Origin of the sequence: Pseudoalteromonas denitrificans DSM 6059 (assembly GCF_900112265.1) — a bacterium.
GTDB lineage: Bacteria > Pseudomonadota > Gammaproteobacteria > Enterobacterales > Alteromonadaceae > Pseudoalteromonas > Pseudoalteromonas denitrificans.
In genome coordinates this window covers 1-55,854 of sequence record NZ_FOLO01000002.1, presented here as the reverse complement: position 1 = coordinate 55,854, position 55,854 = coordinate 1, and the positions used below count along the sequence as shown (strand labels likewise).

Annotated in this window: 56 protein-coding genes and 1 rRNA gene; 27 read left to right on the top strand and 30 right to left on the bottom strand. The window is 34.4% G+C overall.

What is annotated here, in order from left to right; translation table 11 throughout:
- On the top strand, positions 1-449 hold a 449-nt coding region (locus BM088_RS27085), incomplete at its 5' end, for a hypothetical protein (RefSeq protein ID WP_177207918.1).
- 30 nt (positions 450-479) lie between these two features.
- A complete protein-coding gene (locus BM088_RS01730) occupies positions 480-1,022 on the top strand; it encodes a TFIIB-type zinc ribbon-containing protein (protein ID WP_091979264.1) in 543 nt (180 codons plus the stop codon).
- A 73-nt stretch (positions 1,023-1,095) separates the two neighbouring features.
- Here the strand turns inward: BM088_RS01730 and BM088_RS01725 are convergent, their stop codons facing one another.
- Both BM088_RS01725 and BM088_RS01720 read right to left on the bottom strand, forming a co-directional pair.
- Positions 1,096-1,671, bottom strand: coding sequence for a PDC sensor domain-containing protein (locus BM088_RS01725; RefSeq protein WP_091979262.1), 576 nt, complete (start codon positions 1,669-1,671; stop codon positions 1,096-1,098).
- Positions 1,672-1,734: 63 nt separating this feature from the next.
- Positions 1,735-2,379 (bottom strand): helix-turn-helix transcriptional regulator, encoded by a 645-nt coding sequence (locus tag BM088_RS01720; protein WP_091979260.1) that lies wholly within the window; start codon positions 2,377-2,379, stop codon positions 1,735-1,737.
- A gap of 162 nt (positions 2,380-2,541) precedes the next feature.
- On the opposite strand from BM088_RS01720, the gene BM088_RS01715 reads away from it, so the two are divergent.
- The 5 genes from BM088_RS01715 (at position 2,542) to bfr (BM088_RS01695) (ending at position 5,152) form a co-directional block, all read left to right on the top strand.
- Positions 2,542-3,156 (top strand): NAD(P)H-dependent oxidoreductase, encoded by a 615-nt coding sequence (locus tag BM088_RS01715; RefSeq protein WP_091979258.1) that lies wholly within the window; start codon positions 2,542-2,544, stop codon positions 3,154-3,156.
- A gap of 12 nt (positions 3,157-3,168) precedes the next feature.
- On the top strand, positions 3,169-3,537 hold the full coding sequence (locus tag BM088_RS01710; RefSeq protein ID WP_091979256.1) for a VOC family protein: 369 nt from the start codon (positions 3,169-3,171) through the stop codon (positions 3,535-3,537).
- A 10-nt stretch (positions 3,538-3,547) separates the two neighbouring features.
- Positions 3,548-3,964, top strand: coding sequence for a VOC family protein (locus tag BM088_RS01705; RefSeq protein WP_091979254.1), 417 nt, complete (start codon positions 3,548-3,550; stop codon positions 3,962-3,964).
- Positions 3,965-4,209: 245 nt separating this feature from the next.
- Positions 4,210-4,680, top strand: coding sequence for a bacterioferritin (bfr, locus tag BM088_RS01700; RefSeq protein WP_091979253.1), 471 nt, complete (start codon positions 4,210-4,212; stop codon positions 4,678-4,680).
- Position 4,681: 1 nt separating this feature from the next.
- Positions 4,682-5,152, top strand: a complete 471-nt coding sequence (bfr, locus tag BM088_RS01695; RefSeq protein ID WP_091979251.1) for a bacterioferritin — start codon at positions 4,682-4,684, stop codon at positions 5,150-5,152.
- A gap of 66 nt (positions 5,153-5,218) precedes the next feature.
- On the opposite strand, the gene BM088_RS01690 is transcribed toward bfr (BM088_RS01695), so the two are convergent.
- Positions 5,219-5,629 carry a GFA family protein gene (locus tag BM088_RS01690; RefSeq protein ID WP_091979249.1) on the bottom strand — a complete coding sequence of 137 codons (411 nt, stop codon included), beginning with the start codon at positions 5,627-5,629 and terminating at the stop codon, positions 5,219-5,221.
- An 11-nt stretch (positions 5,630-5,640) separates the two neighbouring features.
- On the bottom strand, positions 5,641-6,588 hold the full coding sequence (gene pip, locus BM088_RS01685) for a prolyl aminopeptidase (RefSeq protein WP_091979246.1): 948 nt from the start codon (positions 6,586-6,588) through the stop codon (positions 5,641-5,643).
- A gap of 321 nt (positions 6,589-6,909) precedes the next feature.
- On the opposite strand from pip, the gene hpf reads away from it, so the two are divergent.
- On the top strand, positions 6,910-7,242 hold the full coding sequence (gene hpf / locus BM088_RS01680; protein WP_091979244.1) for a ribosome hibernation-promoting factor, HPF/YfiA family: 333 nt from the start codon (positions 6,910-6,912) through the stop codon (positions 7,240-7,242).
- A 257-nt stretch (positions 7,243-7,499) separates the two neighbouring features.
- On the opposite strand, the gene BM088_RS01675 is transcribed toward hpf, so the two are convergent.
- Together BM088_RS01675 and BM088_RS01670 are read right to left on the bottom strand one after the other, a co-directional pair.
- Positions 7,500-8,282, bottom strand: coding sequence for a substrate-binding periplasmic protein (locus BM088_RS01675; RefSeq protein WP_091979242.1), 783 nt, complete (start codon positions 8,280-8,282; stop codon positions 7,500-7,502).
- Positions 8,283-8,499: 217 nt separating this feature from the next.
- Complete coding sequence (locus BM088_RS01670) at positions 8,500-9,042, bottom strand: NUDIX hydrolase (RefSeq protein ID WP_091979240.1); 543 nt, start codon at positions 9,040-9,042, stop codon at positions 8,500-8,502.
- 239 nt (positions 9,043-9,281) lie between these two features.
- On the opposite strand from BM088_RS01670, the gene BM088_RS01665 reads away from it, so the two are divergent.
- From BM088_RS01665 to BM088_RS01610, 12 genes are all read left to right on the top strand, one after another.
- Positions 9,282-10,568, top strand: coding sequence for an efflux RND transporter periplasmic adaptor subunit (locus BM088_RS01665; protein ID WP_091979238.1), 1,287 nt, complete (start codon positions 9,282-9,284; stop codon positions 10,566-10,568).
- 21 nt (positions 10,569-10,589) lie between these two features.
- Positions 10,590-11,285 carry an ABC transporter ATP-binding protein gene (locus tag BM088_RS01660; RefSeq protein ID WP_091979236.1) on the top strand — a complete coding sequence of 232 codons (696 nt, stop codon included), beginning with the start codon at positions 10,590-10,592 and terminating at the stop codon, positions 11,283-11,285.
- A gap of 10 nt (positions 11,286-11,295) precedes the next feature.
- Positions 11,296-12,648 (top strand): ABC transporter permease, encoded by a 1,353-nt coding sequence (locus tag BM088_RS01655; protein ID WP_091979234.1) that lies wholly within the window; start codon positions 11,296-11,298, stop codon positions 12,646-12,648.
- Position 12,649: 1 nt separating this feature from the next.
- Positions 12,650-13,876 carry an ABC transporter permease gene (locus tag BM088_RS01650; protein ID WP_091979232.1) on the top strand — a complete coding sequence of 409 codons (1,227 nt, stop codon included), beginning with the start codon at positions 12,650-12,652 and terminating at the stop codon, positions 13,874-13,876.
- Positions 13,877-14,071: 195 nt separating this feature from the next.
- Positions 14,072-15,415 carry a sigma-54-dependent transcriptional regulator gene (locus BM088_RS01645; protein WP_091979230.1) on the top strand — a complete coding sequence of 448 codons (1,344 nt, stop codon included), beginning with the start codon at positions 14,072-14,074 and terminating at the stop codon, positions 15,413-15,415.
- Entirely contained in the window at positions 15,412-16,740 is a 1,329-nt protein-coding gene (locus tag BM088_RS01640) for a sensor histidine kinase (protein WP_091979228.1), read from the top strand. Before BM088_RS01645 ends, BM088_RS01640 begins: the two co-directional genes overlap by 4 nt.
- A gap of 56 nt (positions 16,741-16,796) precedes the next feature.
- The gene (locus tag BM088_RS01635) at positions 16,797-17,288 is read left to right on the top strand and encodes a hypothetical protein (RefSeq protein ID WP_091979225.1); all 492 of its coding nucleotides are present in this window, start codon (positions 16,797-16,799) and stop codon (positions 17,286-17,288) included.
- Between the two features lie 1,269 nt (positions 17,289-18,557).
- A complete protein-coding gene (locus BM088_RS01630; protein ID WP_143085021.1) occupies positions 18,558-19,784 on the top strand; it encodes a cyclic di-GMP phosphodiesterase in 1,227 nt (408 codons plus the stop codon).
- Positions 19,785-19,794: 10 nt separating this feature from the next.
- Entirely contained in the window at positions 19,795-20,094 is a 300-nt protein-coding gene (locus BM088_RS01625) for a YuxH family protein (RefSeq protein ID WP_091979219.1), read from the top strand.
- Positions 20,095-21,036: an EAL and HDOD domain-containing protein gene (locus BM088_RS01620; RefSeq protein WP_342742222.1), complete on the top strand. Its 942-nt coding sequence runs from the start codon at positions 20,095-20,097 to the stop codon at positions 21,034-21,036.
- Positions 21,037-21,097: 61 nt separating this feature from the next.
- Positions 21,098-21,307, top strand: coding sequence for a c-type cytochrome (locus BM088_RS01615; protein ID WP_091979214.1), 210 nt, complete (start codon positions 21,098-21,100; stop codon positions 21,305-21,307).
- Between the two features lie 147 nt (positions 21,308-21,454).
- Positions 21,455-21,970 (top strand): hypothetical protein, encoded by a 516-nt coding sequence (locus BM088_RS01610; RefSeq protein WP_091979211.1) that lies wholly within the window; start codon positions 21,455-21,457, stop codon positions 21,968-21,970.
- Between the two features lie 341 nt (positions 21,971-22,311).
- Here the strand turns inward: BM088_RS01610 and BM088_RS01605 are convergent, their stop codons facing one another.
- From BM088_RS01605 to BM088_RS01515, 19 genes are all read right to left on the bottom strand, one after another.
- The gene (locus tag BM088_RS01605) at positions 22,312-23,526 is read right to left on the bottom strand and encodes an MFS transporter (RefSeq protein WP_091979208.1); all 1,215 of its coding nucleotides are present in this window, start codon (positions 23,524-23,526) and stop codon (positions 22,312-22,314) included.
- Positions 23,523-25,094, bottom strand: a complete 1,572-nt coding sequence (locus tag BM088_RS01600) for an amidohydrolase family protein (protein ID WP_245763729.1) — start codon at positions 25,092-25,094, stop codon at positions 23,523-23,525. Before BM088_RS01600 ends, BM088_RS01605 begins: the two co-directional genes overlap by 4 nt.
- A complete protein-coding gene (locus tag BM088_RS01595; RefSeq protein ID WP_091979206.1) occupies positions 25,091-26,356 on the bottom strand; it encodes an aminotransferase class III-fold pyridoxal phosphate-dependent enzyme in 1,266 nt (421 codons plus the stop codon). Before BM088_RS01595 ends, BM088_RS01600 begins: the two co-directional genes overlap by 4 nt.
- Positions 26,357-26,397: 41 nt before the next feature.
- Positions 26,398-27,177 carry a 2,3-dihydro-2,3-dihydroxybenzoate dehydrogenase gene (dhbA, locus tag BM088_RS01590; protein WP_091979203.1) on the bottom strand — a complete coding sequence of 260 codons (780 nt, stop codon included), beginning with the start codon at positions 27,175-27,177 and terminating at the stop codon, positions 26,398-26,400.
- Positions 27,177-27,992 (bottom strand): siderophore-interacting protein, encoded by an 816-nt coding sequence (locus BM088_RS01585; RefSeq protein WP_091979201.1) that lies wholly within the window; start codon positions 27,990-27,992, stop codon positions 27,177-27,179. The genes dhbA and BM088_RS01585 overlap by 1 nt, the downstream gene beginning before the upstream one ends.
- Positions 27,992-32,401: a non-ribosomal peptide synthetase gene (locus tag BM088_RS01580; RefSeq protein ID WP_177207917.1), complete on the bottom strand. Its 4,410-nt coding sequence runs from the start codon at positions 32,399-32,401 to the stop codon at positions 27,992-27,994. Before BM088_RS01580 ends, BM088_RS01585 begins: the two co-directional genes overlap by 1 nt.
- The gene (locus BM088_RS01575; protein ID WP_091979196.1) at positions 32,398-33,309 is read right to left on the bottom strand and encodes an isochorismatase; all 912 of its coding nucleotides are present in this window, start codon (positions 33,307-33,309) and stop codon (positions 32,398-32,400) included. Before BM088_RS01575 ends, BM088_RS01580 begins: the two co-directional genes overlap by 4 nt.
- 4 nt (positions 33,310-33,313) lie before the next feature.
- The gene (locus BM088_RS01570; RefSeq protein WP_245763728.1) at positions 33,314-35,014 is read right to left on the bottom strand and encodes a (2,3-dihydroxybenzoyl)adenylate synthase; all 1,701 of its coding nucleotides are present in this window, start codon (positions 35,012-35,014) and stop codon (positions 33,314-33,316) included.
- Positions 35,007-36,230, bottom strand: coding sequence for an isochorismate synthase (locus BM088_RS01565; RefSeq protein ID WP_091979191.1), 1,224 nt, complete (start codon positions 36,228-36,230; stop codon positions 35,007-35,009). Before BM088_RS01565 ends, BM088_RS01570 begins: the two co-directional genes overlap by 8 nt.
- A gap of 567 nt (positions 36,231-36,797) precedes the next feature.
- Complete coding sequence (gene rpoS / locus BM088_RS01560; protein WP_425439266.1) at positions 36,798-37,742, bottom strand: RNA polymerase sigma factor RpoS; 945 nt, start codon at positions 37,740-37,742, stop codon at positions 36,798-36,800.
- 93 nt (positions 37,743-37,835) lie between these two features.
- Positions 37,836-38,657 (bottom strand): peptidoglycan DD-metalloendopeptidase family protein, encoded by an 822-nt coding sequence (locus BM088_RS01555; RefSeq protein ID WP_091979659.1) that lies wholly within the window; start codon positions 38,655-38,657, stop codon positions 37,836-37,838.
- Positions 38,658-38,720: 63 nt separating this feature from the next.
- Positions 38,721-39,359, bottom strand: coding sequence for a protein-L-isoaspartate(D-aspartate) O-methyltransferase (locus BM088_RS01550; protein ID WP_091979185.1), 639 nt, complete (start codon positions 39,357-39,359; stop codon positions 38,721-38,723).
- Entirely contained in the window at positions 39,343-40,113 is a 771-nt protein-coding gene (gene surE / locus BM088_RS01545) for a 5'/3'-nucleotidase SurE (protein WP_091979182.1), read from the bottom strand. Before surE ends, BM088_RS01550 begins: the two co-directional genes overlap by 17 nt.
- Complete coding sequence (gene truD / locus BM088_RS01540; RefSeq protein WP_091979180.1) at positions 40,110-41,156, bottom strand: tRNA pseudouridine(13) synthase TruD; 1,047 nt, start codon at positions 41,154-41,156, stop codon at positions 40,110-40,112. Before truD ends, surE begins: the two co-directional genes overlap by 4 nt.
- Complete coding sequence (gene ispF / locus BM088_RS01535) at positions 41,156-41,671, bottom strand: 2-C-methyl-D-erythritol 2,4-cyclodiphosphate synthase (RefSeq protein ID WP_091979177.1); 516 nt, start codon at positions 41,669-41,671, stop codon at positions 41,156-41,158. Before ispF ends, truD begins: the two co-directional genes overlap by 1 nt.
- 2 nt (positions 41,672-41,673) lie before the next feature.
- On the bottom strand, positions 41,674-42,402 hold the full coding sequence (gene ispD / locus BM088_RS01530; RefSeq protein WP_091979175.1) for a 2-C-methyl-D-erythritol 4-phosphate cytidylyltransferase: 729 nt from the start codon (positions 42,400-42,402) through the stop codon (positions 41,674-41,676).
- 1 nt (position 42,403) lies between these two features.
- Positions 42,404-42,694, bottom strand: a complete 291-nt coding sequence (ftsB, locus tag BM088_RS01525) for a cell division protein FtsB (protein ID WP_091979173.1) — start codon at positions 42,692-42,694, stop codon at positions 42,404-42,406.
- 28 nt (positions 42,695-42,722) lie between these two features.
- Positions 42,723-43,367, bottom strand: a complete 645-nt coding sequence (locus tag BM088_RS01520; protein WP_245763727.1) for a hypothetical protein — start codon at positions 43,365-43,367, stop codon at positions 42,723-42,725.
- A 68-nt stretch (positions 43,368-43,435) separates the two neighbouring features.
- Entirely contained in the window at positions 43,436-43,909 is a 474-nt protein-coding gene (locus tag BM088_RS01515; RefSeq protein ID WP_091979171.1) for a DUF2947 domain-containing protein, read from the bottom strand.
- A 470-nt stretch (positions 43,910-44,379) separates the two neighbouring features.
- Between BM088_RS01515 and BM088_RS01510 the strand changes: the two genes are divergently transcribed.
- The 6 genes from BM088_RS01510 to BM088_RS01485 all read left to right on the top strand — a co-directional run bounded on the left by BM088_RS01510 (position 44,380) and on the right by BM088_RS01485 (position 49,961).
- Positions 44,380-44,820 carry a hypothetical protein gene (locus BM088_RS01510; RefSeq protein WP_245763726.1) on the top strand — a complete coding sequence of 147 codons (441 nt, stop codon included), beginning with the start codon at positions 44,380-44,382 and terminating at the stop codon, positions 44,818-44,820.
- Between the two features lie 60 nt (positions 44,821-44,880).
- Positions 44,881-46,875, top strand: a complete 1,995-nt coding sequence (locus tag BM088_RS01505; protein ID WP_091979169.1) for an LTA synthase family protein — start codon at positions 44,881-44,883, stop codon at positions 46,873-46,875.
- A gap of 68 nt (positions 46,876-46,943) precedes the next feature.
- Positions 46,944-47,780 (top strand): AAA family ATPase, encoded by an 837-nt coding sequence (locus tag BM088_RS01500; RefSeq protein ID WP_091979653.1) that lies wholly within the window; start codon positions 46,944-46,946, stop codon positions 47,778-47,780.
- 18 nt (positions 47,781-47,798) lie between these two features.
- Positions 47,799-48,986, top strand: a complete 1,188-nt coding sequence (locus tag BM088_RS01495) for a vWA domain-containing protein (protein ID WP_091979167.1) — start codon at positions 47,799-47,801, stop codon at positions 48,984-48,986.
- Between the two features lie 120 nt (positions 48,987-49,106).
- On the top strand, positions 49,107-49,469 hold the full coding sequence (locus tag BM088_RS01490; protein ID WP_091979165.1) for a PilZ domain-containing protein: 363 nt from the start codon (positions 49,107-49,109) through the stop codon (positions 49,467-49,469).
- Positions 49,470-49,559: 90 nt separating this feature from the next.
- Complete coding sequence (locus BM088_RS01485) at positions 49,560-49,961, top strand: hypothetical protein (RefSeq protein ID WP_091979163.1); 402 nt, start codon at positions 49,560-49,562, stop codon at positions 49,959-49,961.
- 59 nt (positions 49,962-50,020) lie between these two features.
- Here BM088_RS01485 and BM088_RS01480 read toward each other — a convergent pair whose 3' ends face one another.
- From BM088_RS01480 to BM088_RS01465, 4 genes are all read right to left on the bottom strand, one after another.
- Positions 50,021-50,677, bottom strand: coding sequence for a GntR family transcriptional regulator (locus tag BM088_RS01480; protein ID WP_091979161.1), 657 nt, complete (start codon positions 50,675-50,677; stop codon positions 50,021-50,023).
- 85 nt (positions 50,678-50,762) lie between these two features.
- Complete coding sequence (locus BM088_RS01475) at positions 50,763-52,244, bottom strand: aldehyde dehydrogenase (NADP(+)) (protein WP_091979159.1); 1,482 nt, start codon at positions 52,242-52,244, stop codon at positions 50,763-50,765.
- Between the two features lie 10 nt (positions 52,245-52,254).
- Positions 52,255-53,256: a 4-hydroxyproline epimerase gene (locus tag BM088_RS01470; protein ID WP_091979157.1), complete on the bottom strand. Its 1,002-nt coding sequence runs from the start codon at positions 53,254-53,256 to the stop codon at positions 52,255-52,257.
- A gap of 134 nt (positions 53,257-53,390) precedes the next feature.
- A complete protein-coding gene (locus BM088_RS01465) occupies positions 53,391-54,302 on the bottom strand; it encodes a dihydrodipicolinate synthase family protein (RefSeq protein WP_091979155.1) in 912 nt (303 codons plus the stop codon).
- A gap of 93 nt (positions 54,303-54,395) precedes the next feature.
- Here BM088_RS01465 and BM088_RS01460 point away from each other — a divergent pair, with 93 nt between their 5' ends.
- Positions 54,396-55,649, top strand: coding sequence for an NAD(P)/FAD-dependent oxidoreductase (locus tag BM088_RS01460; RefSeq protein ID WP_245763725.1), 1,254 nt, complete (start codon positions 54,396-54,398; stop codon positions 55,647-55,649).
- A 102-nt stretch (positions 55,650-55,751) separates the two neighbouring features.
- Here BM088_RS01460 and rrf read toward each other — a convergent pair.
- Positions 55,752-55,854: ribosomal RNA gene (gene rrf, locus BM088_RS01455) — 5S ribosomal RNA — on the bottom strand; the annotation flags it as partial.

Below are 55,854 nucleotides of genomic sequence, written 5' to 3'. Positions count from 1 at the left end.
CTTTAGCCGACTCAATCAAAAATACAAATACACAAGAGCAACTTACTAACATAGCAAACAATATAGAAAATACCGATAACCAAACTCAGCTAACTGAGTTAATTAATGCAGTAAATAATTTAGACCAAAAAGCCGAACTTGCAGAATTAATTAAAATTAATAGTGATTTAAATAACACCTTATCACAGCAAAAAACACCGGAGGTCAATATAGACAATCATACGGATCCACAGGTTGCAGATGCTGTACAAGCGATAGCACAAACCATAGAGGTTTCTTTATTGCCCGTTTTAAAAATAATGCATCATAAAATTCGTTTAGATCACGACGTTTGGAATAAAGTAGATGCAATCTCTAAAAAATTAAGACAACTAGACCCTGCTTTTAACGTACCAGAGACAACACTAACAGACAATGATCAAGAAATAATAATAAAAACAAATGATTAATGCTCTTAAATCGAATAAACAAGGAAAAATATGCGCTGTCCAAAATGTAAAGAACCATACTTAATGGCTACAAAAATAGAATCAGGTTTATCTGCTATGGGTTGCCAGCGCTGTGAAGGTGCACTTATTTCGTTACTTTATTATCGTGATTGGGCACAAACAGCAACTTTACCTACAGAAAAATTAAAGGCTGAACCAGTTTCTCAGCCTACTGAGACAAGCGATACTTCAGTTGCACTATCTTGCCCTAAATGTGCACGCTTAATGCGAAAGTTTCAAATTTCAGGTTGTCATCATAATCGTTTAGATCTTTGCCTCAGTTGTGATGATGTTTGGCTAGATGGGGGGGAATGGGAGATGCTAAAAGCATTAGAGTTAAGTAATCATATGCCAAAAATATTTACTGATCCCTGGCAAACAAAAGTAAGGGCACAAGCACGTGATGAAGAAAGAAAACTCCGCTATCTTAACATTCTTGGTGAAGAAGATTTACAAAAATCAGAGGACTTAAGAAGTTGGTTAAAAAATCATCCTAAAAGACAAGAGATTTTATTTTATATAAACCATAACTAACATATTATTAAAAACCTGATATTTGTTGCTTAATACACTAAGGTAAATTAATTTTTAACTTAGTGTATTAAAATTATTGTGAATTTTTCAGATATTCTTTCGAAACATCTAAACCTGCAACTAATACCCCAATAATATTATTTTTTTTGTCTTTAATTAAAATACAATAAAAAAACGAGTACGTTTTTGTACTTTGATCCCACTTTGTTGTGCCTGAATAATCCCCATTTAAAATAATTGGCTGTTGGAATTTATCTTCATCTCCTTGCCAATAATCAGAAGTTCTTGGATAAGCTGCAACAATACTCCCTAAATTGTTTAACAACATTATTTCTGTAAAATTATAATTAGGATCCTGAACTAATTTCATTAATACTTGAGCTATTGAGTTATGAATAAGAGTTTTTTGTAACGCTCTGTTAATTTGCCATGTAGAGTCTAATTGTATAACTTTAACTAACCCATCAAATTTATTATTTTCATCAATAATTGCTTGTTTAATATCTGGTAATTCAGAAAAATCCTTAAGTACTGCTCGATGTTCACTAATGAGAATTTGTTTATATTCATTTTCAGTTTTTTTCTTATCAGCCGACACCACAAAAAAACTACATAATGTGAAAATCAAACTGAAAAGAATTAATTTCATTTTGCTGCCTATTTACCAAGCTATCTCTAAAGCCTTGCACAAATAGTGTAAAAATCAAACTATTTATAGGGTCGGACTAATTTTATAGGCGCATCTACGAGCACCTTCAATTATATGCTCTTCCCTTGATACAATAGCGAAGCCTTTCAATAAAGTTTGAAATAAATTTAATTCGGAACGGCAAAAGTTAAGGCATTTACTTGCTGCTGCACAGATTGGACAATGGTTCTCTAATAACCAATATACATTTTCATCACATTCGTCGTCTTCAAGCGTGCCAATAACAATGCTTGCCATATAACCTTCTTTACTACGCAACTCGGCTAATACTTCAAGTTTTTCTAATAAACCATTTTTATCTACTAATGCTGCTTGATATAAAGCGAGTGTTGACTCCTCTCTATGAGAAATCAATTGTTCTAAACCCGAGTCACCAAATACGCTTTTTACTGAATCAATCAACTGAACAGAAAGCTCCTCATGCCTATCTGAAAATCGATTATTACTCTTAGTGGTTAATGACCAATAACGCGTTGGACGACCTCTAAGCGCTTTTTTATCTTCAAAAGTGATGTCAGCGGCATCTTCTAATATTTGTAAGTGCTGACGCACTCCCATAGTTGTTAATTTTAGTTCGTTTGCCAAATATTTAGCCGTTAAAGGCCCCTGTATTTTTAGCAAACTTATAATTTTATCACTTGTTTTCACATTTACTCCAAGATCTAAACGTTTTCTCTTCACCTGCCTATTATTACTTAACAAAACATTAAGTAAACTTTTTTATTTACTTTATTTTCTATTCAAGCTTTACAAAGTTAAGTAAAGGGTTTACTTTACTTAATATTAAATAAATAAAAAGGTTTACTAAATATGAATTTACTTATTGTCAGTGGTAGTCAAAGGAAGGAATCTCAAAGTGCAAAAGTTGCTAAATATTTAACGAATACTGCAACACTATTTAATGAAGTAACACATATAGAACTGTGTAAATACAATTTGCCATTTTGGGATGGAGAACAAGCAAGTAAATCTGCAATTGGCAGTGAATGGCCTATGCTAAATAAAAAAATACAAAAAGCTGATGCGATGGTCCTTATAACACCTGAATGGGGTGGTATGGCAACTCCCATTTTAAAAAACTTTTTATTAATGTGTGATGCACAAGATACAGCACATAAACCAGTGCTATTAACATCAGTTGTTAGCGGTATCAGTGGTGCTTACCCAATTGCAGAGCTAAAAATGAACGCCTTAAAAAACAACAAGCTTGTGGCAACCCCAGAGCACTTAATCATTCGACATGTAGAAGAAGTATTAAATAATAAGCAGCTTGAAAATTTAACGCAAAGAGATACTAATTTAAGAGACAGAATTAACTACAGCATGCACATGTTACATCAATATAGCCAAGCATTAGTGCAAATTAGAATTAAACATAAAGAACGCCCTTTTCCTAAACAGCAAGAATACTTATATGGCATGTAAAAGGACATCACAATGAATTTAAATCAAATAACACTACCCGTTAATGATATGGGAAAAGCCACTGAGTTTTATATTCAATTAGGTTTTTTAATTATTGTTGATACCCCTCACTACGCAAGATTCGAATGTCAAAATGGTGCAAGTTTTTCGCTTTCACTGACTCAAAAAGCTTTTAACAATGGCGCTGTTATTTATTTTGAACATGAAGATCTTGATACTTGGGTACATAAATTAATAGATCAAGGACTAAAATTCGAGCAACTTCCTACAGAGCAATCTTATCTTTGGCGAGAGGCCATTATTTATGACCCTTCTGGAAATAAAATAAAACTCTATCGTGCTGGCGACAACAGACTCAACCCACCATGGCGCATAAATTAAGGAACCTAACATGATACAATTAGAACATTTAAATTTAGTCGTAAAAAATATTCCTAAATCATTAGAATTTTATCAAGCGGCATTTCCTCACTGGTCAGTAAGAGGTGGAGACAAGGGAGAGTGGTTTGGCAAACCCCGCAATTGGATTCACTTTGGTGATGATTATCAATACCTATCACTCAATGATAATGGTGAGTCAAATAATAGAAACCTTAATGGCCATCAAGTTGGTTTAGCACACTTTGCTTTTGTAACAAACGATATTGATAGCATGATAAGCCGATTAGCCGACGCAGGATTTATATCTGATAAAGAAGGTGCGCCTGATGATTATCGTCAGAATGTTTATTATATTGACCCTGATGGCTATGAAGTTGAGTTTGTACAATATAATAGCGATATACCATCCCGAAGAAATAGATACTAACCCCTACTCACCAATAAAATTGGGGTGAACATTTTAAGTTTTTTATTTAACCCCTCATTTTTATTAGCCAATTAATAACAATTGAAACTAGAAATGAAAATCACTCTAGTTTGCATTGTAAGTACTTTATTTTAAAAGAATATATTAATTTCCCACTTATAAAAATATAGTCTTATGATAGTTGAAAACTCACCTATACTGAGCTTACCTAAGTGTTTATGAATTTATTATGCAGGGTGCTAAAAATGAAAGGAAAAATGAACATAATAAGCTCTTTGAATCAAATTTTAACCTTTGAGCTTACCTCTATTAATCAATATTTTTTACATGCACGTATCTTTAAAAACTGGGGGTTAGAAGAACTAAATGAGAAAGACTATAAAAAATCAATAAAGGATATGAAGCAAGCCGATGAGTTAATCGAACGCATTTTATTTTTAGAAGGATTGCCTAACCTACAACACCTTGAAAAACTTCGCATTGGTGAACATACAGGTGAAATGCTGCAATGTGATTTAGATTTTGAAATGGAACAAATAGATAAGCTTCGTATTGCAATTGCACTATGTGAAACCGAAGAAGATTATGTTAGCAGAGATTTACTTGAAGATATCTTAGAGTACGAAGAAGAACATGTCGATTGGATCGAGTCTCAACAATTCTTAATTGATAATACAGGCATCGAAAACTATCAACAATCCATGATGGAGGCATAAAATGCAAGGTTCTAACAAAGTAATAGATCTACTAAATCAGCAATTAACTTTAGAATTAACCTCTATGGATCAATATTTAGCTCATGGAAAAATGTTTGAAGACTGGGGGGTTGATAAACTTCATGAACATGAAATGCATGAATATGAAGAAGAGTTAGGGCATGCAAAACGCTTAGCAGAAAGGATTTTATTTTTAGAAGGTAAAGCCGATACGGCATCAAGAAAACCACTCTTGATAGGCGCAAATACCAAAGAAATGCTTGAAAATGACTTAAAAGCTGAGCGTATTGTCGCAGATAGTTTAAGAATGATTATCGGAGTATGTGAGCAAGAAAAGGATTACGTAAGTCGTGAGATATTAGAAGATTTATTAAATGATACTGAGATGGACCATATTTATTGGTTAGAGCAGCAGCTTGGGCTCATAGATAAAGTTGGCATCCAAAATTATATTCAATCTCAAATGAGTTAATCTTTTTTTATTTTAAAAGCCGTTTATATTTTAAGATATAAACGGCTTTGTTATGTCTAAATTAAGTTATCTATTTCGACTAGGCTCAAATGCATCATATCTAGGTAACCCTGCATCTAAGTCTTCCCAGTTAGCTCCTGAAGAAACAAAATTATGTGAAATCGGCCTTTCCACAATATCTGACTCTAAAATACCTAAACGTAAGCGAATTCGACTTGGGTCATCCGTATTTAAACTATAAATAGGTGAACCACACGATGAACAAAAATGCCTTACTCTTCCAGGCTTAAAAGTGAATGAAGTTAAATTCTCTTTACCTTTAGTTACCTCAAGATCTTTTGTTTGTACAAAGCCATTCGTTGCAAAAGCAGTACCACTTGATTTACGGCATAAAGAACAATGACAATGAATAATATCGCTAATAGCTCCTTTAATTGTGATCTCAACTTCACCACACAAACACTTACCTGTATACATAATGAATTCCTTTATAGTGTTAACATTTTTTGTGTTGCAGCAATCAAATGATGCTTAGTTGCAGGCTCAACTGATGCGTGTCCTGCATTTTCACTCGCTTTGAGTTCAGATAAAGGCAATTTTTTGTGCAACTGCCAAGCATTGTCAAATGGGCATACAACATCATACCGACCATGCACAATAACTGTCGGTATATGTGCTATTTTGTCACAATTATCTAATATTTGATTCTCAATTAAAAAGCAATCATTCACCATATAATGCGCTTCATGGCGTGCTAAGCTCCAACAAGATTCATCATCTGTTTTATCAGCGACAAAAGCTTCATCAGGAATTAAAGTACAGCAGTGAATTTCCCATTGTGCCCAAGCTTTAGCCACTTTCATTGCAGCCTCTTTATCTTCACCTATCATCACAGCATAAGAGGCCTTTATTGAAGGATCTGTTTGGCTTTGGGGTAAAGCATCTAAATAAGCTTGCCAGTAATCAGGGAACAGTCGAGTTGCACCACCACCAGAAAAAGTCCAGTTAGTATCTTCAGGGCGCGCTAAATAAATTCCTCTTAAGACTAAACTACTCACTTTATCTGGATGGGTTTGAGCGTATACTAAAGATAAAGTAGAGCCCCATGAACCACCAAAAACATGCCAGTTTTCTATTTCTAATTTTGTTCTTATTTTTTCAATGTCGGATACCAAATATTGAGTTTCATTTTTATTTAAACTACCGTGAGGTTTTGAGCGACCGCATCCTCTTTGATCAAATAAAATAATATGATACTTTTGAGGATCAAAAAAACGTCTATCGTTTTGTGAACAGCCACCACCTGGTCCGCCGTGAATAAATAACACAGCTTGTCCTTGCGGGTTGCCACATTGTTCAACATATATTTGGTGATCATCACCTACATCTAATAAAAACTCTTGAAACGGGGTTATTTCAGGATAGAAATCATTCATTTTATATTCTCTATTTTTCTTTACAGCAAAAGTATCAGAAAAAAGCAGTCTATAAAATATTTTATTTATGTGTTTTGAATAAGCGTTATAATTACTTGAAAGTACATATAATAGATATGAATTAAGAAGAAAATTAAATTGATTACTTCGATTTAATGAGACATACAATCATACAGAATGCGCCTATTCATCACTCTTTACAAGTAAAATAATCAATAAAAAATGAATTAAAAAAAATATTTTTTTATTTTCATTTTGCCCTTGTTTTTTCGATAAACAAGTCCGATTATAATATTGAAGACAATGAAAAAGGATACAAATATGAAGATAGAAATTTCCGGCCATCACGTTGAAATCACTGAAGCTATTAAACAATCAGTAGAAAACAAGTTCTCTAAAATTGGCCAGCATTATCCAGATATTATGTCGCTACACGCAATCGTTACAGTTGAACGAAATGCACAAAAAATTGAAGTATCGACAGTTTATGAAGGAGTAAGTATTTCTGTAAATGCAACGGATAAAGAATTATACGTAGCAATTGCAAGCGCAGTTAAAAAGTTAGAATCATCACTATCTCACCGAAAGGGTGTATTAAAAGCAAATCTACATAATAAACCCCATTCTGCAGAACTTGTGCTAGACGAAGTTTAGTTTAAAAGTCAGCTTGCTCAATATTTTGAGCAAGCTCCCAATTAATATAAAAGTACAAATTACTGACTCATAATTAACCACACCGACAAATGTTTATTCATTAAGCCCCCCTCCAATCAATATCATAATTTATTTAAAAATATAAAGTTTAAAAAGATAAGTACTCACCTTGAAAGATGGAGATCATTTAAAAACTGTAAAATTCAAATGCATTAAACTTTAAATGCAGGCTTTAAAAATAAAGCGATTTTTATTTATCACTGGTTTATTTTAGGGCAAGCATCATATTTTTCAGGCGCTATTTTGGTTAAACCTTTTTCCTTTCTAATCTCACCCAGTACCTTATTAAATTTATCAATAAAGGACTGGGCATTTTTTTGTTTACGTGAAACAAGTAAACGTATGGCAACCCTATTTTTTCGAAATGCTTTATCATGAATTTTTATATTCCCTAACAAAGACGCTTTTGCTTGTTTGATTAACCCAAGTCCAACTTCTTTATCTAACAAAAATAAATCAATTTCCCGATGAAATAATAAATCTAGGTTCTTACGATCTGAGCCCGAAACTTCAACAATTGCCTTATCCATTTCAAATAGCGCTTTTAAGCCTTTACCATAAGCGTAACGCGCAGTGATCCCGATAGTGAGATCTCTATTCAAATCCTCAATATTTTGCCAGTCAAAATTAAAATCTTTGTGATAAAAAATAACAGTTTGTTCATAACCGATAGGATCACTGAAGATAAAATCATTTGCACGCTCTTCATTACATTCCCAACCTGCCGCACCATCTAATAAATTGGCGCGCACTTTAACCAAAGCACCAGCACCAGTTCTAAACCAAACAGGTTCAACTTTTTCACCCAATTTTTGAAAAACATTTGTTAATAATTCAAGTTGTTGCCCACCATTTTCAGCGGTTTTAGAATAATATGGAGGCCAATCGGTCACAGCAATTTTTATTGCAGCCTGAGCTTGAGTTATTGAAGTGAAATAAACCAGTGTGATACAGATGATACGTGCTAAATAGCTAAACATGCTAGCCTCTAAAGTTAGCTAATATTCAATGAGTATAGCGTTAAATAGTATTTTTTCCTTTGCTACTTATTGGTAGTTCAAACCCGCACAAGAATAAAAGAGTACTGCAAGAGATTGATATATAAATCCTTATTAATAAGTTATATTATTACACAAACACGTTAACCATAATTTAAATCTAATGACTTAATACTCTCTATAAAACAGTCATCAATATTTATAATGCCCGCTCTGACTCTGCTTTCACTAAAACTTGCTCTGCTATTTTTTTCAATAAAAAAGTTTCCCGCTCAATCGACATACCTTTTTTATCACTATGAGCCATCGTATTTTCATTATGAGCAATAGCATCAAAAATGCTGATCCAAACCGGTTTCATACCATTTTTTATTTCATAATCTTCTAGTTGAGTTTCTCCCAATTCATCATCAATTGTGCAAGTAAAACAATAAGACAGCATATGAACGATATCATAATCACTTTTGTACCAAGGTCGAAACTCTTCATATAAACCAAAATCTTTAATTTTTTTGATATTTTTCGCACCCGTTTCTTCATTTAGTTCGCGAATTAAACCCATCTTAATATCTTCACCATCATCTATTCCGCCACCAGGTAACGTATAATCATGGTACCTTGCGGTATATACCATCAGTATATTTTCACCTTTTAATATTATGCCTCTGGCTGCTTTACGTTGAAATATTTTCCCAGATAAAGTTTTTATATCGCAATGTGTGGTTGATTTTAGTAAATGCATCTTCAAAGTTACCAAGATTAATATAAACAGAAATAAAGCCGCGCATTATAGCCCTACCTACTTCATTGGTAAAATAGAACTCATTAAATTGCTATCCGTACGCCTGTCCGCGGACTGTCCGCTGTCCGTCCGAGAGATAAACAAAAAAAACAAATTCAATTAAATCAATAAAATAACAATTGGCATACAAGTTGATAAGGAGGATGTAATTACAAAATAACTTTAAAAGGAAATTACTCATGATTAAAGATACTTCTGTACAAGATCGTGCTGTAACACCTAAAAAACGCAATATACTATTTGGGCTTAATCGTACTAATCTGATTACCCTAGCATTAATTGCATCTATAGGAGCGGTAAGCTGGATAAGTTATCCTGCAGTCGCTTCATTACTAAGTGCAGACGCTACGATTTCAAATCAACAAGTTCGCTTGGCAAAAGTAGCACGAGGATTATTTATAGAAGATATTAGAATTGAAGGCAGAACCATCGCAGCTGTAAATCCAACATTATATTCAATCGAAGAAGGCACGGTTTTATTACATGTAAAAGCGGGAGATACGGTAAAAAAATCTCAACTACTTATGGTAATCGATAGCCCTGAGCTCAGAAGCGAATATGCACAAGAAAAAGCAAGACTTGATGAGCTGAGTATTCAAGTTCAAAGACAAAAAATTCAAACCCGTCGAGCGCTTTTAAACAATCAACAAACAATGGAAATTGCAGGGGTCGATTTAGCGGCAGCCAAAAGTGAAATGGCACGCTCAAAAGCCAGTATAGATAAATCTCTTATTTCACAATTAGAATATGATGAAGTTGTCGTAAGATTGAAGCGCGCAAAATTAACCAATAATCATGCGATTGAAAGTTTAAAACTACAAAAAGAACAATTAGAATTTGAACTTAAAGCGCTTGAGTTACAGTTACAACGTCAACGCCATGTCAGTGAAGAACTACAACGAAAAGTGGCTGCTTTAGAGATCCGCTCACCATTAAATGGCATAGTAGGTAATATTAATATTCAACAAAAACAAGCTGTTTTACGTAACACTGCGCTTTTATCTTTAGTCGACTTATCTGCCTTTGAAGTTATTGCACAAATTCCAGAAAGCTATGCTGATGAACTAGGTTTAGGTTTTGAAGCCAATATCACATTAAATGGTAAATCTTACCCAGGAAAGCTCACTGCCATTTCACCAGAAGTCAATAATGGTCAAGTTGCGGGACGTATTCGATTGATAGAGCAAGTCTCAGGAATGCGTCAAAATCAAAGAGTATCAGCACAAATCATCATAGAAAAAAAAGAAAACGTACTCACTTTACAAAGAGGTGCTTTTGTAGAATCTGGTGCAGGACTAAAAGCATATATAGTTAATAAAAATTTAGCTAAAAAAGTAAAAATTAAACTCGGTGCACGCAGCACAGGTAAAGTCGAAATTATATCTGGATTAAAAGAAGGTGATAATGTTGTGATTTCAAGCTTAACCCCCTTTCAAGATCAACCTCAAGTACTGATCACACAATAATTAAAAATAAAGGAATTTAAAATGCTATCAATGAAACACGTAAGTAAAATTTATCGTACTGACTTAATCGAAACACATGCATTAAGTGATGTAAATTTAGAAGTGGCTGAAGGAGACTTCGTATCTGTAACGGGCCCGTCTGGATCAGGTAAAACCACATTTTTAAACTTAGCAGGTATGTTAGAAACCTTTGAGGAAGGTGATTACTTATTAGATGGCGAGAATATTAAAGGCTTGAGCGACAACCGACTATCTCGACTCAGAAATGAAAAAATTGGTTTTATATTTCAAGGCTTTAACTTAATTTCAGATTTAAGTTTATATGATAATGTAGAAGTACCTTTAATATTTAGAGGCTTAAACCGCGCAGAGCGAAAAAAGCGCATTGAAGCGTCTTTAGAAGTCGTCGGTTTAGCTTCGAGAATGCGCCATTTACCAAATCAACTCAGCGGTGGTCAACAACAAAGAGTTGCAATTGCCAGAGCGTTAGCAGGTAAACCTAGGTTTTTATTAGCCGATGAGCCAACTGGAAATTTAGACTCACTGATGGCTCGACAAGTAATGGATTTATTGCAAGATATTAATAAAAAAGGCACAACGATTATCATGGTTACTCATGACCCTGAACTTGCCAGACGCGCCAATCGAAACATTCAAATTTTAGATGGTCAGGTCAGTGATATTCAACAATCTCAGTTAACAGATATGGCAGTTTAAAGGAGTTGTAATGAGTGAGTTAATTAAGCAAGTATTGCATAGTTTAAAACACAAAAAAAATCTTAATATCTTAATGGTTTTTACCATAGCCATTGGCATAGCACTAATGACCACTATGATGACTATCGCGCATCAAGAGCTTAAAATATCTTTACCTGATAAAAGCGACAATGTGCATTTAATTATGTTAGATAACCGTGAATTAGATGCGCCTGTACAAGAGGTTTATGCTATGCCTCGTACAACCTACAAAGATGTTGAAAATATTTTTTCATCGAATCCAGGTACGCTAAATTTAGTCAGGTTATGGGAAACACGATTTATCGCTGAACCAGAAGAGCTAACAGTAAGGCCTATGCGATTAAATGCCAGTGCAGTAAATAATCAGTTATTTGATCTCATGGAAATGCCTTTTATTTATGGTAATGCTTGGAGCCTAGATGATCAAAAAAATTCAAAAGCCGTTATTGTAATAGATAAAACAGTTAATGATGCTTTTTTTGGTGGCGCTAACTCTGTTGGAAAACGTATATTAATAGAAAAAAAACCTATGACAATTGTAGGCGTCATGGATATCTCAGTTCATCCTAAGCGTTTTCAAAATCGAAATTTCAGTACAAGACGCAATGATCAAGCTTTTATTCCTTATACTTTTGCACTTGAAAATAACTTGAACCGTGTTGCCAGAATAGCCTGTCCAAAAAATCAAACCGCAAATAATCGCCTATATCGCAACAATGATGTTGCAGGCTTAAAAGCCTCAGAATGTGGTTTTGAAGTATTATGGGCTGAATTTAAAGATAAAAAACAGTCAGATGCTTTTTTCACTTGGTTAAATGCCTATGCGCAAAAAAATAAAGAAATGGGCCGTTTTTTTCAAGACAAAATAGTATACGCACTCAGCCTAAGTCAAATGATGGCTTTTTATGGTGACAATGATTGGACGCAAACCTTAGCGATGTTGTCATATCTGTTATTTGCCGTTTGTATCGTTAATACATCCGGTATTATGTTAGCAAAATTTCAATCTAAAGCTAAGTTAGTGAGCTTATACAGAGCACTAGGCGCAACAAAAAACTATATCGTAAAAATACATTTTTTTGAAGTAATCATCATTTCGTTTATCGGTATATTGTTAGGTTTAGTTCTATCTAAATTAGGTTTGCACATCATGTATGAAATTGCCAGATACCAAAGCGATTATTTATCAGATCCAAAACAGTTACAGGCTTTGTATAGCATAGATTGGAACATGATAATAAGAGCAGCATCCATTACCACTTTTAGTGTTATTGCAGCAGGTATCTACCCAATATGGCGCATTAGTAATTTAGCACCGGCTAGCCAATTGCGAGGAGCATAACATGGAAATTTTACATATTTTAAAAGTCTTAAAGCGCTCAAAAGCGGTCGCTATTTTGATTATATTACAAGTCGCAATTACCTTAGCAATCGTCAGTAACTCTGTATTTATCACTGCTAATGTATTAGATAATTGGATGATTAAATCTAATTTAGATGAAAAAGAAATTATCAATATTTGGACTACAACATATGATAATAATTTAGATAAACGTCAATTAATAGAAGATGATATAAAACGTTTGACTGCAATTGAAGGTGTAAAACTGGCAACGCCAACCAAAGAAAACGTACTTGAGCTGAATATTTATCGTAATCAAGTTTTCAGTTCAATTGAAGACACGGCAAAACCAATTAATCTTGGCTTATTTGATACAAATTTAGATGGTCCTGAAATTTTAGGTGTTGAGATTATAGCAGGTAGAACACTTGAGCCGCTTGATTTAATTCAAGGCCACTATCTAGACCTCAAACAAAGTGCACCAAATGTCATTGTGAGTGAAGATATGGCTAAGACACTATTTCCTAATGGCAATGCATTAGGTAGTACATTTTATATCAATAATGCTAGAGAGCCAGCCAAAATTATAGGCATATATAAAAATATCATGCTCGGAGAAATGGCTGTATACACCCAAGTTGAATATCACAGCGTAATACGTCCACAAGTTAAATATGGTCAAAATAATCTATTTAATTATATGGTTCGTATATTACCGAATATGGACGATGAGATATTGCAGACTATTAAGGATGTTTTATATGAACAACCAGGAAGACATGTACGCTCAGTTGAATTTGCTGCCCGTGCTAAAAAACGTTTGTGGGATGGTCGTAGTAGTTTTGCCTTTACTATGTTGGGGATCAGTTTCATTGGTTTATGTATTACAGCCATGGGCATTGTTGGCTTGGTAACTTTTTCAGTATCATTACGTAAAAAAGAAATAGGCACCAAACGCGCATTGGGTGCAACAAAATGGCAAATCATACGTTATTTCTTAATCGAAAATAGTATATTGACCTTTATAGGCATGGCCTTTGGTATTTTGTTGTCCTTATATTTAAATTTCATTTTAGTTGACCGCTTCAATAATGGTGGCCTGATACAATTTGATTATTGTTTTTACATTGCATGCTTTATTTGGTCAATTTGTTTATTTGCCGTTTATTTTCCAGCTAAAAAAGCAGCCAATATTGCACCCGCTATCGTCACCCGAGGATTAGCCTAATTATTTTAGGGAGCTTTAGGCTCCTTAAATATTTTCGATGTGTGATACAACTTGGCTTTTTAGTTATCAACTTTTAAATTTCTGGTTTATTTTCCTGCAAGAAACAGCCACTATAGCCCAAACGTTGTGATACGTAATTTAGCTTAATAAATTTATTTGGGAGCACTTTTAGTTCTCCCTTGTTAAAGGATAAAAATGAACCCAACAGTCTTAGTCATAGACGACAACCCAGATGTGATTAAAGCACTACGTGTATTATTTATCTTAAATGATATTGAATGCATAGGTGCAGAGTCACCAAGTCAAGGGTTAACCCTTTTATCACAACAAAAAGTAGACTTAGTCATTCAAGATATGAACTTTAGTCAAGACACGACTTCTGGCGATGAAGGTAAAGTTTTATTTCATCAAATACGCCAATCATTTTTAGACTTACCCGTTATATTATTGACTGGCTGGGCAAATTTAGAAACCGCTGTTGAACTTGTAAAAGAAGGTGCAGCAGATTATTTATCTAAACCTTGGAATGACGATAAAATATTAGCCTCAGTCAGAAATTTAATAGAACTATCTGAATTACAGCAACAAGATAATAAACGCAGATTAAGAGTGAATACTCGATTAAACAAACTTCAGCAAAAATATACACTTTGCAATATGGCCTTTGCAGCTGAGTCTATGCTGAGTTTACTTGAAATGGCAACTCAGATCGCAGCAGCACCTATTCCGGTATTAATCACAGGGCCCAACGGTGCTGGAAAAGAAAAAATAGCAGAAGTCATACAAGCTAATAGTAATGTAAAAAACAAACCCTTTATTAAAGTTAATGTTGGCGCCCTACCCGCAGACTTACTTGAAGCTGAATTATTTGGTGCTGAGCAAGGTGCGTTTACGGGAGCAGGAAAACAACGCATAGGCCGCTTTGAAGCAGCTGACGGTGGCACCTTATTTTTAGATGAAATAGGTAATTTATCAATAGAGGGGCAAAAAAAATTATTACGTGTATTACAAACCGGTGAGTTTGAACGTTTAGGCAGTTCAGTTACCAAAAAAGTTACAGTAAGGGTGATCAGCGCCACCAATGAAAACTTAGCAAGTGCCATAACAAAAGGAGACTTCAGAGAAGATTTATATTATCGTCTCAATGTTATTGAACTTGATTTACCGCCACTTAACCAAAGAAAAGAAGATATCAATGAACTTATTTCACTTTTTATTGATAATGATAAATACCTGTCTAAAAGTGCTGAAACATTAATCCAAAACTATGATTGGCCAGGTAATGTCAGAGAGCTTCAAAATGCGATTCAAAGAGCGTGTTTATTAAGCGCAGATAATGAAATTCAGGCAGACCATTTAGGTATTAAATTCACTAAAAAAAATACCAATAGTCAACAAGAACATACCAAACAAGACATAGAAAATGCTTTAGAGCAAGCTAATGGTGTTGTATCTCAAGCAGCTAAGGCCTTAGGTTTAAGTCGCCAAGCCTGTTACCGTAGAATGGAAAAATTTACGATAGCGTTAAACAAAAGATGATAAAAAGGATATCGCTCTCAGCGAAACTTTTAACACTATTTTTTATCGTTTTGCTGCTACAAACAAGTATTTTTGTTTTTGCCCAGTTTTTTTCATTTCCTCTTTTTTTAACTTTACCTCTGAGTCTTTTACTCTGTCTTAGTTTAGTTTTTTTTGGCATCAATGCATTATTAAAACCCAGTCACAATTTATTAAAAGCACTTACTTCAGGTGTATTAAGTTTCCAAGATAATGACTTTAGTGTGCAAATACACAATGAGTTTCAAGGAGAATTAGGCCAATTAGTCAATGCCTATAACGCCCTTGCTAAAACGATGAAAAAAGAGCGCATGAGTTTATTTCAAAGGGAGTTATTATTAGATACCATAATGCAAAGCACTCCTGTTTCTATCGTGCTGATCAATGAAAATGACCAAATTGTTTATTCTAACTTAGTTGCCCAAAAGTTATTTAATATTAAAGGTAAATTAGAAGGGTTAACATTTTCAAATATCATCAACACTTTAAATGATGAACTCAGCGAAAGTTGCCGAAAAAAACAATCAGGGTTAGTGACCATTAATAAAGATGATAAGAAACAAACTTATTATTTATCTTGTCAACATTTTCAAATGAATATGCGCCAACATACCTTATATTTATTTAAAGATTTGACCACTGAAATATCACGACAGGAAATTAATTTATGGAAAAATGCCATACGTTTAATTTCTCACGAGCTTAATAATTCATTAGCTCCCATAGCCTCTTTAACTTCATCAGCACTAAAAATACTTAATAAGCCTGAACACTTTGATATGCTGCCGGATATTTTAATCACGATTAATCGCAGAGCCGATAATCTGAAAGTATTTTTAGAACAATACGCTCAATTTGCACGCCTTCCTGAACCGACAAAAAGCCAACAAAACTTGGCATTATTAATAAGCTCAGTACAGCGTATCTACGCATTTAGTTTAAAAGATACATTGCCCAATATTGACGGCTATTTTGATGCAACTCAAATAGAGCAGGTTTTAATAAACTTGCTCAAAAATGCCCATGAATCACAATGTGATATAGAAGATATTGTTCTTAAAGTTGTACATGAAAATGAACGTTTAGTGTTTGCTTTAGTAGACCGAGGTACGGGCATGAAAGCGAATCAATTGCAGCAAGCTTTATTGCCTTTTTTCAGTACCAAAGAAAAAGGCACTGGGTTAGGTTTAAGTTTATGTAATGAAGTAATATCAGCTCACGATGGTCAATTAAAATTAGCCAATAGAGAGCAAGGAGGCTTATTAGTTCAGTTCGATTTACCAGCTTGGCAAGCTGGTACAACTTAGGTTTAAGATACAAAATTATAATTTCGCTATATTTATAAATAATTAAAGGAGTAAAAATGAAATTATTTATAAGGCAAAGCTTTACTCAAGCGGATAATAACCAACAACAATTAGTGCAAAGCCTCATGTATTTAATTGAGTCTGAATACAAAGACGTTTCTTTTTTAACGGGTACTCTAGCATTAAATAAAAACACCTTTGTAGAACACTTTGAACAGAGAAACAAAATAAAATTTACACCAAGATCTTTTAGAAATCATAGGTTAGAACTCATAAAACAATGTGATGCGATGATCTTTATTCGCACCTCTATGAGTGAAAGCGGTGCATTTGAACTTGCACATAATTTAAGTTTAGAAACACCTAAACCTGTTTTTTATGCGCATTGGATAAATGCACCTATCAAAACAACTTTATTAAAAGATTTGGCTGATGACTATCCTGTGGTATATAACGAATTTGACTCTGCGTATGATATTTCAAAAGGTTTAAATACATTTTTTAAAAAGTTTGAATTAATTAACTTTGAAGACACCTTAACAAGCTAGTCACTTATAAAAGGTTTATGAGCACAGGTTAGGATAAAGGAAAATTTTAACTATGCTTGCAAAATATTCAAAATGTAAAACTAGAATACCTTTAAGTTGGTTTTTAGGTGCAGCAAGTTGCACAAGATATCGATGCCCTAAATCTAGTATTTAAACCAATTTACCCGCAAACGTAAATCACTCTTTATATTAGCCAGTATATTGAGTATTTATTTAGTCGACAAATACCTATACGCTAACAACCTTATCATTATGCTCGTTATTATCATAGTTATAGCGCTGGTTTTAATTATTCTAGGGCAACACCAATTAGATAACTAAATATAAAAAAACAAAAAAAGCCGTTTTTAAACGGCCTTATAATATACAAAACTCACTTCACATCGAATGGTAAATATCAAAATAATGATTACCATTTAAATCTGCTATAGAGTAACTATCTATATTTAACAAATCCAAGAAGTCATACATCTACATGTTTCAGTAGCTGGACATGTTTTATAATCAGCTTCACTAAAACCACCAATTCGACCACCAGCAACTTGTGGTGTCATTTCTGCAGGAATGACTTGATTATCTTTAGATAGGTTTTTAAGTTTTTTTTGTTTAATTTTAATTTCACTTTACTGTTCCTTCAATAATTTCTGACTTAACTCGATCAGGTAATAGTTAATTTTTATTTAATTTATACAATGAGTTACCAAAAACACGGAACCAATTATATAATTTTAATATTAATTCAATTTGTTCCTTTTTAAAAGACATTTCATTGCGTTTATAGTCAATTTTAAGACAAAATAAATGGCTTGAAAATATTAAAGTCAACAGCACTATTTTATGCAGAATTTATGATTTAAAAATTTGATCTGGATCATGAAATGTTTTTCTCCTAACAATTTCACTTGAACTTTAAAGTATCTATCGTGTAGTATGCCCGCACTCTTTAAGGACTAAAGTGTTATTGCGGCCAATGGGATGGCTAGTTGCAATAGAAAAAGGTGTATCCGATTTTTACCGGACACTTATTTTTGCTTAAGATAAATAAAAACATAAAAGTGGTGTACATATTTTTTACGCCCGCTTCTCACTATGTTTATAAGCCCTATCTATGGACTTATTATCTGAGCATTATTAGTAATTCTTTCATTATTCCTTCACCTTACTAAATACCCAAAATCATTATTACACCTTTTTCTTATCAACTAAATTAACGCTTTTATCGCAGTTAGCTAATTGCTTACTTTAAGACTATCGATAGGAATAAATTAATTGAAAAAGAAAATACCAGTAAAAGATCTAAAGATAGGCATGTTTGTGTGTGCAGTTGAGACCCATTGGTTAAAGACTCCTTTTTTATTTCATGCATTTCTTATTGAGTCACAACAACACATAAAAAAATTAATTCAGTGCTGTCGTCAAGTCACGATAGATACCACAAAAGGAACGAATGTACATGAAGAAAATAACACATTAACTAAACAGTTAATTGAAGAAGTAAAAGGTAAAACAGAGCCGGTTAACAAATCTGTTTCGCCTCTTCATAAAAAAACATTACAAGCATCAGAATCTATATATAGCAAAAGTGTATCTATTTTAAGTGGTATTTTTCAAGATATTAGGTTTGGTCAAAGCCTTAACACGGCATCAGTAAGGCGTGTAGTTGAAGACCTTACATCAAATATTATTAGTAATGAAAATGCGATGCTATATCTAACGCAAATGAAAAAAAAGAATAACTCTCTGGCACAAAAATCAGTCAATGTATGCATTTTAACTTTGGCATTTGCAAAACAAATAGGCATCGCAAAATCAAAAATGAAAATACTGGGTCTAGGCGCTATTTTACATGATGTTGGCATGGTCTATGTTTCCCAAGATATTTTAAAGAATGGACAACAATTAACACAGCTGCAACGCAAAATGGTGAAAAAACACCCTGAGTTTGGGATCGATATTTTGAATAAAGTTTCAGGTATTCCTGAAGAAGTGAAAGAAATCGTATTATGCCATCATGAACGCTGTAATGGCCAAGGATATCCCAGAGGGTTAAAAGCAAAAGAGGTGAGCCTATTTACTAGAATGGTCGCAATCACCTCTGTTTATGAGGCCATGACACGTGAACGTTTATATCAACAAGAATATTCACCGATCGAAACGCTTAAAAGCTTGTATACCAAGCGAAACAAAGATTTTGATGCACGTTTAATTGAAAAATTTATCCATACTCTAGGGATATATCCGATAGGTTGTTTAGTCGAAACCTGCCAAAAAGAAATTGCAATTGTTATCGAAAATAATAGTACAGATCGTCTACGCCCTGTTCTGGAATTAGTTGCTGATAAAGATTGTAATATTCTTGATTCTCGCAAAGTTATAAATCTTTGCGATAAGCCATTTTCAAAGATTAAAATCAGATCAGTAATGGCAGCCAAAGATCCAAGAGTCGCACCGATATTAGAGCAACTTGGCAAAACTATTAACTTAGATACAGCATAGGGAGAAAATCATGAATGCAGTGGTAGATTGTAAGACAACAGACTTTGAATATACTTTGGCAAGGCAGCCAATTTGTGACCGAGAACTAAAATTAAAAGGTTATGAATTACTCTACCGTGCACATAATAAAGCAAACAGTGCTATTTTTCCTGACCAAGAACATGCAACAGCACAAGTCATGATGACAGCGATGACAGAAGTGGGTATGGAATTATTGACCGCAGATGTACCGAGTTATATCAACATGACCAAAGAGGCATTAATACAAGCCAAAAAATTAAATTTATCAAATCGTTCTGTTGTATTTTAGATCCTTGAAGATGTTGTAATTGATCAGCAATTAATTGATTCTGTCAGTGATTTAGTTTCACAAGGTTATATCATTGCATTAGATGATTTTGTTTATAGTGATGAAGCTAAGCCTTTACTCGATTTAGTACATATTGTTAAATTGGATATTAGAGCGCTTACTGACGAACAACTGCAACAGCATATTACATTACTGCGAAAATACACAATCAAACTACTCGCTGAAAAAGTTGAAACATGGGCTGAATTTAGATACTGCAAAGCATTAGGGTTTGATTTTTTTCAAGGTTATTTTTTTGCATCTCCTGAACTACTCAATGGTAAAAAAGCCCCTCATAACAGATTATCAACATTAAGATTAATGGTTAAAGTTAATGAGCCCTTAGTTAACTTTTCTGAACTTGAGACCTTATTCACTCAAGACCCTTTTATTTACTATAAATTATTAAGATACATTAACTCAGCCTACACAGGCATTAGAAAATCATTTGATGATATCAGGTCTATTCTTGTTTTTCTTGGTTTAGATCAGTTACGTACGCTAGTCAGTATTATGGCCTTAAGCACAATGACAGAAAAACCCCCTTTACTATTTGTCACTATGTTACAAAGGGCTAAATTGTGTGAATTAATCGCAGCCAAACTAAAGCTATCAAAAAAACTACAAAATGAGTTTTTTACTGTGGGGCTCTTCTCTTTATTAGAAGCTTTTCTAGATATTCCAGCTGAAAAGTTACTTAGCCAGGTACCACTGAGTGATGCAATAAAAAATGCCATTTTGAAAAAAGAAGGACTCGGAGGAAAAATTTTACAGTGTGCAATAAATATCGAACGTCAACAATGTTTTAAATGCACTTCTTGTATTGCCAGTGAACCTGTCATTAAAAATTGTTATTACACAGCAATCAATTGGTCTGATGACATAACTAAAACCACAATTTGAGTTTTAGCGCACAAATAGCAGAACACAAAAAAGTATATTTATTCTTATTAAGGAGATTTTGATGTATTTGTACCGTTTAATTTGCATATTAGCACTTGTTATCATTTTCACTGGATGTAAAAAAAAATCATTCCATGATCACCCAAGTCTAACAACAGGTACTCAATTATTTAAGCATCATTGTGCAACTTGTCACGGTCAAAAGGGCAAAGGGAATTTTCTAAAAGGCATTCCTGCAAGCACGGATACACAAAAAATAAACATCAATTAGTGACTTGGCTTAAAAATGCAGATAATAAACAAAGAGCAGCCCCTTCTTTTCCAAGTATGGGAAACAAAGAAGCCAAATTAATCGTAGATCATTTAATTTCTCTCAAATCAAAACATCAAATAGTAGCTCAAAGAACAAGGCCTTAAAATGTCACAAACTAGCGATAACTTATTGCAAGAACTTGGTTTAGATATGTATTCAAAAGAACAGTATGAAAAATTTCATCTTGCCTTTAGAAATACCGAAAGAGATGTTTTTGTTATAACAAGACTGTGCAGCATTAATGACGGGCCTAAAGTAATGTATAGAGTTCAATTACCTGAAGATAACAAAGTCACATTTAAGTCAGGCTTACTTGCTAGGAGCAAGTCGTTTTATTCGGTAAAAGTCGACTTTCAAGGTTGTTATCATAATTGTGATGGTGAAATAGTAATAAATATGAATCTACAAAGGTTACTTAATTTATCATCAAATGACAGTAAACAAATATTAGAACATCCAAAATTTAGTCAAAAAAGTATTCAGGTACCCGTTCATATTAGATTAGAAGATGATTGTATTTACCTATTACTTGATAGTGAATATGATTTTGAAATACTCGATGCCGACAAAGATTACACTTGTTTTTCACGTATAAAAAAGCCTGAATGGGATGTGTTTTGATTATGTATTAACGGTATTAATATGATAACCAAGAAAAACTGTCGGTCTAATTAGCAAGTGAATTTATTGTAAGTCGCATATCAACTATATTGACCTAAAGTAGCTGCTATTTTATTTTACAAAATCAAAGATAAAACATATCAAAACAGTCATCTTGATTAATATTCTGCCGTTAACATTTTTCTTATTAACAACAAGCATTCAATATTGCGGACATTAATAAAAGGATTATTAATAACCCTTTTATTAATAATCCTTTTATTCTGATTAGGTTTTATCACAACTAGAATAACTCAATACAATAAATGAATAGAGGTGTATTCACCTCTATTCATTTTTATTTAAGGCTCTAAAGCAATATTATTTGATTTATTTATCGCCTTTTTCACAAACAAAGTAATGCATATAATAAGAATGAGTATGAATGCCAACATGCCTATTAATAAAAAGAGTACTTCGTAACCATAGGCTTGCACAACAGGCTCTGTCACAATTGAACTAATAAACTGCCCAATAAAGAAACATGTTGTAATCCCCCCGATTACCTTGCCACGCATGGGCAAAGGTGTAAAAGAAAATAACCAAATAAATAAATTAGGCCTTATTAAGCCAAGCCCAATACCCGTTACTAACAAAGCAGATAAAATGGTTTCCATAACATTACTTTGACTCAAACCTAATAAACCAAAACTAATAAGTAACCAACCAAATGCATGTAATGTAAATATAGAAAAGTACCGACTAATCACACCATAACCAAGTGAAACTAATGACATTGTTAACATTAAAAATGCTAATGCAAAACCCGTTTCCATTGAATTACCTAAGTTTAAACTGGTTAGCATAAAAGGTAAGTGTAATACGATTGAGTATAATACTAATATCTCTAAGACAGCCAAACCATAACAAGAAAACAATTTGTTTTTATCAAATATTAAAGCTTGCTCGTTTTTTTGTGTTTTTCCTGCTTGGCTCTGTTTTTTCGGGTCATATAAAAAAGCCATTACACCAGGTAAAATAACTAACGAAAATAAATAAATAAAGAAGACATAGGTCCAATTTTGCTGTGCTAACATGCCTGACATAGATAAAAAAGCAACACCACCAAAACCACCAAAAGCAGCTTGAAGTCCCATATATTGACCAAGCTTAGGTCCTTTAAAATATTCACCAGCTAAAATAGTACAAGAGACCATAATACCTGCCACAGCAACGCCTAATCCTATTCGACTCATCAGTATTACAACAAGTGAGTCTTGAAATAGGTATCCTGAAAAACCGGTCAGTGCATAAAAAATTAATGCACCAACTAATACAGATTTATTATTTATTTTATCTAATAAAACACCCATAAATGGTGCACATATCGCGATAACTAAACCCGGTATAGTAAGCGACATTTTAACCCAAAACTCAGCCTGTGCAGTCTGTGCAAATGCCGCTTCCATACCAGGTAAAGCCGGCGCTAAAGTCGCACCAGCCATTACAGTCATCGTACTTGCGAGTAATAAAAATAAAGTACATAAACGCTGATACTTTAACTTTTCAGCAGTCATGATGGTCCTCCGATCCTTGCTCTGGCAGATACAACTGCTTTTTCATAATCAGCAAATAACTCAGCTTCATCAAAACGTGTACTACGGCCATTTTTAACTAACCACTCACCTGCAACCATAACGCTATTAACATCATGACTTGAACCTGTGACTAAATAAGTTCTTAATGGATGATTACCAAGTTTATATCGATAATCATCTGCATTAACTAAAACAAGATCAGCTTGCTTGCCAATTTCGATAGAACCTATTTTATCGTGCCAACCTAAAGCTTTGGCACCAAATAAAGAGCCCGTTTTTAAAGCAAGTGTTGGTGGACACGCTGTATTACAGTTCTGCGCTTCATTATGACCTAGATGAGCACCTCGCATCGCTTCACACATACCACCAATAAAAGAGATATCACCATCTGTACTGGTTGAAACCCATACACCATCTTTTAAAAAACGCCCTAATTGCCCGGTTTCACTCACGGTTCTTTCTCCCAACATGCCGTAGTGAGCGGGTGAATGACAAATGTTTACCCCGGTTGCAATCAACCTTTGATATTCAGCTTCAGATGCATACGCTGTATGCACAGCCAATAACCTATCAGTCAGTAGCCCCATATCATCGAACCTTTGTATGGGTGACTTACCAAATACCGCTTCCACTGCTGCACGTTCATTTTTTAAAGGTGCTAAATGTGTTGCATAAGGCACATTGAATTTATGTGCTATTTCAGCAAGTGACAATAACTGCGCATCTGAACTACCAAAAGCCCCCATAACTGAAGGCATAGCCCCTACTAATCCAGAACTATGTTCATGCCAGTTTTCAATTAAAGCGACCCAATCGTTCGTTTGTTCTTGCGTATCAGCGATTGTTTTATAGTTACCAGTACCATCAGGTAACATAATATCAGATCCCCAACGACTCACCCGTAAACGCATTCCTAACTCAATAGCAGCAGTTGCCATAGCATCTGCTTTATTAGCAGAACCAACATCACCTAAAGCCGTAGTGCCAGACCTTAATTGAGTCCACATACTCCAACGTGCAATTGCGATACCTTCATCAAGTGTTAACTTTTGACCTACACCTGAAATAAAACCAAACATGGCGCCCAAGGCTGCAATATCTCCACCATTAGAATAAGCAGTGGGCTTAATACCAGAGTCATCAGCAGATTCATGACAAGGAGCCACAAAACTTTCATGCCAATGAGGATTGATTAAGCCTGGTAATAATAACTTTCCTTTAGCATCAACTAATTTGTCATGTTCAGGAATAGGGTCATCCGAAGACCCTATCGCAATTATTTCACTCCCTTTTATTAATACCCAGCTATCAGCAATAACGGTATTATTTGCATCAGCCGTGTATAAAAAGCCCCCTTGAACTAAAGTTGTTTGATTTGACAACGGGTTTAATTCTGAGTCATTTTCAAATTTGATGTCAGTTGTATTTTTATGTTGTTCCAAAGTATTTGATTGGCTCAGAGTTGAATTACTCAACTCTGAATCTTTTGCACCAATACTTAACATCACCTTTTCAAGCCAGCTAGGCGTTAAACAAGCGCAGCTCATGCTGGTACTGCTTCAGGGTTATTTTCAAATAAACCTTGTGCTTTCATTGCACTCAAAGATGCCTGAATCGCAGTGATCGTTGTATTGATATCATCTAACGTATGTGCACCTGAAATAAAGTTAACTTCTCGTCTAAGTAATACACCACGTTTAGCCATTTCAGCTAAGAAAGGTTCTGCCAGCTTTACATGTTCTAATGGATTTTTTGCAAATAAAAACATTGGAATTGCATCGTAACCAACAACTTCTAAAGGGGTTTCTAACCTTGAAGATATCGCATTAACTTCAGCTTTAAGTATTGCGCCTAAACGTGCAATACGGTCAATATAGTCTGTATTTTGATATTCTTTTAATACAGCATCGCACACCTCAAGTGATAACATTTCGCCACCAAAAGTTGTAGATACTTGCAATGCTTCCATTTGCGACATTAACTTATCAGAACCAACAACAGCAGAAAGCGGCATACCTGCAGCAATACCTTTTGACAGCGTAACCAGATCAGCCTTCACACCAAAATATTCTTGTGCGCCTCCCAAAGCTAAACGAAACCCAGTAACAACTTCATCTAAAATCAGTAAAACCCCCGTTTCATCACATGCTTGTCGCACTAGCTTTAAAAATTCAGATGTGAGTGTTCTATTATATGGTACAGACAGTAATACGGCCGCAAGTTGATCTTTTTTTGAATCAATAAGCTCTAATATTTTAGGCTCATCCATAGGTGTAAAAAGTGGCATTCTATGGGTATAATTTTCAATGTTTTTTGGTACACCTGGAGTATCAAACATATATTGATCATGCCAACCGTTATACCCTATCGTGACAATTTCTTCCTTTTTAGTTAAATACCTTGCTAACCTAATTGCTGCAGAGTTTGCATCAGCCCCCGTTTTAAAAAATCGGGCTTTTTCAGCACCTGGGATCATATCAACTAACGTTTTTGCCGTTTTAATTTCCACTGGTGTTGGTAAAGAATGTATCAATCCTTTTTTAAGGTTATTTTGAATTGCATTTACAACTACGGGATGGTTATGGCCTAAGGTATTTGCAGCCAAACCACAAATAAAGTCTATATACTCATTGCCATCAACATCTGTGACATGACTGCCTTGGCCTTCTTCGATATATACAGGAAATTGACCTTGTGCAAACTGCTCTGGTTTTTTCATCATAGTTTGGGTAAATCCCGCAATATATTTTGAACCTTCTTTTTCTAATAATTGTGACTGAGTTATATTTAATTCGTTAGGGTTATTCATCTTTTGAGTTCTCCAAATAATTTCATTTAATTTTTTATGACTTAATGGCCTAAAGTGGCTCCACCGTCTACGAGTAAATTTTCCATTGTGATATGGCGTGCTTGATGTGATAACAAAAATAAAACAACATCTGCGATGTCGTCAGATGACGCAATACGTTTTAGTGGGATCCCAAGTTTATAGTCACTTAAATTGCCAGATATTGTTTTTTCAAGGCCTGTATCATCTTGCCAAAGTTGCCTTTGCATAGGTGTGTCTGTTGAACCTGGCGCAACTAAATTGCAACGAATACCATCTTGCGCCAGCTCTAATGCCAATCCTTTAATCATTGCCGTTAAAGCAGCTTTTGATGCACAATAGCTGCCCATATTTAATCTACTTGTACTTGCGGCATTTGAACCTATAGCCACAATGGCACCATTTCTTCTTTGTTTCATATAATGAGCAACAGCTTGACATAAGAAAAAAGGGCCATGGCAATTCACATCAAAAGTATCTAACCAATCCCTTTCATTATGCTCAAGTAAAGAACCCATGCGTAGAATGCCAGCGACACTGACAAGATAATCAATCGGTCCTAAATTTAGCTCTATTTGATTTACTAAACCTTTAATATTTTCTGATTTAGTAATATCCAAATGAATACGAGAAATACCATCATTATCGGCTTCAAAAGTAATTTCTTTCTCAACAGAAAAAGCGATATCAAAAGCAAGGACGTGAGCACCTTTCATTGCAAGTTGTTTTGCAACAGCTAAACCTATGCCCTGATGCGCCCCAGTCACTATGACTCTTTTATTTTTAAATTCAGAATATGCCATTAATACACCTGATCCATGATTGTATGGCGTTCTTCGTGATAGGTTTCTTCATCTTGGCCTCTGCGCCAATAAGGCACAGCATATAAATTCTTTTTAGTCAGTTGATAATCAACTCTAAGCTTATCTCGACAAGCAATAACAGAGGCATTTTCACCCGCAATAAAAGCAGAGATGCTTTTAACACCGATATCAGGAGCAACATTGTTAATCGCTTCAATTAATGCATTTTTTTTACGAGAAACATCTCTTAGAATCCAATGGATATTGATGCCACTAGGATGTGCAATAAAATGTTTATCAACTAAGTTATCGACTTCAATAAATACATGGCCAGAGGCTTTACTATCTAAGGTTTCTAAAATAGCGCTTATTGCAGGCACAGCGGTTAAGTCTCCAGCTAAAATATGCCAATCAGCTGGGGCTAATAAAGGATCTGGTCCACCAGGACCTGCAACACCAATAAAGTCACCTTCATTTGCATTGACAGCCCAGCCCGATGCAGGGCTTGATTTACCATGAGCAACAAAATCGATATCAAGTTCATTCGTATCAGGATGATATTTTCGAACACTATAGGCACGAGTAATAGGCCTGTTTTTTGGCCATTCTATGCCAGCAGCAGTTAATCTAGGTAAAGACGGTTTAGTCTCCCCTTCTCTGGGAATAAACAACTTAATGTGAGATCCATTTTTATTAATGGGAAAACCTTTTAATGCCTCTCCTGTTAATGTGACCCTCAGTAAATTTGGACTAATATAGTGTTTTCGAACCAAGCATAATAATCTTGGAGGTACACGTTTTGGTGCTTCACTCATTAGCAAGCCTCCAGTTGTAATTGTGCTGTTTGGCTTTGCTTATCTTGTTTTAAAAAGTCAGCAGAAACTTTTTTAAAGTCATATTCAGGGGGGGAAATAAGTTTATGTTTTAAGGCATACTCTAAATAAAGACAAAACGTAGACCTATCAATTTTAGGTAAGCTTATTGCTAATTTTTCCGCTTTCTCTAAGAATTTGTCGTTAATACACTGAGTGATATGAATGTTATTTTCACCTTGAGTATCTGCTTGCATTTGTTCAAAAAAGCTTAAAATCGTATGGTCTTGATCTGAACCATTCTCTTTGATTTCTTTACACCAAGTATTTAAATCTATGAGACTAAAATCAAATGAAAGCAACTTCAGCCAAGCAAATATTTCAGCCACTTTAACTTTATGTTTTGGAGTAAGGTTAAATACCCCTTCACCAGGAAATTGCATGCCGTGGGTGACCATAAATTGAGCAACAAAATCAACTGGAGTCCAAGGCTCTTGCACTTGAATATCAGGCAAGACTTTATTATTTAGACCCGCTCTAATAATGCTCCAAACCAAATCTTTACTATTGATATAACCACTATTTAAGTCACCCGTTACCCGTGCCAATCGATAAATATTAACGGGGTAACCTTGTTTATGTGCCGCTTCAACTAAAGATTCAGAAACCCACTTAGACTGTTGATAACCGTCTTTTAAAGCATCATGTATAGGAACATAAGTTTCAGCTAAACGCTCATCACTTGCCTGTGCAACTGCGATTGTTGAAACATGATTAAATGGAATACCTTTTACACTCGCTAAATGAAGTAAATGTGCTGTAGGCAATACATTGGCTTCTCTTAAACTTTGATAGTCTCGCATGACACTTGTTTGAGCTGCATTATGAAAGACACAATCAACTAAATTGGCTAATTGTAAAAAGGCTTTTTCATCGAACCCTAAGAATGGATCGGCTAAATCTAGACATAATGCCGTTATACGCTTTGTATCAAACCCTTTTAAACCTTGGGCCAAAAATGCTTTTTCTAAACGTTTTAAACCTTGAATTTCATTATCTGCGCGTACAATGCATTTTATTTGAGCATTGGAAGTATCAAGAAGTTGCTTTAACAACTGAGCACCAACAAACCCTGTCGCCCCAGTTAATAAAACGACCTCAATATCGGATGAACTAGGATTGATATTTTTACTTATATTTTGAGAAAAGTGCGAAATATCTTGCTGCATCAAGTTAAAAGTATTTTCTTTATCGCTACTGTGCTGAGTTTCATTTGATTCTAAAACCTGAGATAAATCTCTTAGCCTAGGATAAGAAAAAATCAGTGATACCGGAATTTCACGTTTAAATAGGTTACTCAGTCGATTAGCAACTTGAATGCTTTGTAGTGATTGCCCACCGATAATAAAAAAATCATCATCAGCAGAGATATTGTCAATACCGAGTACAGCCTGCCAAATTCCTGCAACAGACTTTTCGAATTCAGTTAAAACATTTTTAAAATCTTTTAACTGTATGCGCTCTTTTTCATATAGGCTGAGGGCTTTACGATCAATTTTACCCGCTGCATTTTTTGGCAAGTGCTCATGTAAAATAACGCGACTTGGTAACATAGGTAAAGGCAATATACCTGTAAGTGATTGACGTAATTTGGCCTCATTCCAAACATCATTTTTTGTAACTAAATGCGCAATTAAATAAACTTGCTCCACTGACTGCTCAGAAGAAACAGTCACAACCACATCTTCTATGCCTTCTAAGTTTAAAATGGCATTTTCAACTTCTCCAAGCTCAATGCGATACCCACTAATTTTAATTTGTGAGTCGATTCGCCCTAAAAACTCAAGATTGTCGCAAGTATGTAGCTTTACTCTATCTCCCGTACGATATGCTCGTACTTTCGTTTTTGTATCCCTTGGCAAGCTAATTTGAACAAAACATTCAGCCGTTTTATCAGGTAACCCTAAGTAACCTTTACTTAAACCTGCCCCCAATAATATAAGCTCGCCAGACTCTCCTTTTGGCAATACATTCAAATCACTATCAACAACAGCAACTTGTCTCCCTCGTAGGGGCTTACCAATAAAAAGAGATGAAACCTCTTGTGATAAATCAGTAAAAGTTGCAACAACCGTCGCTTCACTTGGTCCATAAGTATTTAATAATTTAACTTGTGTGCCAAAATTTTTACGCCACTGCTCAACCCTTTGAACTTGAACAGCTTCGCCACCTATGATGATCGTTTTAATGGCTTTATAAAGGCTTAAAGATTGCTCTTGAGTCGCTAAAGCAATTTCATGCCAATATGCGGTAGGTAAGTCTAATATACTAATATTCCAGCGTTCACATTGCTTTAAAAAAGCGGCAGGGGAATTTAACATTTCATCATTTCTAAGAACAAGCTGCGCACCCACAGATAGACTAATAAAGATTTCTTCTATACAGGCATCAAAATGCAAAGGCGCAAATTGTAAGACCGTATCTGAGCTATCTATTTCATAATCTAATGCCCCAGCTAAGGTAAATTCATTTAAAGCTGAGTAACCAATAACAACGCCTTTAGGTATACCCGTTGAGCCCGATGTATAAATAAGGTAAGCATCTTGCTGCTCTTTATTTTCATCAACAAGCCAAAGATGTGCGACATCTACATTCATGTGGGATAATTCTAATGCTGGCGTATCTATGCAAAAGTATTCAGCTGTGGCTTGCCTTAATTCACCATCAATGGATGGATACAAAACGACCAAACTAGGTTTAGCATCTTTTAAAATAAGCAAATTACGCTTTAATGGTGCATCAGGGTCTATTACAACAAACCTATGCCCTAATAATAGTGTTGCAAGCATCATAGTTATTGCCTGCTCACTTCTAGGAATAACCAAAGCAATAGTTTGATTTTTAGGTAAACCTAAGTCCCAAATATTTGCAGCGATTGTACTGACGATATCAATGAGCTCACAGTAGCTCAACTTATGTGCGTCTTGCCTTATTGCTATCGATGCAGGGGCCAATTTAGCACTTCGATAAATGCGCGCGATCACACAATTATATGCAAAACTGTTTGTGGGGAGTGCTTCAGAACTAAAATAAGACAGATGATTAATATCAACTGTTAAGTTATGATTTAATTCAATATTAACTTCATTGATAAGATCAATTAAATGAGATGATAAAGTATCTATCTGTTTTTGATTGTAGTTATTAGGATTGGCATACAAATCAAATTTTAAACTGCCGTCTATTTGTTTGATAAAGGTAAATGCAAGGTCGTCAACAGGTCCTGCACTTAATGTATGCACATCTACTTCACAGGAGTGAAGATATAATTGACGCTCAAAGGGAATAATATTGACGACTGGACCAAATAACTTTTTATTTTGTGTATTTCTTGCTAATACCTGTTTTAAATCTTCATATCGCGCCCTAAAGTGTCGGCGACCTATTTTAATTTGGCTACTCACTTGGTCAAGTAATTGCGACAATGTTTTAGCCTGTGAAAACGTTAAAGAAACAGGCACTATATTCATCTGCATACAAGGTACATTAGCCGATTTAGACCCCATTCTGGATGCGACTGGCATGCCAATTACGGTGTCTTGAATTCCTGTATATTGATGGATTAAACTTGCTGATAACGTGAGTAAAACATCAGTCCAACTCGTTTTATGTGCTTTTCCTATATCATTAAGTTTTTGAAAAGTACTTAATGAAATGTGAGCAGTAGATTTTATATGTGTTTCGTTTATATCTGATGGGGTGCTACAAATTGATCGCACATTTTTTATATTTTGATAAAAATTAATCCAGTAATTTTGATCTAATTCAAAGTATTTTGATTGACGATATTGGATATCTTCAGTCAATACTTGGTTATAATCTCCAAATGATAAATCAGATAGAAACCCCGTATTCATAACCGCTTTATACTGAGTTAAAACGGTATCTGCTAATAGTGAAAAACTATAACCATCACTTGCGATATGATGGATGCATAAATTCCACATATAATGGTCTTCAGCAAGTTTAATTAAAATATGGCGATAATTTTTACCTGACTGAATATCTAATGCGTTTTTTAAATCACCTTTTAAAAACTGAACAGCTGTTTCATATGGTGCCAATTCTTTTGAGAGGTCGACAAAAATCAGATTATTATTTTTAACAACGTGTTCAGATGCCCTCTTTTGTATTGGCTCACCACTTTCTAATACAAATGCCATATTCAATGCAGATGTATTTTGCAAAACAAAAGTTGCAGCTTGAATAAATGCAGTTTGGTTAAATTCACCTTTAAACTCTAAATATTCAGCAGCATTATACATTGCACTTTGAGGTTTTATGGCTTGTCCTAACCAAATACCGAGTTGTGCAGATGTTAAAGCCTGATGTATTAAAGCTTTATGTTTCATGCCAAAGCATCCTCTACAACAGGCGCACGATTGAGGTCCGCAGCAATTGTTTTCCACCATTCATTTAAAGTTACTGTCTGAACAAGTTCATTAAATGTGATGTTACAGCCTTCTCTTCGCCATTTTTCTAGTAACGACATTGCACGAATTGAATCTAACCCCAAATAAGTTAAATTTTCATCTTCTTCAACTTCATCAATAGAAATAAGTAAAATATCGGCAATATCTTGCTTTATAGAATCAAAAGTCAACTTATGAGCGCGCTTAGCGTTTTTCTTTATTTTCAATTCATCTAAAGCAAGTTCAAGGGGTTTTATATTGCCACAGCGACCAGAAACATATTTCAAAGTAAACTTGTGATCTTCTAAGGTAAAATCAGCAAAAGCATCTGCTATCACAAAAGGTTTAACATCTAACATAAATGCGTCAAGCGAAGTGGCTAAAATACCAATATGTCCATAAATACCGCAAATAATGAGCTGGTCTTTATCATTTTCACGCATATAATCTAATAAGGGCGTACGTTTAAAGGCACTGTAACGCCACTTAGTATATTGGATGTCATCCTCTTGTGGCGCTAAGTCTTCAATAATTTGAGTATAAGTATCATCTAACCCTGTACCCCAAAAATCGGTTAAAAGTGCTCTATCTTTTGGATTCTGATCGGCTGGTTGTGCAGTATAAACAACAGGAACACCATTGTTTTTTGCTTCCTTTTTTAACGCTTGAATATTTTTAATGACATCTGAAATAGGTGATGTATCTGTTTGATAAAAATTTACAAAATACTGCTGCATGTCGTGAACCAATAAAACGGCACGATTTGGGTCTATCTGCCAATCTGTTTTATTTTCAGGAAAATCTGCATTTTTTGGCAATGCATAGTTTGGTATTTTTGGAATAGACATTTTATTACCCTTTTTCAGCAATTGAAGATTGGCTCAGTTGAGCTGATAATTTATTTAATTTTTCACTAATTTGTATACGTAAGGCTTTTTTATCTACTTTGCCAAATTTAGTTTTTGGAAAAGATTTTACGATTTCAAAACGATCAGGATATTTAAATTGTGCAAGTTGTTTAGAGCGTAAAAATTTATTTAAATCAATTGATTTAAGTGGTGAGCATAACTGTGTTTTTGCAATCACAAAGGCACAAATTCGCTCTCCTAAATATTCATCTGGCATTGCAACAACCGCTGCATCAAAAACGCTTGAATGAGAAAGTAGATAGTTTTCCAATTCTTCGGCTGCTACTTTTTCTCCCCCTTTATTGATTTGATCTTTCGCACGGCCTTCAACAATTAAATATCCATTTTCATTTTCACGCACAAGATCCCCTGTGCGATAAAAACCATCAGAAGTAAACGCTTTTAAATTGTGTTCAGCAGCTTTGTAATAACCCCTAATGGTATAAGGACCCCGTGTTAATAAATGTCCTATTTCCCCCTGTAAAACTAAATTATCATCGTCATCCAAAATTTTAATTTCATCAAATTCAGAAATAGGCCGACCTTGCGTTGATAAGATTGTTTCAACGTCATCATTAAGTCGCGTATAGTTTACTAAGCCCTCAGCCATGCCAAACACTTGCTGTAAAGTACAGCCTAAAATAGGTTCTACACGTTTAGCAGCCTCAAAACTAAACTTAGCGCCACCAACCTGAAGTACTTGTAAACTTGATATATCAGGACAATTTTTTTCATTTTTACGCGTCTCAAAAGCACTTAACCAAGTAATTGCAAGAGGAGGAACTAACGCTGAAATAGTCACTTTATATTGCTCAATTAAACTAAAAGCATTATCGGGTGCACCTGAATTACTGAGCACTAAAGTCCCACCAGCAGCAAAGACGCCTAATGCACCAGGTGAACTCATAGGGAAATTATGACAAACAGGTAAAACAGCCAGGTAAACTGAATTTTGATTAATATTACAAATTTTGTTACTTCCAATAACACTATATAAATAATCATAGTGAGTACGAGGTATCAATTTAGGAACACCAGTCGTCCCCCCTGATAATTGAAAAAGTGCAATATTTGAAGGAACTACTTTAACTTTATTGAGTAATTCTAAATCATCAGTCTGGCTTTTTAATTCATGGTTTAAACTTATGAAGTTTTCATTGAAATCAAATGTATAACCAAATTTAATTAACTTATTATCTATTAGCTGATTCAGAACAGAATCATTAACCTGCTCATTAAGTTGTGCTGAACCTATATAAGCTTTAGCTTGTGTAAATTCACAAAAATATGAAATTTCGCCATACCTATGCGTCGGTAAAGCCATTATTGGGCTGGCACCAATTTTAAATAACGCAAAAAGCAATTCAAAAAGTGCACAACAGTTAGGCAAGTGAACAACCACTTTATCTCCTTGCCCTAAACCCATTTTTAAAAAAGTCGAGGCTAGAAGATCAGAGTTACGCTCTAATTCTTGATAAGTCCACCCTATATGATCGTCAATTATTGCCAGTTTATTTTTGTTTAAATGCGGTTTAAGTAGCTCACCTAAGATACTTTCTTGCCAGAGCTTTGCAGATTTATAACGTGCAACAAAATTACTTGGCCAAGGCGTATATTCAAGGCTTGTCTCACGTAAATTATTCAATGTCTTGGCCCTTAACATCAATTCCAAGCGCATTTAACATGGTATTAAATTTAGCACCGGTTTCTGCAAGCTCTTTTTCCGGAATAGACCCTTCAACTATGCCGGCTCCGGCATAAAGAGTCGCTTTATTATTTTCGATCTCTGCACAGCGTATTGTTACAACCCATTCCCCATCTCCAGATAAATCACACCAGCCCACCATGCCTGTAAATAGTTTTCTGTCATATGTTTCTATTTCATCAATTGCAGTTATAGCTGCTTTGGTAGGGAATCCTCCTATGGCAGGCGTTGGATGCATTGCCATTGCAACGTCTAATGAAGTGATATTAGAAGACTTAAGCTCTCCCTCAATTTTGGTTGATAGATGCCACATCGTTTCAGTTGCAATTAAAGAAGGTTCTTTCGGAATATTTATACTTTTACAAAGGGGTTTAAGTGCTTGTGCAATAGATTTGATAACTAAAGCATGCTCATATCTATCTTTTTTAGAGTTCATAAGCTGATCTGTAATTAATTTATCGGCTTTAATATCTCCTTGTTTTGGCTCAGAGCCAGCCAAAGGGTTAGCGATTATTTTATTGCCTATTTTTTTAATTAATAACTCAGGACTGGCACCTAATAAGGTTTTTTTACAAAGTTTATGTTCATGTTGGTTTGCAGGCACAGCAAAGGTATAACCATTTGCATTGCCATTTTTAAGCCTTTTTAATACAGAAGCAATATCAACATCATGCTCACTATCAAGCTGCAAAGTACGAGATAAGACTACTTTATCAAGCTCTTTTCGTGAAAAGCGCTCTAACGCATTAAACACAGCACCTACAAATTCATTTGACGAAGGAACGGTTTTGATAGAAACTTTACCAATATCAGTAGCTTGATATGTTGAAGCCACGGTATGATTAAACGCACTAGTTTCTTTTTCAAAGCTAAATCCTGTACTCAACCTCAAAGCAGAAGGTTTTGAAGTATCAAAAGGAATGGCACCAATGACAATTGGATCTGAATGACCGAGTTCAGTTGCAAAACGTAAAGATTCAACAACCTGTTGGCTTAAATTTTTGATGCCTACATCAAGTAAATTTGCAAAAGGTGGATGCGCTAAAATAGCATTTGTTGGCGACGAAAAATAAGCACTTTCACCTGTAACATATTGATTTATTAATGAAGAATCATTTTTTTTAATATCAGAACTACTTAAAGTACATTCAGCCATGATGCCTAGCCTCAATTTTTCAACCTAACAAAATTAGTTTTAGTTGAATGGATTATCGGAGCGGAAGACTTTAAATGATTCTCATTTCAATATCAATAATGAGATCTATTCGTATTAGTGTTTTTATTAGAGGTAATATTCTAGAAAAGTATAAAAATAGATTAAATACAAAGGATTAAAATTTTAAATTCAAAGTGAAAATATTTATTTTTTTTAGTAAAAAAGTTGATTTGGATACTAAAACTTAAAGAGAACAGTATTAAAAATGAACTTTAAGGGTTTTAAACTTTAGATATTGAAGGGAATAATTAAATTTTATCAGTTATGCCAATTCTATTAAGTTGATGATCAAATATAAATGAGTATAAATTTTCAGAGCAATAACTGACTATTAAGATTTAAACACAGTTTTTAGTTCCCAGATAGACCTAAATACCTGCATTCTACTCACACACAGCGAGTGTTTATTTAGCAAAAATTATATATTAAATCGAATTAATATTAGTAGAAACAAAAAAGGCTTACCCTCAAGAGTAAACCTTTTTTAGAATGTAATATGATTGAAATTTATTGCTGGAATAAGGACTCAATACTCAAGCCTTGGTGACTTAAAACTTCTTTCAAACGACGTAATGCTTCTACCTGAATTTGTCGAACACGCTCACGAGTTAAGCCAATTTCTTTACCTACGTCCTCAAGTGTTGAAGGTTCATAGCCTAACAAACCAAATCTTCGCGCTAAAACTTCTCTTTGTTTTGAGTTAAGCTCTTCTAGCCAGTGAATAATATTATCTTTAATATCATCTTCTTGTATTCTTGTATCTGGACCGCCACTTTTTTCATCAGCCAAGATATCAAGCAATACTTTATCTGAATCACCACCTATAGGAGTATCTACTGAACCAATCCTTTCATTCAAGCGCAGCATTTTATTCACATTTTCTACAGGACGATCTAGTTTCTGGGCTATTTCTTCAGCAGTGGCTTCATGATCAAGTGTCTGTGTTAATTCTCTTGCTGTGCGTAAATATACATTAAGCTCTTTAACAACATGTATTGGCAACCTAATCGTACGAGTTTGATTCATTATCGCACGCTCAATCGTTTGTCTGATCCACCAAGTTGCATACGCTGAGAACCTAAAACCACGTTCAGGATCAAATTTTTCAACAGCACGAATAAGCCCTAAATTGCCTTCCTCGATAAGATCTAACAATGCTAAACCACGATTATTATAACGACGAGCTATTTTTACAACTAATCGTAAATTACTTTCAATCATTCGCTTTCTTGACGCTTCACAACCCTTTAAGGCTTTACGTGAAAAATACACTTCTTCTTCTGCTGATAATAAAGGGGAAAAACCAATCTCACCTAAATACAGCTGAGTAGCATCTAAATTTTTTACGGTCTCAGCTTTGCAAGTCTCTTCTACGGCCTCTTCAACTTCTACTTTTTCAAGTATTTCAGTGCTTGGTTCATTTTCTTGTATATCATCCATTTTGACATCCATAGCTATCTCCTTAATAGTTTCAGCTGTATTACCCATAAGCATTCTCCTGAGTAGTAAAATATCTTTTATACGTACAACACACTTGAACTAATACTAAGGCAAATATTTCACAGGATTCACTGACTTACCTCGGTAACGGATCTCAAATCTTAATCCTGTCATCTTGGTACCACTACTACCCATCTCTGCTATCAATTGCCCAGCTTTAACTTCCTGTTTTTCTTTCACTAACAAACGTTTATTATGAGCATATGCACTTAAGTAATCATCATTATGTTTTACAATAATTAACTGCCCATAACCTTTTAATGCACTTCCAGCATAAACAACAACACCATCAGATGCAGAGCGGATTGAAGTACCCCGCTTATTAGCAATAAGAACTCCTTTATAGCCATTATCTTTATTAGAAAAACGTCGAATCACTTTACCTTTTGCGGGCCAATTCCAGCCTACTTTTGTAGCGTAATGAGTTTTTTTTGTTATTGATAATTTTTTGGCTTCTTTTTGAACATACTCCGCTTTTTTTGGCTGTTCAAGATCTTTCTTTGATATCTTGTTATTTTTATGTTTATAACTTGTAGATAATATAGATTTTTCTGGTGATTTTTTATACTTTTTATCTTTTCGCAACAAGGTGGTTAAGCTTATTTTTTGACCTGGAAAGATCTTGTAAGGTTTAGGGATCCCGTTGATCTTAGCGAGATCTCTAAAATCTTTATTTGCTCGAAATGAAATTGAATAAAGCGTTTCACCTTTTTGAACAATATAACTTTCGCCCTTAATTTTAATTTTTTGTTTCAATCTGGTCGGATCTGTAGAAAGGTTACTTACAGGAGCAGGTGTTCCTCTTTGGGTACATGCAGAAGTAAAGATGCACAATATAATAATAAAAAGTGTGTATATTTTGTGCATCATATTATTTTTATTTAACTCCTTAAAACAAAATAGCAAAACAATATCTTTTTATAGAGAAAGTTAAGCTATGTCGCCTGAGATCAAAGGAACAAACCTCACTGCTTCTAATTCTTGCTGAATAAAACGATTACCTTGACGTTTAAACATTATTAATTTTTGATTATCTTCACCAATAGGAGAGATCAAAATCCCATTATCAGCCAATTGATTAAGTAAATCTTGCGGTACTTGAGCTGCAGCCGCGGTTACAATAATGCCATCAAAAGGTGCCTTTGCCTGCCAACCCAACCAGCCATCCCCATGTTTCATACTTACATTGTATAAGTCTAAATTTTGAAGTCTTCGTTTAGCTTGCCATTGTAAAGATTTTATACGCTCTACAGAATAAACTTTTGTGAATACTTTTGCTAATATCGCACTTTGATAACCAGAGCCAGTGCCAATCTCAAGTACCTTAGTTTTAACGCCTTGTTCTAATAGTACCTGCGTCATTTTAGCAACGATATAAGGTTGAGAAATCGTTTGTCCCAAACCTATAGGTAAAGCCGTATTTTCATATGCTTTGTGTGCTAAAATTTCATCCACAAAATGATGTCTTGGTATTGATGCTATAGCATCTAATACAGCTTGTTGATTTATACCTTCTTCAAATAATTTTTGCGCTAATGCATGCGCACTATGATTAAAGTTTCTCAACACCAGTTAGCTCCATTGAATTTATCCACCCTTGCATTACATCCAGGCTATTTTTTGCAGTCATATCGACATTTAAAGGCGTTATCGATGCAAAGCCTTGTTTCACAGCGAAAAAGTCGGTTCCTTCTCCTGCATCTAAAGCATTACCTAAACTACCATACCAGTAAATATCTCGTCCCCAAGGATCTTTCTGCTTACTCATGGTTTCAGCTTTATGCCTCGATCCTAAACGTGTTACTTTTAAACCCTTTAATTCTGACACAGGAATATCAGGGACATTAATATTAATGATTTGATCGTTTGGTAGTGGATGAGAACCTAACTGTGAAATCAATTCTAGCGTTACTGCAGCAGCCGTATAATAGTTTTCTTCCTTTTTAGAACACAATGATACCGCAATTGCTGGTAAGCCCATATGGCGTCCTTCAGTAGCAGCTGCAACGGTACCTGAATATAAAGTATCATCACCTAAATTAGCACCGTTGTTGATACCTGCAATCACTAAATCTGGAGTATGATCTAATAATTCATTCAGAGCTAAATGAACACAGTCAGTTGGGGTACCATTTACAGAAACAAAACCATTATCCAAAGTTGTTGCTCTAAGTGGGTTTAACAAGGTCAATGAATTACTAGCGCCACTGCAGTTTCTATCTGGTGCAACCACAGTTACATCTGCAATTTTTGACAAGGCCTGATACAGAATGAATATGCCCTTAGCATGTACACCATCATCATTACTTAATAAAATTTTCATTTATCATCCTTTTCAATTCTATTTTTAAGTGAAGTATCCGTACAATTGACTAATTCACGTAATACTGAAGTTGCAAAACAGCCTTTATTCAATTCAAACTCTAACACCAATTCTGACTCACTTTCCTGAACCACAGTTAAACCTTTTGGAATCAGTTTTAATGTTCTTCTTTCAGTTTTTAAACCTAACTCAATTAAACCTTCACGCCACTCTTTATAATCTTCCAACCATAATAACTCTTGTTCCGTTAAACCTTTATCACCTAAACCTATCATAGGAGCCGATAGACAGATATCACCACTTGCAAGTCGGTCAATGGTTTGAGTATTAATATCTTCTTTAAAAAACGCATTACTTCCACTGAGCATAAAAACTTCTTGTGGTAAAGTCTTAGCTAAACCATGTGCTGAGACACGTAGATTAACAATTTGATTAAATACAAATGAACGCGCAGCTGAAATTATCAAACCTCTGAGTTTACGATCTCTGATTACCTCACCACCAAACATACGTTTTGCCATATCAAGGTTGTGTCCATCATGGCCAAACCTCTGTGGACCAAAATAATTTGGTACGCCATTCCTTACTGCATTAATACGACATAATATATCGAGTGGTTCTGTTACATTTCTTAACCTAATGGTAAATTTATTTCCTTTATGACATCCAGTTTTCAGTTTTCTACTATGACGTTTTTGCACAAGTACAAATAAGCTATCACTGTTAAGTTTAGTAAAATCTATATCTTTTTTAATAGGTACAGGCACACTAAACCATTGGCTACATACACCATGTCTATCTTTTAAGCCCGCGTAACTTACATTTTTGGGAGATGTTTGTGCAAATTCAGCCAATTTTTTTACTACAAATTGCGTATTTTCACCTTTCTTAACAATTTGTAAACAAACATGTTCACCTTCGCCAGTTAATTCAAAACCCAGTATTTCATCAACGATAAAGTCTTCCGCTTCTTGTTTGAAATCAGCCAGGGCAAGAGGTTTGCCGTATAAATAATTTAAGTCAGAAAAATTTAAACCATTCATTATGAATCACTTCTGGCTATATCTATTGAGTTTGTCATATTCATTTTTTGTAAAATCACCACTGCATGGCTTGAAATTCCCTCTTTACGACCTTCAAAACCTAAACCTTCGGTTGTTGTGGCTTTCACATTGACTTGTGTAGTTTTTATCCGTAAATCTTCAGCTAAAATTGTTCTCATATTTTCAATATGAGGCAGCATTTTTGGTGCTTGAGCAATAATAGTTATATCCGTATTTCCTATGCTATAACCTAGCTCTATAGCAAGTTCAACAACATGGCGTAACAAAATTCTGCTATCAATATTTTTATATTCACTTGCAGTATCAGGAAAATGCTTACCAATATCACCTAAGGCCAGCGCCCCCAAAATAGCATCACATAATGCATGAATCGCAACATCACCATCTGAATGCGCAACAAAACCCTGAGCATAATCAATTTTCACACCTGCGATAGTTAAAGGACCTTTACCGCCAAACTTATGCACATCAAAACCATGTCCTATGCGTAGCATTGTTACTCCAATTTACTTTTTTTTTGAGATAAATAAAAATTAGCTAATTGCAAATCTTCAGGTGTGGTTATTTTTATATTATCGGAGCGTCCAGCCACCAGCATAACTTCAAAACCAGCCCATTCCATTGCCGAGGCCTCATCTGTAATGTCTATATTTTGTGTTAAAGCATCAGATAATGCTTGGTGTAATTGTTCAAACTTAAATATTTGCGGTGTCATAGCTTGCCATAAAAATTCTCTTGAAACCGTTTCAGATACACAATCTAATTGCATTTTGCCGACACTTTTTTTGATAGTGTCTTTTACTTTACACGCTAATATGCCACCTTTTTGCTTTGATATAGCTAAATTTATAAGTTTATTTATATCGTCAGGACATACTAGAGGTCTTGCTGCATCATGCACTAAAACCCAGTCTGGTTTTTTTTTAGTATCAGTGTTCAAACTATTAAGAGCATTTAAGACAGAGATAGCTCGGCTATTTCCCCCATATACAGTTTGTATTTTTGGATTTTCAATTTTAAGATCTTGATAAAACTCATCATCAGGGCTAATCGCAACTGTAATTGAATTAATATTCTTAATGTAAGACAGCTTATTTAGGGTATGTTCTAATACTGTTTTTTGATTAATTGTTATATATTGTTTAGGTAAATTGCTTTTCATTCTACTGCCAGTACCAGCAGCTGGAACAATTGCAAAAATATTTAAATTAGCTTCTATTGTCATTTCAATTCTTTGTTAACTGCTTTTTAGGTAATAAACGAAAAAAGGTTTCTCCGGGTTTAATTAATCCCAATTCATTACGAGCACGCTCTTCGACACCTTCTAAACCTGTTTTTAAATCTTTAATATCTGCGGTTAAAAGTTTATTTCTTTTTATAAGTTTATCATTGATTTTTTGATGTTTTTTAACTGCAATTTGTAATCTGGTATAGTCTCTTACGCTATTATGGCCAAACCATAACTTATACTGTAAAAAAAGAAATAAACACAGCAACCCTATTTGAAATAGCCTCATTCGGGTTCTCCGGTTTTTAGGGGCTAACCTAAGTGAGTGGTTTAGTAAAATTAAGCCAGTTAATACGGGCCGCCAATAGCATTTCTCGTAATGATAATAAACGTGGTGTAACTCTTTTCCCTTGACACCATCGGTGCCCACAACATGCAGCCGTCATAACTGTTTTTGAAGGTTTTAAAATATAAGCATTTTGTGCATCAATTGCTTGACCAGATAATTCAAACCATCCATGTTCATTGCAATGAATTTTATCTTTTTTCACTTGATCCAAACAATCAATTTTAATCATTAATTCACCTTTATTTAGTACAGCTAAAGGTAAAATAAAACCAGGAAAAGAAGCTTTAGTATAAAACTGATTATTTACTGTTTTATCAAAATTGGGAGTTTTAATTTTTTGCTTTGCAATCCAACATCCATTTTGACCATCTAATTGTAAAGGACTATTTCCTTGTAAAATAGACTCTGAAGCACGTTCAATATAATAAGGTAAACTTATTAATAACTTTCGTAATCTAATTTCATCTAATTCACGACTTAATCTTACCACTTCTCGGGCATAAAGTGCATTACATAACTCAATATAAACAAGATGATTCTCACCTTTATCAAGAAGGTCTGGTTGCAATTTTAGCTGTTCTGGCAATGACTTAATCTCAAACTTAGTTAACAATTAGTTATATCATAATAGCCTATAAAATAAACATCAAAAAAACATATAAAAATTTAAACTTCAAAGGTTTAGGGTTTTATTCCTAATTTTGCTTGGCCATTTTCCATAAATTGAACAGCTTCTTTACGTTTCTTTCCAATTAAAATACTACCATCACTCATAAATAAAAAATTCTTCCAGTAACGTTTAAATACACCCCAACTAGATTCAATTACATCTCTGCGACTAATGCAAAAATAAATAACTGTATTATTATCCCAATTTAAATGCTCAAGTATTTCTAGTGGTAATTGATCTTCATCTCTTTCCCAAGGCTTTTCCCATTCAACACTATCAGACCAGTTGTTATCATTACCAGGCCAATCAGAAGATTTAAAAAAATCAGGATGATCATTTTCATTACTAATAAAACTAGCCCATAAGTTCGCAGAACGTGCTTCGCTCATAGGTTTTATTTTTACAAAGTCTTCAGAATCAATTGGTAAATCTTTATGACGAAAAACCCATGCCTTCTTATAATCATTTAACGAAATATAATTCATATTTTACACTTTCAATGAGGAGAATAATAAACGCCCGCATTATATACCCAAACCACTTCAATATACGAGTTTCAAGACTGCTGAGAATTCATGATCTAGGCGCACCTTAATATTAATGAAGATTCCTTAAAAAAGATGGACCAACAATATGTTCTTGCATTGTTCATGTAAGGTTGGTTTAGAAATGCCTTACGCTGCGTTATTCATTTTTAAAAGGGACTAACCATCCTCTTCAATCAATGTTTTGCCTCCATGAAAGCACTATACTTGGAACCTATAACCAGCTCTTAAAAATATCTCTAACTCCAACTGAATCCTGCTTCTTAAACTTGCATGGCTATATAATTTTTTTATCAAACAATAAAAACTCTACAATGATATGTGCCAAATTACACTTTTTTACAACTTCCATTCAGATTTTTACATCGTAAGAATTTAAAATTAAATTTCAAGTTAATCAGGATTCAACCATGATAAAAAAATCATTATTACTTTCTCTCATTGTACTAACAGGTTGTGCATCTCAAAGCTTTGAAAGAGCAGAACAAAATAAAATAATAAAAGAGTATTATGCATCGGTAGAATCAATATCAAAAATGAAACTACCTTCAAAAGTGGGTGAAATGACAACTGTTGGAGGTGTACTAGGTTTAGCTGATAATCTAGATGGCAATCATCAAGATATGATTTCTGGAATACTTGCTGGAGTTTTAGTTGGTGCAATTACAACCTCTATTATAGAAGGAAGTAATAACGCTTTTGAGTATCAACTATACTCTCAAGAGAAAGGTTTTTTTACTTTAATCCAAGAAGAGAAAATATCATTTAAAGGAGGTTGCGTTAAAGTAAAAGAAACAAATAAAGTTACCATTAATTCTGCTTTAAAAATCAACTGTACTCAAGAAAGCTAATTTTTTATATAATTAAAAAATACAAAATCTCATCCTTCAAAATTAGAAACCGGAATATAAATGGAAGTTAAAAGTCAGTGGCATAATTACTTTAGTGAAATGAGTAAAATCTTAACTATTTGGTTATCAGGTGTTTTATTTTTGGGTAGTTTTAGAATTATCCTCTTTTTTACTTTTCAAGATCAAGTTAATGAACAAACCTCTTGGTTCGAATATTTACAAGCAATGCAAACTGGCTTTAAATTTGATTCAGCCGCAGTTGGAATTTTTTTAGCTATCCCATTTTTAGCTAATATGTTATTACAGCCGTTTGGCCATAAAAATTTAGTAAATTGGTTAACAATAAAGTTTAGTTATGTCTTTTATATTATTACAAGTGCATTATGTGTGATTAGTATTAGTTATTTTGCTGAATATAATAGTCTATTTAATTATTTTTTATTTGAAGGTTTATATGATGATCAATTGGCTGTAGCAAAAACTATCTGGGGGCAATATCATCCAATAACCAGTTTTTTTGTTTTTGTTTTGCTTATTTACGGTAGTCATAAATTACTTACCAACATCAATCGTTCTATTGAAGCACCATTTTATTTATCTAAATTAAATTCAACTTCTACAAAAATAATTGTAAGTACATTGATTTTTTTAAGCTTTGTAGCCGCAGCCAGAGGTTCATTAGAGTCTCGTCCCGCAATGAGGAAGTGGGCGAGTGTCACTAGTGATCCTTTCTTAAATAAGATCATAATAAACCCTAATAGGTCGCTTATGTATGCTTATAAGGACTTTAAAAAAGTCAGTGGCAACTCAAATATCAATCCATATATTAAAGAAAATGAATTCGAAGAAAGTTTAAAGCACACTTTTTCAACTGATTCAAATAACAAGCATATTAGCGACTATTTACAAAAAAGTGCACATGGTGCCGCAATTGATAAACCAGAACATATTTTTTTAATCATTATGGAAAGTTATGATTCTTGGCCGCTACAAGAAAAATATACTGAATTACATATTACTGATGGATTAAGAAAAATAGCGAAACAAGGGGTCAATTTTAAACGATTTCTACCCGCAGCAAGTAGCACAATGAACTCCTTGGCAAGTATTATTTCAGGCATTCCCTATTCAGGCGTAAACATGAGCCGAATAGGTGCCGTTGGTCCAGCTAGTTCAACTTCAATTTTCAAACAATTTCAAGCTTTAGGGTATGAAACTAACTTTTATTACGGTGGTTTATTGTCATGGCAAAATATAGGAAGCTATGTTAAAAACCAAGGTGCTAGTCATGTTTATTCTGCAGCTAATGCTGGTGGAAAAGGAAGTGCCGGTGCATGGGGTATAGATGATGACCAATTATTTAATTTTATAGCTAAAAATACCAACACAACAAAGCCCAGCTTCAACATTATATTAACAACCTCATATCATGGGCCTTTTAACCTTGATTTAGAATCTAAAGGTTATCACTTTAAAAATAATCAAGATTACCCTCAAAATTTACAACAAGAAAATGCATTATCCGCCAATACATTGGGACACTTGTGGTTTTCAGATCTGGCCATGTCGAACTTTATCGAAAATCAAAAAATTAAAACACCCAAATCACTATTTGCAATCACTGGAGATCATTATGGTCGCAGATATTTTAATGCAAAACCTAATTTACTAGAGCTATCATCTGTCCCTTTTGTATTGAGTGGTATGAATGTTAATTCAGTAAAATTTAACGAAAACCATATAGGCAATCATTTAGATATAGCACCAACCATTATAGAGCTTATCGCTAAAAAAGATTTTCAATATTCCAGTATTGGTAAAGCCATGCAACTAAAACAAGGTAATGAAATTGCTATTGGTTATCAAAAAGCACTTAATAAAGAGAAAGTTTGGTCTATCATTCCTGATGTAAACTTAAACTCTTGGGATGGTCACAAACAAAAGAACTTAGTTTGGCCTCAAGCCATTAAACAAAACCCAGAATTAACCTCTAAATACCGTCACTATATGGGCGTAAGTTGGAATATGTTAATGCACAAAGAAATAACAAACTAAGTTTCAGTTTTGGAATAAATATAAACTATGAGATGATTACCTCATCAGACCACTTAGAGGTAATCATCATGCAGTTCACTGGTACCAAAAACTATATTGCAAGTAAATCATTAAAACTTGCAGTAAACGCAGCGATTCTTTTAGAAAAACCATTATTAATTAAAGGCGAGCCTGGTACAGGTAAAACGATGTTAGCCGAAGAACTGGCTGAAGCATTAGGAACTGACTTAATACAATGGCATATAAAATCAACGACTAAAGCACAACAAGGTTTATATGAATATGATGCTGTATCTCGTTTACGAGATAGCCAATTAGGTGATGAAAAAGTAAATAACATTGGAAACTACATAGTTAAAGGCAAATTATGGCAAGCATTTGATGCAACAAAAAGGCCTATACTATTAATCGATGAAATAGATAAAGCCGACATCGAATTTCCAAATGACTTATTACTTGAACTTGATAAGATGGAGTTTTATGTATATGAAACTCAAGAGCGTATCGTTGCAAAGCAACGACCTATCGTTATTATTACTTCTAATAATGAAAAAGAACTTCCAGATGCTTTTTTACGTCGTTGCTTCTTTCATTACATAAACTTTCCTACAACTTCAGAAATGCAACAAATTATTGATGTTCATTACCCTGATATAAAACAAAATCTAGTTACAGCCGCACTTGAAACCTTTTTTAATCTCCGTGAAATAAACGGCCTTAAAAAGAAACCTTCAACCAGTGAACTACTTGACTGGTTAAAACTATTGTTAGCTGAAGATATATCACCCGAAGCATTACATGATAAAAACAATAGTGCTGGTTTAATGCCAATGTTTGGTGCATTACTTAAAAATGAACAAGATATATCTCTTTTAGAGAAGTTAGCCTTCATGAGTCGCAGATAACCTTTAAGAATTTAAATTATGCTAATTGAGTTTTTTCTTACTTTAAAAAAATACAATTTACCAGTCAGTACCCGTGAATTACTCGACTTAATACGTGCATTAAAACAAGGCGTTGTATTTGCCGATATTGATGCTTTTTATTATTTAGCCCGTACAATTATGGTTAAAGATGAAACACAATTTGATAAATTTGATAAAGCTTTTGCTCTGTATTTTGAAGGCATCGAAAGTATAGATTTATTTGAACAATTGAAACAACAGAATCAACTGCCAGCGGATTGGTTACGCAAAGAATTTGAAAAGCACTTAACAGAAGAAGAAAAACAAAAAATCGAGAGTTTAGGCGGCCTTGATGAGTTAATGAAAACTTTGAAGGAACGCTTAGCAGAACAACAAAAGCGTCATGCTGGTGGTAATAAATGGGTTGGAACAGGAGGAACTTCCCCTTTTGGTGCATATGGTTATAACCCTGAAGGTGTTCGAATTGGTCAAGATGGTAATAAAAACCGTCAAGCAGTAAAGGTTTGGGACAAACGTGAATTTAAAAATTTTGATGCTAATGCTCAAATTAGTTCTCGTACAATGACATTAGCCCTTAAAAAGCTTAGAAAATTTGCTAGGACAGGTGCAAGTGATGAGTTAGATCTCAACGCCACAATCATCGCTACTGCAGCACAAGGGGGCATGTTAGATGTAAAAATGCACCCTGAACGACATAACGCAGTAAAAGTATTAATGTTTTTTGATATTGGTGGCTCAATGGATGATTACATTCAAACTTGTGAGGAGTTATTTAGCGCAGCACATAGTGAATTTAAATACTTAGAATTTTTTTATTTTCATAATTGTTTATATGAACATGTCTGGCAAGATAATAAGCGCCGACGTCATGAAACCTTGAGTACCAAAGAAGTGATCAATCGTTTTGGTAAAGATTATAAAGTAATATTTGTAGGAGACGCTACTATGGGTCCATATGAAATAGCTTATCCAGGTGGCAGTGTTGAGCATTGGAATGAAGAACCGGGGACAGTTTGGATGAACAGCATTACAAACCATTTTGACAAAGCGATATGGCTAAACCCACAACCAAAAGAACATTGGAATTATTACCACTCAATCAATATGATTAAAGAGCTTATGACAAATAGAATGTACCCTCTGACATTAGAAGGTATTAGTGAAGGTATAAATAAACTAACTTGATTAGCTAAAGTCATGATAATGACTACCAACTCATGATAAAACAGACTATTCTTAAGTACGAAAGTAGGTAATTTATAAATAAGTATTTCGATACTTTAATTAACATAATGAGTTTTCATCATGCAAGATAGACGTCATTTTACAAGAATTATATTTTCAACCCCAGTTCATCTTTCTGATATGGGTAAAGTATGGTCTACTGAACTCATTGACTTGTCATTAAAAGGCGCTTTAGTAAAAAAACCAAAAGAGTGGAAAGATAACGAAATAAAGTCACTTTTATTAACCTTTACACTTGCTCAAAGTGATATTGAACTTACGATGAATACCAGTGTAGTACACGAAAAAGAGCAATATTTAGGTTTATTGTGTGAACAAATTGATATAGATAGTGCAACACATTTAAAGCGCTTAATTGAACTTAATGTTGGTGACGATGCGTTATTAAATAGAGAGCTTGATGCTTTAGCTCACCCTGAATAAAACTTCTTTCAGGGCCCTTTCCTCAGTATTACTTTTAGAACGACACATTATCGTCTAATATTTAACCACACCAAATAAAACTCGATTATTATGCTTAGTAGACCTGTTTATGAAAGTTTACCTTATTTATATTTTGCTGCAGGATATGGACTAATCACCTTTGAACCTTCATTTTTTGCATCAATTTCTGGTGGATTATTTTTTATCGTTGGTTCTTTAGTTTGGAATATCAGATCTCATTTCAGACGCTCCGATAATGAATATACTAGGCATAATATTGATCGTCACAAAATACTTTACAACTTAAAACCTTTTGCATGTTTTCTTTTTGGCATATTAATAATAACTTGGATTGATAATAAAATAGCGGCTGTTTTTGCATTTATTTTATGCATTTTTGCAGGGTGGATATTATTTATGCGGATAAATAATCGTTATACTAAAAAAAAGAAAAAAAGGTTACGTAATAACAAAAAATACTATCATTCATAACCCTAAATCATCAAAAATAAAAGCCATCTTTTTAGATATCATTTATTTGTAAGTTGAAACTACCCCTTATCCACTAATAACGCTTTAATTTCTTCTTTTGCGCCTAATATGTGTTGTTTTAATAACTGACTCGCACTTTTAATATTTTCTGATTTACAATAATCAAGAAGCTGTCTATGTTCAGGTCCTGCCTTTTTTATACCACCCGCCAACATTAGATGCATGCGAATATAACGATCTGAATTTTTATTAAGCGTATTCACAATATCAAGTGTTTGTGGGCGATCGCTGCCTTTATACAAACAAGCATGAAAATGATTATTTAAATCTGCCCAAATATTTGTGCTGTCTTCATGCTGCAAAGCATCTTCAAGCTCTATTAATATACTTTCGGCTTGTTCAAAGTCTTCACTTGTTAAATTAGGTATAGAACGTGCTAATAAATCAGATTCAAGCATAGCTCTTAATTCAAATAACTCATCAACATGGCTGGCATTTAATTCCGTAACAATTGCACCTTTATGTGCCTGAAATTTAACTAAACCTTCCGCTTCTAATTGTAACAATGCTTCTCTAACAGGAATTCGGCTTACATCAAGATCTTCAGCTAAAGCAGCTTGACGTAGTGGCTGACCAGCTTTCACTTCACCTTTTAATATCTTTTCTCGAATTGCATCTACAACAAATTCGGTTCGTGTTTTATATGCCAGAGCCATATTTTTTTATTTCTTTATTTTTAATAATTATTACTCTAGTTTAACGTTTTGAAAAAAAAAGGCCACTCTATGAGCAGCCTTTTATTTAGATTGGGGAGTTTTGATAACAGATTGGTCTTAAAAAGCGTTGAATAGCTTGAGATCCAACAGAAGTACTTCGTATATCAGTTGAGCATGGAAATGGTCCACCGTGCATCATGGCATCACTTACCTCTACACCTGTAGGCATCTGATTGAAAATCAAACGTCCTACTTTATAAGATAATACCTCTATCAAGGCTTTATTTTCATTAATAACTTGATTTGACCCATGAACAGAAGCGGTTAGCTGTCCATCAATAATAGATATTAATTGCGCTGCTTGTTCTAAATCTTTATAAGTTACGATTAAAGATGCTGGACCAAAAACCTCATCAGATAATTTATCATTCTTAATAAAAGCCTCAGCTGATGTAACAAATAAATGTGTTGTCGCTTTTTTATCTTCAACTAACCCTTTAGCTAATAAAGTAACTTCAACATTAAGTTTCTCACAGCCTAATTGATAAGCTGTTAGCATTGCGGGAGTTAACATAGTCTGTGCTGGGCTGGATTGAATTTTATTTGTTAATGCTTTTTCAAAAAGAGCTTGTTCAGATTCACTTACTAACCATAGACCAGGGTTCGTACAAAATTGTCCACACCCCATATTCATCGAAGTTACAAATTCTTGCGCAACAACATCGGCTCCATCTGTGATAAAGCCAGGTAAAATCAACTGAGGATTTACAGATCCTAACTCTCCATAAAATGGAATAGGCTCTTTACGTTTATAAATACTTTCTTGTAGTGCCATGCCCACGCGATAAGAACCAGTAAAACCAACGGCTTTAATTTTAGGGTTTTTAACCAATGAATGACTAATCTCATATGCTTTACTATGAATTAACGCAAAAACACCTTTTGGCATTTCACAATTATTAATTGCAATTTCTATTGCTTTAGTAACAATTTCACATGTGCCTGGGTGCGCAGAATGAGATTTAAATATAACAGGGCAGCCAGCAGCTAATGCCGAAGCAGTATCGCCGCCTGCAGTACTAAACGCTAATGGAAAATTACTTGCTCCAAATACAGCCACAGGTCCTAAAGGCAATTGGCCTAATTTTAATTCAGGCCTAGGTAAAGGAGCACGTTCAGGCAAAGCAACATCATGGGCAATTTCAGTGCTGTCTTTAGTAATATTATTTGCAAATAATCTAAGTTGATTAACTGTACGACCCAACTCTCCTTGAATTCGAGCCTCAGGAAGACCGGTTTCCAATGTTGTTAGTTCTAATAACAAACCTTCAACTCTAACCAATTGTTCAGCTATTTCATTTATAAAGTCAGCACGTTGCTGAACCGATTTTTTACGATAAATGAAAAAAGCCTCCTCTGCCAACTCACAAGCATTTATTAATTGGCTATCACTACAATTTACAAATTCAGTAGACAATTTAGTGTGATCCGTAGCATTAATCGCATTAAACGTATCTTCAGTATCTGCTTGCCATTGACCGCCAATAAAACATAATCCAGATAACATATTTATTCTCCTAAACTAATTGAAAACCAGAGGCATATGGATCATCATCATCAATAATTATTTGATTATTTCCTGTTACCTGAGCCCAACCTCTAATTGATGGCATGATTGCCGTTATTCCTGAAACTTCTGTAACTTGCTCAATACAACCGACAAACTGACTACCAATAATACTTTCATGAACAAACTCTTGATTCTGTTTTAATAAACCTTTGGTAAATAATTGTGCCATTCGTGCTGAAGTGCCAGTGCCACATGGAGATCTATCAATTGCTTTATCACCATAAAAAACAGCATTAGCAGCACTTGAACCTTCTTTTTGAGGTTTACCAGTCCAAAGCACATGAGACAAACCATTAACTTTAGGATCTTCAGGATGAATACATTTAACAGCTTTCCCTGCTATATCACGGATTTTTGGACTGTATTTAAGTATTTTTTCAGGTGAAAAACTTTCAAGCCCGGGGTAATTTTTTTGGGGTTCTATAATGGCGTAAAAATTACCACCGTAGGCAATATCTAATGTTATTTCACCTAAATCTGGTACATTAATTTTTAAATTTTGGTGGACTAAATAGGATGCAATGTTAAAAATTTTCACCCAGTCAACTTTTTTATCTGTTATCTGGTATTCAACATTTATTTGACCCGCAGGGACATCAATTTTTAATTTACCACTTTCTTTACCTTGAATTAAACCTGCCTCTAAACCTGCTGTAATAGCACCAATAGTGCCATGACCACACATAGGTAAACATCCTGAGGTTTCTATAAATAAAATTGCAGCATCTGAGTCTTTTGAACATGGGGGGTATAAAAATGCGCCAGACATCATGTCATGCCCACGAGGTTCAAACATTAAACCTTTCCTGATCCAATCAAACTCTTTCAAAAAATGAATCCGTTTTTCTCCCATCGTTTCACCTTCAAGCTCAGGGTGACCAGATGTCACTAATCGAACAGGGTTACCACATGTATGCGCATCAATACAAAAAAATGTTCCTTTCTTCATTTCATCTACCTAAAAAATTAACCGCCATATCCATAAATTAATTCCACTTTTAACTTACCTAATGATATTAAAATGCCTGTTTAAGATAACTCAAACAGGCTCAAGCCAATCAAGGATGGCTAATCCTCGGGGAATTACAGATCAAATTTAGATAAGTTAATACGATTATCGATTGCTTCTTGATATAAACTTTCGACTTGTGAACGTGCCTCACCAGTTAACGGCATACGTGGTGCACGCGTTCTTTCCGAACCACGGCCAGCAAGTTGTTCAGCTAATTTAATACATTGCACTAATGTTGGAATAGTATCTAAACGTAATAAGGGTAAAAACCAAGACCAAATTTCACGTGCTTCTTCATACCGACCTTGCTTAGCGAGGTTGTAAATAGCAACAGACTCTCGTGGGAATACATTTGTTAAACCTGAAATCCAACCTGTAGCACCAAGCATTAAACTTTCAAGCGCAATATCATCCACACCACCAAAAATAATAAAACGATCGCCGAATGCTCGTTTAAGCTCAGTGATGCGACGCGTATCTTCAGTTGCTTCTTTAACAGAAACAATGTTAGCTTCTTCAGCTAATACTTTCATACCTTCAATAGAAACATCTACACCATACGTAACTGGATTGTTATAGATCATGATAGGAAGTGCTGTACCACGAGCGACTTGTTGATAATGGTAAATAGCCTCTCTTTCTGTTGAACGATAAACCATACCAGGTAATACCATTAAACCATCAATTCCAATTTCCTCTGCATCTTTAGCATATTGGACTGCAGCAGCGGTTGTTGTTTCAGCTACACCAGATATAACAGGAACACGACCATTAACAACTTCAACAACAGACTTCATTACTTGACGTTTTTCTTCAGCCGTTAAAGAACAATTTTCACCAATAGTACCGTTTACAATAATACCGTGAACTCCTTCTTTAATTAGGTTTTCACACATAGCTGCATTTTCAGCAAAATCGATAGAGAAGTTTTCTTTAAATTGGTTTGATACGGCCGGGTATACCCCTGTCCAGTTTGGTTTCATTGTATTTTCCTAACAAATAATTATATAGTACATTGTATACAACACAAATTAATGTATATTGTATGCAATTACAACCTTTATTTAATATATATTATGAAACGACAAAACTCAGGTTCAGAAAAAATAGCTGTGATTGGTGCAGGAATAATCGGTATAACAGCAGCATATAGACTTCAACAGGCTGGATATCAAGTAACTTTATATGATAAAGAAGGCATTGCCCAAGGATGTTCTAAAGGAAATGCAGGACATTTTGCTACTGAACAAGTTTTTCCTCTTGCGCAAAAAGCACTTATTCCCCAAATACCAAAAATGCTACTTGACCCTTTAGGTCCATTTAGTATTACACCTAATTACTTTCATAAAGCTATTCCTTGGTTTTTAAAGTTTCTAAGCAATATGCGAAGCAATAAATTTAACGCAAATAAAGCCGCGTTAAAATCAATTAACAAAATAGCGATAGATTCATGGTTAACACTTATAACGGAAACGGATCTAGGTGAGTTATTTCATCAAAAAGGAAGTCTACTCACATTTGAATCGGAATCGAATTCAATCGCCCTAAAAATTATGAAGGCGTATCAAGCTGAAGGTGTGATTGTTAAGCTATTAAACAAAAAAGAAGTTAATAAACTTGAACCTGGAATATCTAACAGTATAACTTGGGCACTCCATTTCACAGCTGTTGCACATACCTGTTGCCCTGAAACCCTGACAAGAGAAATTTATAAAAAATCAAAAAGTTTAGGTGTCAAGTTTATTCAGACTGAGATAACACATATTGAATCTAATGCTAACCAAATAAACATTACTTCGAAGAATCAAACCTTCCATGCTGATAAACTACTGTTAGCAGCTGGTGCCCATAGTAAAATATTCTGTAAGCAACTAGGTTTTAAAGTCCCATTAGATACTGAACGAGGATACCACTATATGGTTGAATCTAACACACCACCTACTCGTCCAATAGTTTCTTTTGAACGAAAATTTATAATGACCCCCATGAGAGATGGTTTACGCTTAGCTGGTACTGTTGAGTTTGCAGGTTTAGAAAAAGGCATGAACCCAAAAAGAGCTAATGCGCTGTTACCTTCAGGCCATGCTATTTGGCCTAAAATAACAAAACATAAATCAGAAAATTGTCGCTGGATGGGATTTCGACCTAGTTTACCAGACTCAAAACCTGTTATCGGTCAGTCACCTGTTCACAATAATATTTATTTTTCTTTTGGTCATCAACATCTAGGATTAACATTAGCTGCAACAAATGCAGAGCTTATTACAGAGTGTATGCTAAATAAAAAAACATCAATCTCACTTGCTCCATTTTCTATCGACAGGTTCTAAAATTTCAGGCTGCTTGTTAATATAAAAACTAAATATGAGTAAAAATTAAAATTTAAAAGCAAAAAACCCGATACATTTCTGTATCGGGTTTCTTTAATTGGATCCTGGCAATGTCCTACTTTCACATGGGAAACCCCACACTATCATCGGCGCTATTTCGTTTCACTACTGAGTTCGGCATGGAGTCAGGTGGGTCCAAAATGCT

Bases quoted from the DNA above. Each gene is read 5' to 3' on its own strand.
- BM088_RS01730 (WP_091979264.1), top strand. From the start codon at position 480: ATGCGCTGTCCAAAATGTAAAGAACCATACTTAATGGCTACAAAAATA.
- BM088_RS01725 (WP_091979262.1), bottom strand. From the start codon at position 1,671: ATGAAATTAATTCTTTTCAGTTTGATTTTCACATTATGTAGTTTTTTT.
- BM088_RS01715 (WP_091979258.1), top strand. From the start codon at position 2,542: ATGAATTTACTTATTGTCAGTGGTAGTCAAAGGAAGGAATCTCAAAGT.
- BM088_RS01710 (WP_091979256.1), top strand. From the start codon at position 3,169: ATGAATTTAAATCAAATAACACTACCCGTTAATGATATGGGAAAAGCC.
- BM088_RS01705 (WP_091979254.1), top strand. From the start codon at position 3,548: ATGATACAATTAGAACATTTAAATTTAGTCGTAAAAAATATTCCTAAA.
- bfr (WP_091979253.1), top strand. From the start codon at position 4,210: ATGAAAGGAAAAATGAACATAATAAGCTCTTTGAATCAAATTTTAACC.
- bfr (WP_091979251.1), top strand. From the start codon at position 4,682: ATGCAAGGTTCTAACAAAGTAATAGATCTACTAAATCAGCAATTAACT.
- BM088_RS01690 (WP_091979249.1), bottom strand. From the start codon at position 5,629: ATGTATACAGGTAAGTGTTTGTGTGGTGAAGTTGAGATCACAATTAAA.
- pip (WP_091979246.1), bottom strand. From the start codon at position 6,588: ATGAATGATTTCTATCCTGAAATAACCCCGTTTCAAGAGTTTTTATTA.
- hpf (WP_091979244.1), top strand. From the start codon at position 6,910: ATGAAGATAGAAATTTCCGGCCATCACGTTGAAATCACTGAAGCTATT.
- BM088_RS01675 (WP_091979242.1), bottom strand. From the start codon at position 8,282: ATGTTTAGCTATTTAGCACGTATCATCTGTATCACACTGGTTTATTTC.
- BM088_RS01670 (WP_091979240.1), bottom strand. From the start codon at position 9,042: ATGCATTTACTAAAATCAACCACACATTGCGATATAAAAACTTTATCT.
- BM088_RS01665 (WP_091979238.1), top strand. From the start codon at position 9,282: ATGATTAAAGATACTTCTGTACAAGATCGTGCTGTAACACCTAAAAAA.
- BM088_RS01660 (WP_091979236.1), top strand. From the start codon at position 10,590: ATGCTATCAATGAAACACGTAAGTAAAATTTATCGTACTGACTTAATC.
- BM088_RS01655 (WP_091979234.1), top strand. From the start codon at position 11,296: ATGAGTGAGTTAATTAAGCAAGTATTGCATAGTTTAAAACACAAAAAA.
- BM088_RS01650 (WP_091979232.1), top strand. From the start codon at position 12,650: ATGGAAATTTTACATATTTTAAAAGTCTTAAAGCGCTCAAAAGCGGTC.
- BM088_RS01645 (WP_091979230.1), top strand. From the start codon at position 14,072: ATGAACCCAACAGTCTTAGTCATAGACGACAACCCAGATGTGATTAAA.
- BM088_RS01640 (WP_091979228.1), top strand. From the start codon at position 15,412: ATGATAAAAAGGATATCGCTCTCAGCGAAACTTTTAACACTATTTTTT.
- BM088_RS01635 (WP_091979225.1), top strand. From the start codon at position 16,797: ATGAAATTATTTATAAGGCAAAGCTTTACTCAAGCGGATAATAACCAA.
- BM088_RS01625 (WP_091979219.1), top strand. From the start codon at position 19,795: ATGAATGCAGTGGTAGATTGTAAGACAACAGACTTTGAATATACTTTG.
- BM088_RS01615 (WP_091979214.1), top strand. From the start codon at position 21,098: ATGTATTTGTACCGTTTAATTTGCATATTAGCACTTGTTATCATTTTC.
- BM088_RS01610 (WP_091979211.1), top strand. From the start codon at position 21,455: ATGTCACAAACTAGCGATAACTTATTGCAAGAACTTGGTTTAGATATG.
- BM088_RS01605 (WP_091979208.1), bottom strand. From the start codon at position 23,526: ATGACTGCTGAAAAGTTAAAGTATCAGCGTTTATGTACTTTATTTTTA.
- BM088_RS01600 (WP_245763729.1), bottom strand. From the start codon at position 25,094: ATGAGCTGCGCTTGTTTAACGCCTAGCTGGCTTGAAAAGGTGATGTTA.
- BM088_RS01595 (WP_091979206.1), bottom strand. From the start codon at position 26,356: ATGAATAACCCTAACGAATTAAATATAACTCAGTCACAATTATTAGAA.
- dhbA (WP_091979203.1), bottom strand. From the start codon at position 27,177: ATGGCATATTCTGAATTTAAAAATAAAAGAGTCATAGTGACTGGGGCG.
- BM088_RS01585 (WP_091979201.1), bottom strand. From the start codon at position 27,992: ATGAGTGAAGCACCAAAACGTGTACCTCCAAGATTATTATGCTTGGTT.
- BM088_RS01580 (WP_177207917.1), bottom strand. From the start codon at position 32,401: ATGAAACATAAAGCTTTAATACATCAGGCTTTAACATCTGCACAACTC.
- BM088_RS01575 (WP_091979196.1), bottom strand. From the start codon at position 33,309: ATGTCTATTCCAAAAATACCAAACTATGCATTGCCAAAAAATGCAGAT.
- BM088_RS01565 (WP_091979191.1), bottom strand. From the start codon at position 36,230: ATGGCTGAATGTACTTTAAGTAGTTCTGATATTAAAAAAAATGATTCT.
- rpoS (WP_425439266.1), bottom strand. From the start codon at position 37,742: ATGGATGTCAAAATGGATGATATACAAGAAAATGAACCAAGCACTGAA.
- BM088_RS01555 (WP_091979659.1), bottom strand. From the start codon at position 38,657: ATGCACAAAATATACACACTTTTTATTATTATATTGTGCATCTTTACT.
- surE (WP_091979182.1), bottom strand. From the start codon at position 40,113: ATGAAAATTTTATTAAGTAATGATGATGGTGTACATGCTAAGGGCATA.
- truD (WP_091979180.1), bottom strand. From the start codon at position 41,156: ATGAATGGTTTAAATTTTTCTGACTTAAATTATTTATACGGCAAACCT.
- ispF (WP_091979177.1), bottom strand. From the start codon at position 41,671: ATGCTACGCATAGGACATGGTTTTGATGTGCATAAGTTTGGCGGTAAA.
- ispD (WP_091979175.1), bottom strand. From the start codon at position 42,402: ATGACAATAGAAGCTAATTTAAATATTTTTGCAATTGTTCCAGCTGCT.
- ftsB (WP_091979173.1), bottom strand. From the start codon at position 42,694: ATGAGGCTATTTCAAATAGGGTTGCTGTGTTTATTTCTTTTTTTACAG.
- BM088_RS01515 (WP_091979171.1), bottom strand. From the start codon at position 43,909: ATGAATTATATTTCGTTAAATGATTATAAGAAGGCATGGGTTTTTCGT.
- BM088_RS01510 (WP_245763726.1), top strand. From the start codon at position 44,380: ATGATAAAAAAATCATTATTACTTTCTCTCATTGTACTAACAGGTTGT.
- BM088_RS01505 (WP_091979169.1), top strand. From the start codon at position 44,881: ATGGAAGTTAAAAGTCAGTGGCATAATTACTTTAGTGAAATGAGTAAA.
- BM088_RS01500 (WP_091979653.1), top strand. From the start codon at position 46,944: ATGCAGTTCACTGGTACCAAAAACTATATTGCAAGTAAATCATTAAAA.
- BM088_RS01495 (WP_091979167.1), top strand. From the start codon at position 47,799: ATGCTAATTGAGTTTTTTCTTACTTTAAAAAAATACAATTTACCAGTC.
- BM088_RS01490 (WP_091979165.1), top strand. From the start codon at position 49,107: ATGCAAGATAGACGTCATTTTACAAGAATTATATTTTCAACCCCAGTT.
- BM088_RS01485 (WP_091979163.1), top strand. From the start codon at position 49,560: ATGCTTAGTAGACCTGTTTATGAAAGTTTACCTTATTTATATTTTGCT.
- BM088_RS01480 (WP_091979161.1), bottom strand. From the start codon at position 50,677: ATGGCTCTGGCATATAAAACACGAACCGAATTTGTTGTAGATGCAATT.
- BM088_RS01475 (WP_091979159.1), bottom strand. From the start codon at position 52,244: ATGTTATCTGGATTATGTTTTATTGGCGGTCAATGGCAAGCAGATACT.
- BM088_RS01470 (WP_091979157.1), bottom strand. From the start codon at position 53,256: ATGAAGAAAGGAACATTTTTTTGTATTGATGCGCATACATGTGGTAAC.
- BM088_RS01465 (WP_091979155.1), bottom strand. From the start codon at position 54,302: ATGAAACCAAACTGGACAGGGGTATACCCGGCCGTATCAAACCAATTT.
- BM088_RS01460 (WP_245763725.1), top strand. From the start codon at position 54,396: ATGAAACGACAAAACTCAGGTTCAGAAAAAATAGCTGTGATTGGTGCA.